At 69.9% G+C, this 40,655-nt stretch carries 33 protein-coding genes and 2 pseudogenes; 14 read left to right on the top strand and 21 right to left on the bottom strand.

The window, feature by feature from the left end; translation table 11 throughout:
* Positions 1–229 precede the first annotated feature (229 nt).
* Positions 230–952, bottom strand: coding sequence for an alpha/beta fold hydrolase (locus QMK34_RS33890; RefSeq protein ID WP_326418763.1), 723 nt, complete (start codon positions 950–952; stop codon positions 230–232).
* A 102-nt stretch (positions 953–1,054) separates the two neighbouring features.
* On the opposite strand from QMK34_RS33890, the gene QMK34_RS33895 reads away from it, so the two are divergent.
* Both QMK34_RS33895 and QMK34_RS33900 read left to right on the top strand, forming a co-directional pair.
* Positions 1,055–1,432 (top strand): OB-fold nucleic acid binding domain-containing protein, encoded by a 378-nt coding sequence (locus QMK34_RS33895; protein ID WP_326418764.1) that lies wholly within the window; start codon positions 1,055–1,057, stop codon positions 1,430–1,432.
* Positions 1,433–1,446: 14 nt separating this feature from the next.
* Complete coding sequence (locus QMK34_RS33900; RefSeq protein ID WP_326418765.1) at positions 1,447–2,187, top strand: DUF3159 domain-containing protein; 741 nt, start codon at positions 1,447–1,449, stop codon at positions 2,185–2,187.
* An 81-nt stretch (positions 2,188–2,268) separates the two neighbouring features.
* On the opposite strand, the gene QMK34_RS33905 is transcribed toward QMK34_RS33900, so the two are convergent.
* Genes QMK34_RS33905 through QMK34_RS33915 form a run of 3 tightly spaced genes read right to left on the bottom strand, consistent with a single transcriptional unit; the run spans position 2,269 to position 4,491 of the window.
* The gene (locus tag QMK34_RS33905; RefSeq protein WP_326418766.1) at positions 2,269–3,180 is read right to left on the bottom strand and encodes a helix-turn-helix domain-containing protein; all 912 of its coding nucleotides are present in this window, start codon (positions 3,178–3,180) and stop codon (positions 2,269–2,271) included.
* Positions 3,170–3,826: a potassium channel family protein gene (locus QMK34_RS33910; protein WP_326418767.1), complete on the bottom strand. Its 657-nt coding sequence runs from the start codon at positions 3,824–3,826 to the stop codon at positions 3,170–3,172. Before QMK34_RS33910 ends, QMK34_RS33905 begins: the two co-directional genes overlap by 11 nt.
* Entirely contained in the window at positions 3,826–4,491 is a 666-nt protein-coding gene (locus QMK34_RS33915) for a potassium channel family protein (protein ID WP_326418768.1), read from the bottom strand. Before QMK34_RS33915 ends, QMK34_RS33910 begins: the two co-directional genes overlap by 1 nt.
* A 108-nt stretch (positions 4,492–4,599) precedes the next feature.
* Here QMK34_RS33915 and QMK34_RS33920 point away from each other — a divergent pair, with 108 nt between their 5' ends.
* From QMK34_RS33920 to QMK34_RS33930, 3 genes are all read left to right on the top strand, one after another.
* On the top strand, positions 4,600–6,672 hold the full coding sequence (locus QMK34_RS33920; protein WP_326418769.1) for an APC family permease: 2,073 nt from the start codon (positions 4,600–4,602) through the stop codon (positions 6,670–6,672).
* On the top strand, positions 6,669–7,862 hold the full coding sequence (locus QMK34_RS33925) for a class I SAM-dependent RNA methyltransferase (protein ID WP_326418770.1): 1,194 nt from the start codon (positions 6,669–6,671) through the stop codon (positions 7,860–7,862). Before QMK34_RS33920 ends, QMK34_RS33925 begins: the two co-directional genes overlap by 4 nt.
* Before the next feature lie 163 nt (positions 7,863–8,025).
* Entirely contained in the window at positions 8,026–8,298 is a 273-nt protein-coding gene (locus QMK34_RS33930; RefSeq protein WP_326418771.1) for a hypothetical protein, read from the top strand.
* A gap of 3 nt (positions 8,299–8,301) precedes the next feature.
* Here the strand turns inward: QMK34_RS33930 and QMK34_RS33935 are convergent, their stop codons facing one another.
* Both QMK34_RS33935 and QMK34_RS33940 read right to left on the bottom strand, forming a co-directional pair.
* A complete protein-coding gene (locus QMK34_RS33935) occupies positions 8,302–9,615 on the bottom strand; it encodes a DUF4474 domain-containing protein (protein ID WP_326418772.1) in 1,314 nt (437 codons plus the stop codon).
* Positions 9,612–9,920: a hypothetical protein gene (locus tag QMK34_RS33940; protein WP_326418773.1), complete on the bottom strand. Its 309-nt coding sequence runs from the start codon at positions 9,918–9,920 to the stop codon at positions 9,612–9,614. Before QMK34_RS33940 ends, QMK34_RS33935 begins: the two co-directional genes overlap by 4 nt.
* A 582-nt stretch (positions 9,921–10,502) precedes the next feature.
* Between QMK34_RS33940 and QMK34_RS33945 the strand changes: the two genes are divergently transcribed.
* Complete coding sequence (locus QMK34_RS33945; protein ID WP_326418774.1) at positions 10,503–10,841, top strand: hypothetical protein; 339 nt, start codon at positions 10,503–10,505, stop codon at positions 10,839–10,841.
* A gap of 26 nt (positions 10,842–10,867) precedes the next feature.
* Complete coding sequence (locus QMK34_RS33950) at positions 10,868–11,401, top strand: histidine phosphatase family protein (protein WP_326418775.1); 534 nt, start codon at positions 10,868–10,870, stop codon at positions 11,399–11,401.
* Positions 11,402–11,455: 54 nt separating this feature from the next.
* Here the strand turns inward: QMK34_RS33950 and QMK34_RS33955 are convergent, their stop codons facing one another.
* The 4 genes from QMK34_RS33955 to QMK34_RS33970 form a co-directional block, all read right to left on the bottom strand.
* The gene (locus QMK34_RS33955; protein WP_326418776.1) at positions 11,456–12,607 is read right to left on the bottom strand and encodes a serine hydrolase domain-containing protein; all 1,152 of its coding nucleotides are present in this window, start codon (positions 12,605–12,607) and stop codon (positions 11,456–11,458) included.
* Positions 12,608–12,824: 217 nt separating this feature from the next.
* Positions 12,825–14,381 (bottom strand): GMC family oxidoreductase, encoded by a 1,557-nt coding sequence (locus QMK34_RS33960; RefSeq protein ID WP_326418777.1) that lies wholly within the window; start codon positions 14,379–14,381, stop codon positions 12,825–12,827.
* Complete coding sequence (locus QMK34_RS33965) at positions 14,378–15,916, bottom strand: APC family permease (RefSeq protein WP_326418778.1); 1,539 nt, start codon at positions 15,914–15,916, stop codon at positions 14,378–14,380. Before QMK34_RS33965 ends, QMK34_RS33960 begins: the two co-directional genes overlap by 4 nt.
* A gap of 30 nt (positions 15,917–15,946) precedes the next feature.
* Positions 15,947–17,431, bottom strand: coding sequence for an aldehyde dehydrogenase family protein (locus QMK34_RS33970; RefSeq protein WP_326418779.1), 1,485 nt, complete (start codon positions 17,429–17,431; stop codon positions 15,947–15,949).
* 206 nt (positions 17,432–17,637) lie between these two features.
* On the opposite strand from QMK34_RS33970, the gene dxs reads away from it, so the two are divergent.
* Entirely contained in the window at positions 17,638–19,569 is a 1,932-nt protein-coding gene (gene dxs, locus QMK34_RS33975; protein WP_326418780.1) for a 1-deoxy-D-xylulose-5-phosphate synthase, read from the top strand.
* A 71-nt stretch (positions 19,570–19,640) separates the two neighbouring features.
* Here the strand turns inward: dxs and QMK34_RS33980 are convergent.
* The 4 genes and pseudogenes from QMK34_RS33980 to QMK34_RS33995 form a co-directional block, all read right to left on the bottom strand.
* Positions 19,641–20,974: pseudogene (locus QMK34_RS33980) on the bottom strand (aldehyde dehydrogenase family protein).
* A complete protein-coding gene (locus tag QMK34_RS33985) occupies positions 20,971–22,623 on the bottom strand; it encodes a thiamine pyrophosphate-binding protein (protein WP_326418781.1) in 1,653 nt (550 codons plus the stop codon). Before QMK34_RS33985 ends, QMK34_RS33980 begins: the two are co-directional and overlap by 4 nt.
* Positions 22,616–23,572: an agmatinase gene (speB, locus tag QMK34_RS33990; protein WP_326418782.1), complete on the bottom strand. Its 957-nt coding sequence runs from the start codon at positions 23,570–23,572 to the stop codon at positions 22,616–22,618. The genes QMK34_RS33985 and speB overlap by 8 nt, the downstream gene beginning before the upstream one ends.
* A gap of 38 nt (positions 23,573–23,610) precedes the next feature.
* Entirely contained in the window at positions 23,611–25,062 is a 1,452-nt protein-coding gene (locus QMK34_RS33995) for a sodium:solute symporter (RefSeq protein ID WP_326418783.1), read from the bottom strand.
* A 107-nt stretch (positions 25,063–25,169) separates the two neighbouring features.
* On the opposite strand from QMK34_RS33995, the gene QMK34_RS34000 reads away from it, so the two are divergent.
* From QMK34_RS34000 to QMK34_RS34010, 3 genes are all read left to right on the top strand, one after another.
* The gene (locus QMK34_RS34000) at positions 25,170–26,672 is read left to right on the top strand and encodes a PucR family transcriptional regulator (protein WP_326418785.1); all 1,503 of its coding nucleotides are present in this window, start codon (positions 25,170–25,172) and stop codon (positions 26,670–26,672) included.
* A gap of 80 nt (positions 26,673–26,752) precedes the next feature.
* The gene (locus tag QMK34_RS34005) at positions 26,753–27,430 is read left to right on the top strand and encodes a response regulator transcription factor (RefSeq protein WP_326418786.1); all 678 of its coding nucleotides are present in this window, start codon (positions 26,753–26,755) and stop codon (positions 27,428–27,430) included.
* Complete coding sequence (locus tag QMK34_RS34010; RefSeq protein ID WP_326418787.1) at positions 27,427–28,566, top strand: sensor histidine kinase; 1,140 nt, start codon at positions 27,427–27,429, stop codon at positions 28,564–28,566. The genes QMK34_RS34005 and QMK34_RS34010 overlap by 4 nt, the downstream gene beginning before the upstream one ends.
* A gap of 38 nt (positions 28,567–28,604) precedes the next feature.
* Here QMK34_RS34010 and QMK34_RS34015 read toward each other — a convergent pair.
* The 3 genes and pseudogenes from QMK34_RS34015 to QMK34_RS34025 form a co-directional block, all read right to left on the bottom strand.
* Positions 28,605–29,087, bottom strand: a pseudogene (locus tag QMK34_RS34015) (histidinol-phosphatase); the annotation flags it as partial.
* Between the two features lie 272 nt (positions 29,088–29,359).
* Positions 29,360–31,471: a 3-hydroxyacyl-CoA dehydrogenase NAD-binding domain-containing protein gene (locus tag QMK34_RS34020; protein WP_326418788.1), complete on the bottom strand. Its 2,112-nt coding sequence runs from the start codon at positions 31,469–31,471 to the stop codon at positions 29,360–29,362.
* Entirely contained in the window at positions 31,471–32,676 is a 1,206-nt protein-coding gene (locus QMK34_RS34025; protein ID WP_326418796.1) for a thiolase family protein, read from the bottom strand. Before QMK34_RS34025 ends, QMK34_RS34020 begins: the two co-directional genes overlap by 1 nt.
* 341 nt (positions 32,677–33,017) lie before the next feature.
* Between QMK34_RS34025 and QMK34_RS34030 the strand changes: the two genes are divergently transcribed.
* Positions 33,018–33,803, top strand: a complete 786-nt coding sequence (locus QMK34_RS34030; RefSeq protein WP_326418789.1) for a TMEM175 family protein — start codon at positions 33,018–33,020, stop codon at positions 33,801–33,803.
* Here QMK34_RS34030 and QMK34_RS34035 read toward each other — a convergent pair.
* From QMK34_RS34035 to QMK34_RS34050, 4 genes are all read right to left on the bottom strand, one after another.
* Positions 33,705–34,841 carry a TIR domain-containing protein gene (locus QMK34_RS34035; RefSeq protein WP_326418790.1) on the bottom strand — a complete coding sequence of 379 codons (1,137 nt, stop codon included), beginning with the start codon at positions 34,839–34,841 and terminating at the stop codon, positions 33,705–33,707. The genes QMK34_RS34030 and QMK34_RS34035 overlap by 99 nt on opposite strands.
* A 356-nt stretch (positions 34,842–35,197) precedes the next feature.
* Positions 35,198–36,487 carry a ribonuclease D gene (locus tag QMK34_RS34040; protein WP_326418791.1) on the bottom strand — a complete coding sequence of 430 codons (1,290 nt, stop codon included), beginning with the start codon at positions 36,485–36,487 and terminating at the stop codon, positions 35,198–35,200.
* Positions 36,488–36,555: 68 nt separating this feature from the next.
* Entirely contained in the window at positions 36,556–37,272 is a 717-nt protein-coding gene (locus QMK34_RS34045; protein WP_326418792.1) for a response regulator transcription factor, read from the bottom strand.
* 601 nt (positions 37,273–37,873) lie between these two features.
* Positions 37,874–38,437: a DUF3000 domain-containing protein gene (locus QMK34_RS34050; RefSeq protein WP_326418793.1), complete on the bottom strand. Its 564-nt coding sequence runs from the start codon at positions 38,435–38,437 to the stop codon at positions 37,874–37,876.
* 87 nt (positions 38,438–38,524) lie between these two features.
* On the opposite strand from QMK34_RS34050, the gene hemE reads away from it, so the two are divergent.
* Positions 38,525–39,604: a uroporphyrinogen decarboxylase gene (gene hemE, locus QMK34_RS34055; RefSeq protein ID WP_326418794.1), complete on the top strand. Its 1,080-nt coding sequence runs from the start codon at positions 38,525–38,527 to the stop codon at positions 39,602–39,604.
* Positions 39,601–40,655, top strand: a 1,055-nt coding sequence (gene hemG, locus QMK34_RS34060; RefSeq protein WP_326418795.1) for a protoporphyrinogen oxidase, incomplete at its 3' end; no start/stop codon positions are given. The genes hemE and hemG, both read left to right, overlap by 4 nt.

Consider the following 40,655-nt stretch of genomic DNA (forward strand, 5'->3'; position numbering starts at 1 on the left):
CATGTACGAAAGTGCGGCTTTGTCTTTAAGGGGGGCGACCTGCCGTCGCGAGTTGGGAGGCCCTGGCGGGCCTGAAAGAGGGCGCGCGGCGGTGAAGTCTCCACTCGCAGAGCTCGCGGAGACCTTGTGGTCCCGGACTACGGCTGGGGTTGGGTTTTTGTGGTTGGTGTCGGGGCTGGGACCGGGGGTTGGGGGTTGTGGCTGGGTTTGCTGGGGCTGGTTGGGGTGGTTAGGGGCGGTGGGTTGTGTGGGCGCGGAGCCAGGCTAGGACTGTTGCTCGGCCTAGGGACTCTCGGTCTCGGCCCAGGTCTGTGAGGGTGGTCTCGCCCAGGGCCGCGTGGGGGAGTGCTTTTGCCCACTGCCGGGCTACTTCCGGTGGGTGGATCGGGTCGTCGGTGCAGGCGCCTATTCCGGCAGGGACCTTCAAAGCGTGCAGGTGGGATAATTCGGGCGCTGGTCGTTCGGCGGCTGCCCGGAGGCTTGCCGCCAGGCCGTCACCTTGCCTGCGCCAGGCTCGGGTCAGCTCCGTTGCCAGCCAGGGGGGTACTCCGGCCGTCGATGCCGCCAGGGCGGCTTCCGTGCCGGAACGGGTCACCAGATCGCTGGAGAGGCGCGCGGCCAGCGACGCGGGTGCTTGGCCAGGATGGCCGTTCCAGGCCGGGAGCGCGGCCATCAGGCCCGCGCAACGGCCGGGATTGCGCACTGCCCACTCCGCGGCCAGGTGTGCGCCGAAAGAGATTCCGCCGACCAGCAGCGTGCCGTGCTCGGCCGCCAGGTCGTCGAGGATGGTCAGGTAGCCCCCGGCCAGCGCCGATCCGGGCGGGGGAGCGGGTGTCAGCAGGCCGAGACCGAGCGTGGCGAGGGGTCCGGCGAAGACCGCGCGGACGAAGACTTCGTCTGAGCCGGTGCCCGGTAGGAGCACGGCCGTCGAGGGCAGGATTGCGGACGTCACGTTGCGATCTTGACGCAAACCCGTTTCGCTGGCTTGGACCACAGCTACGCTGGATACGCACGGGCCGTTCGAGTCGGGGCCCCGGAGCACAGGAGCACCACTATGTCCGCCAAAGACGGCGGCTACTTCAGCCGGTTGGTTCGCAAGCTGACCACCGACGTCGAAGACCTCGACGCCGATGATCTGTCCAAGGAATCCGAGGCCGGCGGGGCGCAGCGTGCCTGTGACTGCCGGTCCGGGCAGGAGGTCACCGTGCTCGGGAGACTCCGCAGCGTGGAACTGTGCCCCACGAACGAGGCGGCCACTCTTCAGGCTGAGCTGTTCGACGGGACCCAGGGCGTGACGCTAATCTGGCTCGGACGCCGCCGGATCCCCGGGATCGAGCCGGGAAGGACGATCAAGGTGCGCGGCCGGATGGCAGAGCGTGACGGCCAGAAGGTGCTGTACAACCCCTATTACGAGCTCCAGACGGCCCAGTGAGTTGATTTCGCATCGTGACTGAACCCGCCCCCTCCGGCGAGAAGAACGACAAGACCGAAGACGCTGAGAAGACCCTGCTCGAACAGATGGGCGGGGTGTCCGGCCTGATCTACTCGTCGGTGCCGGTCGTGGTGTTCGTGCTGGCCAACGCCCTGTTCAACCTGCCGGTGGCGATCTGGAGCTCGGTCGGCGTCGCCGTGGGCATCACGGTGCTGCGCATCGTCCGCAAGGAGCCGCTGCAGCCGGCGATCTCCGGGCTGTTCGGCGTCGGGATCGCGGCGTTCATCGCGTACCGCACGGGTTCGGCCAAGGGTTTCTTCCTGTTCGGCATCTGGACGAGCCTCGTCTACTGCGGGGTTTTCCTGCTGTCCGTGGTGGTGCGCCGGCCGCTGGCCGGGGTGGTCTGGAACCTGCTCAACGGCACCGGCCAAGCCTGGCGCAAGGACAAGTACTCCCGCTTCGGCTACGACGTCGCGACGCTCGCCATGGCCGCGATCTTCGCCGCCCGTTTCGTCGTCCAGCGGTGGCTCTACCAGGAGGACTACACCGGCTGGCTCGCGTTCGCGAAGCTCGCGATGGGCTACCCGCTCTACGCCCTCGGCCTGCTGGTCGTGGTCTGGGCGGTGCGCCGGTCGGACAAGCGGCTCAAGCTGCTCGCCGAGTCCGCCCCGCCGCCGGAGACCGACGCCGAGATCGAGGCCAGACTCCGCGAGAAGTACGCCCAGACGCAGAAGACCCCGGTCACCGAGCCCTGACCCCGCGTCGCGCCCTGTCTTGCGGTCCCTGAAGGCCACCTTCACGGCGTAATACGCCGTGAAGGTGGCCTTCAGGGGCAATCAGCGGCGGCGGAGCCCGTCGAGAAGTCCGGCTCGTTGTTCCACCGTCAGGTGCCGGTAGGCCCGTGACGCCACCCGATCGGTGACGGTCTCGATGCGCTTCCTCAGGGGATCGTCGTCGGTCAGGGCGCGGACTGCGTCCGCCGTCAGCCCCTCCGCGAGCCAGGCGGCGGCGTGTGCGTCGGCGCGGTGGTGCCGCAGTGCGAAGAGCGCTTCGAACAGCCGCGATTCCCTACTTTCGTCGGGACTTGCCGCGGCCATCCCCGCGAAAACCGGGCCCTCCGAAGGTCCCGTGCCCGCGACCGCGGCTTCGGCGAGTTCGAGCACTTCGTCCGGTTCGTCCCGGAGCCGGGTCGTTGTTTCGGTTTCGAGCCCGCTCAGCCGGTTCAGTTCCACGGCCATCGACTGGGCGGTGACGCAGGCGTCCGCGGCGTCGAAAGCCGTCCGCAGGGACGCGGTCATGGCGTCGCTGCGGGTGTGCGACAGCAGGTCCAGCCCCTCGGCGAACCGGCGTCTGGCCAGTGTCCAGTCACCCGCGTCGTACGCGCACACCCCGGCCGCTTCCACGAACAGGTGACGGCCGGGATGGGTGGGTTCCAGCTCGGACAGGCAGACCGCCAGCTCCGCTTCGGCGAGTTCGAAGCGGCCCTGCGCCGCGTGGACGGAGGCCAGTTCCTTGGTCACCAAGCGTAGCTGCACCGGCGTCGCGGCGGCTTTCGCCGCCGAGAGTTCCGCTTCGGCGAGCTCACAGCGGCCCAGGAGCAGGGCGGAGCTCCCGGTCACCAACCGGTCGTGGTACCCCATCCGTGGTTCGCCGAGTGCCTTGTCGAGCCACGCCGCGGCCTGCGCCGGGTCGCTGAAGACCTGGTGCAGGGTCTCGGCGTCGAACTCGATCCGGGGATCAGTAGCCAAGTGCCGTCCGGATCTCCGGTTCCACGTCGGAGGTGGCCACGAACAGCAGTTCGTCGCCCGGCTCCAGGGGGTCCTCCGGGGTCGGGATGATGACCCGGTCCCCGCGCAGGATGGTCACCAGCGCGGCGTCGCGCGGCAGATTGAGCTCACTGACCGGCTTCCCCGCCAGTGGCGTCTCCTCCGGGAGGGTGAGTTCCACGAGGTTCGCCTGGCTCTGCCGGAACGTCATCAGCCGCACCAGGTCGCCGACGGTGACGGCCTCCTCGACCATCGCCGCGAGCATCCGCGGGGTCGAGACGGCCACGTCGACGCCCCAGGCGTCGTTGAACAGCCACTCGTTGGCGGGGTTGTTGACCCGCGCCACCACCCGGCGCACCGCGAACTCGGTCTTCGCGAGCAGTGACACGACCAGGTTGGCCTTGTCGTCACCGGTGGCCGCGATCACGACGTCGCACTGCTCGATCCCGGACTCCTCCAGTATCGACACCTCGCACGCGTCCCCGAGCACCCAGTCGGCCTGCTCGACGATCGACGGCTCGAACTGGTCGGCCTCGCGCTCGATGAGCATCACCTGGTGACGCCCGTCGATCAGCTCGGTGGCGATCGAACGGCCGACGGCCCCGGCGCCGGCAATCGCGACCCGCATCAGTTCTCCTCTTCCGGCGCGCTCTGCGCGATGCTGCTGACCTCGTTGACGGTGCCCGAGCGCGCGGCCATGTAGACCATGTCGTCGGCCTGCAGCACCGCCTTGTGGTCGGGCAGCACGGCTGTCCCGAACCGCATGATGAACGCGACTCGCGCGCCGGTGGCCTCCTGCAGGCTCCGCACGCTGTGCCCGAACCAGCCCTCGTGCAGCGGCAGCTGGATCAGCGCCACGCTGCCCGAGGGATCCCGCCACGCCGACGACACGCCGTCGGGCAGGAGGGTCCGGAGGAACCGGTCGGTGGTCCAGGGCACGGTCGCCACCGTCGGGATGCCCAGGCGCTCGTAGACCGCCGCGCGCTTGTGGTCGTAGATCCGCGCCACGACGTGCTCGACGCCGAAGTTCTCCCGCGCGACACGCGCGGAGATGATGTTGGAGTTGTCGCCGCTCGACACCGCCGCGAAGGCCCCGGCCCGCTCGATCCCGGCCTCGATCAGCACCTGCCGGTCGAACCCGACGCCGACGACCTGCTGACCGCGGAAGTCGCTGCCGAGCCGCCGGAACGCCTGCTGGCTCTTGTCGATGACCGCGACCTCGTGGCCAAGACGCCCCAGCGCCGCGGCCACGGATGCGCCGACCCGGCCGCATCCCATGATCACCACGTGCACGCCTTGCCTCCTCATGTCGATCTTGGTGTGGGGTTCACCCGTCCGCAGGTACCCCGCGACACACCAGCGCCGAACCTACCGTGTTTCTCGTACCGTTACGCTCTTGCGGTGTCGAAGTTTCCGACCGTGCTGAAGAGGCTGGTCCTGGGTCGTCCGTTCCGTAGTGACCGGCTGTCCCACACGCTGCTGCCCAAGCGCATCGCGCTGCCGATCTTCGCGTCCGACGCCCTGTCCAGCGTCGCGTACGCGCCCGAAGAGATCTTCCTGACGCTCAGCGTGGCCGGTCTTTCCGCGTACGCGTTCGCGCCCTGGATCGGCGTCGCCGTGGCGCTGGTCATGCTGGTCGTGGTCGCGTCGTACCGGCAGAACGTGCACGCCTATCCCAGCGGCGGCGGTGACTACGAGGTCGCCGGGACCAACCTGGGCGGCAAGTTCGGCCTCACCGTGGCCAGCGCCCTGCTGGTGGACTACGTCCTCACGGTCGCGGTGTCCACTTCGTCCGGTGTGGCGAACATCGGCTCGGCGATCCCGTGGGTGGCCCAGCACAAGGCGATCACGGCGGCGGTCATCGTCGCGGTGCTGGCCGCGCTGAACCTGCGGGGCATCCGCGAGTCGGGCAAGGCGTTCGCGATCCCGACCTACGGTTTCATCGTCGGTATCTTCGTCATGGTCATCTGGGGCCTGTTCGAGGCACTGACGGGCACCCAGATGCGTGCCGAGAGCGCCGGGTTCGAACTGCACGCCGAGTCCTCTTTGACCGGTTTCGCCTTCGTCTTCCTGATTCTCCGGTCATTCTCCTCCGGTGCCGCCGCGCTGACCGGGGTCGAGGCGATCAGCAACGGCGTCCCGGCGTTCCAGAAACCGAAGTCGAAGAACGCCGCGTCGACGCTGCTGCTGATGGGTGTGCTCGCGGTGACGATGCTGATCGGCATCATCACCCTGGCGATCATCACCAAAGTGAACTTCGCGGAGGACCCGGCCCGGCAGCTGGTCGGCGCGCCCGCCGGGTACGAGCAGAAGACGATCGTCGCGCAGATCGCGCAGGCCGTCTTCGCGGGCTTCCCGCCGGCGTTCTACTACATCTCGTTCTCGACCGGCATCATCCTGCTGCTGGCCGCGAACACCGCGTTCAACGGCTTCCCGGTGCTCGGCTCGATCCTCGCCCAGGACCGCTACCTCCCGCGTCAGCTGCACACCCGCGGCGACCGGCTCGCGTTCTCCAACGGCATCCTGTTCCTGGCCGTGTTCGCCCTAATGCTGATCTTCGCCTTCGACGCCGAGGTCACCCGGCTGATCCAGCTCTACATCGTCGGCGTGTTCGTGTCGTTCACGGTGAGCCAGGCGGGCATGATCCGGCACTGGAACCGCTTGCTGTCCAAGGAAACGGACCCGACGGCGCGGCGGCGGATGCGCCGCTCGCAGACGGTCAACGCGGTCGGCCTGACGATGACCGGCGTCGTGCTGGTCATCGTGCTGATCACGAAGTTCCTGCTCGGCGCCTGGATCGCGATCGCGGCGATGGTGGCGATCTTCGTGCTGATGACCGCCATCCGTAAGCACTACGACCGGGTGGCCGAGGAACTGGCCGAACTGGACACGGCGCCGGCGGTGCTGCCTTCGCGCAACCACGCGATCGTGCTGGTGTCCAAACTGCACCGGCCCACCCTGCGGGCACTGGCCTACGCCAAGGCCGTCCGGCCCGACGTGCTCGAGGCGGTGACGGTGAACGTCGACGACGCCGACACCCGCAGGCTCGTCGCCGACTGGGACAAACACGGCTTCAAGGTGCCGCTGAAGGTGGTCGAGTCGCCGTATCGCGAGATCACCAAGCCGGTGCTGGACTACGTGAAGCGCGTGCGCGGCGACAATCCGCGCAACGTCGTCACCGTGTTCATCCCGGAGTACGTCGTCGGGCACTGGTGGGAGCAGGTCCTGCACAATCAGAGCGCGCTGCGGCTCAAGGGCAGGCTGCTGTTCCAGCCCGGCGTGATGGTCACCAGCGTGCCGTGGCAGCTGGAGTCCTCGGAGAAGGCCGCCGCCCGAGACCGCCGGGCCCGACCGGCCGCCGGTGACGTGCGGCGGGGTTTCACGCCCTCGGGCGTGCTGAAGAAGGCCGAGCCCGCCCCGGGCCCGGCCAAGACTGCCGCGGGCAAGCCCGCGGAGAAGGACAAAGCTGAATGAGCACCGAAAGCTGGCTGGGCCGCACCCTCGAACTCGAGGTCGGTGCGGTCGCCCACGGCGGGCACTGTGTGTCCAGAGTGGACGGCCGGGTGGTGTTCGTGCGGCACGGCCTGCCGGGAGAGCAGGTGCTGGCGCACATCACCGAGGACAAGGGCGGCTCGTTCTGCCGCGCCGACGCGGTCGAGGTCCTCAAGCCCTCGCCCGAGCGCGTCGAGCCACCGTGCCCGCTCGCGGCGCCGGGGGAGTGCGGCGGCTGCGACTGGCAGCACGCGAAGCCCTCGTACCAGCTTGAGCTGAAGGCGGCGATCGTCGCGGAGCAGCTCAAGCGGCTCGCGGGTATCGAGCGTGAGGTCGTCGTCGAGGCGCTTGAAGGCGGCCCGCTGGACTGGCGCAGCCGCGTCCGGCTGGTGGCGGGCAAGGACGGGCGCGCCGGGTTCCGCGCGCACCACAGCCACCAGGTGATCGCGCTCGACGACTGCCCGATCGCGGTGCCCGGCGAGCTCGACGAGGTGCTGGCCCGCAAGTGGCGGCCCGGCAGCGAGCTCGAAGTCACCAGCGACGGCGAAGGCCGCACGCACGTCCGCGAACTGGCGACGGTGAAGGGCAAGGTCCGGGCCCGCCAGCTCAGCGGCGGCGTCGCGATGCAGCACGCGGCAGGCCGCGACTGGCGCCTCGACGCGCACGGCTTCTGGCAGGTCCACCCGGCCGCGGCGGGCACGCTCGCCGCCGTCGTCGCGGAGTGGGCCGAAGCCCCGCTCGGCGGCCGTGCCTGGGATCTGTACGCGGGCGTCGGCCTGTTCGCCTCGGTGCTGGCCGAGCAGGTCGGGCCCGAGGGCAGCGTGCTGGCCATCGAGTCCGGCAGGCGCGCGGTCGCCGACGGCCAGGAGAACCTGGCGGACCTCCCGCAGGTCCACTGGCACGCGAGCCGCGTCGAGCACGCGCTGGCCGACGCCACCAAGCCGGTCGACGTGGTCGTCCTCGACCCGCCCCGCAAGGGCGCGGGCAAGGCGGTCGTCGAGTCCATTGTAGAGGGTGCGCCGGACAGGATCGTCTACGTGGCCTGCGATCCCGCCGCCCTGGCCCGCGACATCGCCATCTTCGCGGAGCACGGCTACGGCCTTTCGGACCTGCGCGCGTTCGACGCCTTCCCGATGACCCAGCACGTGGAGTGCGTGGCACTGCTTCAGTAGTCGCGCTTCCGGACTTGACGGTCCCTGAAGGCCACTGTGTCCCCAAAGGCCCGTCGCCTCGTCGGCGACGGGCCTGACGGCGTTTTACGCCGTCATGGTGGCCTTCAGGGACAGCGATGCCAAGACGGGCCCGGCGAGGGGCCGTTCCGTCTAGGCTGGGGGCATGACCGAGTCGAGGCGGGGTTCCGGCGAAACGCCGGAGGAGCTGGCAGATGCGTTGCGGGCCAAGGCCAGGAGTGCCGCCACCACGGCGTTGCGCGCAGGACTGGAAGACGTCGAGGATCGCTACGGTCAGCACTTCGCCGACGAGGTCGCCGCGCTGATCGACGTCGACGACGTGTTCGCCGGCCTGGCCGATCCGGTCGCGGCCCGCCGCGGCCACCAGGGCGAGGACGACGACGGGCCGTACGAGTTCAAGTCGCTGACCGGTTTGTAGGGGTCACTTCCGCCAGTCGTAGCTGAGGACGGGCGGGTGGTCGGAACCCTTCGTGACGGTGAGGTAGTCGTGGGGGTGCGCGGCGGCGTACCGGGTCATCTCGTTGTACATCCGGTCGCGCATGCCGACGTCCTGCACCTCGATCGTGGCCCGCTGGCCCAGCTCATTGGGGTGCACGTTCGGGTCGGTGCGGATCGCCAGGTTCCAGAAGTGCCGCTTGTCGGTGCCGTCCGCGCCCTGGCCGTCGTTGGTGAAGTAGACCTCGTCGGTTCTCTTGTTGTAGATCTGCTGGGTCACCTTGATCTGGTCGTCACCCTTGGCGGCGTCGAAGTGCCCGTTGTTGTTCGGCGAGTCGCTGGTATACAACCCGACTTCGCCGCCGAACGCCTGGCCGAACCCGTAGCCGCCCTTCCACAACTCCAGCCGGTACGTCTTCCCGGTCTTGGGGTCGGTGAACTCCATGTTGTCGCCATCGGCGCCGGTGTCGTCGAGGCGCATACCGCCGATCCGCCCCAGCTTGTCGTAGAGGTCGCGCCAGCCGAGGTAGCTCTGCATCGAATGCTCGCCGGTGGTGTAGAAGCCGCCGTCCTTGACGTACTTGAAACCGAGGTAGTCGTAGATCTTCTGCGCGACCTCGGGATTCTGCATGATCTTGTCCCAGTCGCCGTGCAACAGGGCGTTCCTCAGCTCCGGGTTCTTCGCCACCAGCGCGGCGAGGCCGGGCAGTTCGCGGAGCATGATCGCGGCGATCTCGGCCTTGCTGCGCTTCTCGGAGCCCGCGAGCTCCCACACCCGGCCCGTCTTGTTCCGGAGCTTCTGGCCCTCGATGAGCAGGACCGCGTCGTAGGTGGTGGTCACCCGCTCCAGGTCGGCCAGCAGGACGAGGGCCTCGGCCTTGACGAGCTTGTCCTTCGCCCAGGCGACGGCGAGGTCGACCTTGCGGAGCCCGAAGCCGTGCCAGCCGCTGTCGAGCTTCGTCTGCAGACCGTCGGCGTCGGCGCGCTTGTTCCGGGCTTCCTGCTGAGCCTTCGCCAGCGCGTCGCGGATCACCTCGAACGATTTGGCCGACTCCTCGAGGTCCTCGGCCTGTTCGTCGCGGTTCTTCTTGAACGCCTCCAGTGACGTGAGCGCCGCTTCGCCGGTCCCGCCGTGCCAGCCCTCGCTCAGCTGGACGCGCACGCTCTCCAGCAGGGACTTGGTGTCCTTGATCATTTCCTTGGTGGCCCGGCAGGCGCGGGCGCGGTCGTCCAGCTCGGTGGTGCTGCCCTTTTCCACCTGGTCGGCGAGCTCGTGGATCTTGTCGAAAATCGCCGTCACCGGTCAATCCGTTCGAGGCCGCTGTCCAGGGCTTTCAAGAAGGCGTCGCGTGCTTGTGCGTCGGTGCCGTGATAGCTCTTCGCGGCGGTGTTGATGCTTTCGACCAGGTTGTCGACCTGCTGCTGTGCTGCGTCCAGGTCTTCCGTCCTGGTCAGCAGCCAGACGTCGTAGTCGCCAGCGAAGCCGCCGGCCCGAGCCGTGCTTCCGACGTTCGGCGACCCCTCCGCGGAAAGCGTCGGGTGCTTCCCCGCGGCGAGCTTGGCGGCCGCGTTTTTGATGTCCGCGACGTCGACTTCGAAACCCACCGGACTTCCTCTCCGTCGGGCCACTCTGCGCGAGTGACATGCCTGTCGGCGATGTAACAGCATGCCACACCTGGGACGTCGGGGGACCGCTGTCGGTTCCCTGGCCACTGGCCGAAACCGGACAAGTCCCGGGGAGTGTCCCGCAGGTCATCGGGGCAGAGGACGATCGCGGCGATGGTGCGTTCAGCCTGGTGGTAAGCAGCGCGTTTCGCTCGATCCGGTGGTGGCCCGCGGTGGCGTTGCGTTTCCGCATCGTGTTGTCTTCGGGTGAGTTCAGAGCAATCAATGTCAGGACAAGAATGGCTCCCGGAAGTGTGTCCCGAGGCTTTAATCGGCTAAGAACGCGTCTGAGAACTGTCGCAGCAGCCGCCGCTCGAAGCCTCGGGTGCCTGTCCTTCGAAGCCGCCTACCCTCCACAAAGGACGAAAAGTCTACCCATTCGCCCGTTTCGTACCGCCATGACCGTTTTATGCGTGCCCCTGAAGGCCACCATGACAGCGTTAAACGCCGTGAAGGCTCCCATCAGGGCAAGGGCCGCGGTCATTGCGGCGGAACCGGCACTATCACGATTGTCGAGGACTGATGGTACATCCGACAACGCTGGTGCCGGAGATCGCCGAGCAGGACTTCACCTATCGCAACGGCCGCACCGAGGTGATCTTCACCGCGCCCTATCCGACCGAAGGGCCGGTGTGCGCCAGGGATGCTGCTGGGCGGCAAGTCCTGATGTTCATGTACGCGCACTTCGTCTTCTGCTGGGCCGAAGGTGCCGCGTGTGTCCACGTCGGTCATGGGACGCTCGGCGGGGCGAGGGCGACGCTGTGGACTGATGTCAAGATCAGCGGAAAGTGGTGTGGTGCCGTGCTTGCCGCCTTCGGGCAAGCATGGACGCGGGCGCATCTGGCCCGCTTCGCCAGGTGAGTGGGAGCCCTGTCAGACAAAGGCGGATGTCCTGTGAGGTTGTCGTCGTGCGGCACGCGGAGTCCGTGGTGCCGAGCCCCGGTGGGCCTGACGACTTGAACCGCCCGCTGACGGCGCGGGGGAGGGCTGCCGCCGAGAAGCTGGCGAACGAGCTGATGGCGTTGGAGCCGACGGCCGTTGTGTCGAGCCCCTCTCTGAGGGCGTTGCAGACCGTGTCGCCGGTCGCCGAGCTGGCGGGGCTCGAGGTTTTCACCCGGTGGGAGTTGCGCGAGTGGGATTCGGGGGTGGAGCCCTCGCCGGGTTACGCGGTGCACTACGCGCGGAGCTGGGCCGACCCGGATCTCGTTCGTGCGGGCGGGGAAAGCCTGCGGCAGTTGACGGACCGGGCGGTCGCCGCGGTGGACGGCCTGGCCGAGCGGTATGCGGGCGGTGTGGTGATCGTCGGTAGCCATGGGACGTTCGTGGCGCGGCTGCTGGGCGCTTGCGGCGTCGAGGTCGACTGGCCGTTTTCGCGGGACATGCCGATGCCCGCCGTCTATCGGCTGTGGCCCGGTCGGTGAATACGTGTCAGGGGCCGCGACGGCCTCCCCGGGGAGGCCGCCGCGGGCCTGGTGTCAGAGCGACGCGTACAGGGCTTCCTCGAAGTCGCTGTACATCTTCATCGCCTCCGGAGTGACGAACGGCAGGAAATTGCTGTAGATCGACGCGCAGATCCCGGTCGTGCGGTCGATCCAGAAGTGGGTGTTGCACAATCCCGCCCAGGCACCGGAGCCGGCGCGGCGGTGGCCGGGCACGTCCTCGGTGTTGAGCAGCAGGCCGTAGCCCCACTTGCAGCCTGGGCCCGCCGAGAACGAGCCGCTCGACGCCGGGTCGGCGGTCGGGATGGTCTCCGGGAAGTCCAGTTCGCCGATCTGGTTGGTGAACGCCGCGTCGACCGTCTCCTGCCGCAGGATCCGCACGCCGTCGAGCTCGCCGCCGCGCAGCAGCGCGCGTTCGAACTTGATGTAGTCGTGGGGGGTCGAGTACAGCCCGTGGCCGGCCGCCCACCAGTCCGGGGCCTGGTTGAGGATCTCCCCGGCGGAGACCCAGTCGCCGTCCTCGCCCTTGACATGCACCGGGGTGCAGCCGGCGCGCTGTTCGTCGTTCATCAGGAACGTGGTCTCGTCCATGCCCAGCGGCCCGGTGATGCCGTCCTTCACCGCGACGTCGAGGGTGACGCCGGCGACCGCCTCGACGACCTTGCCCAGCCAGTCGGTGTTGATGCCGTAGTTGTACTTCGTGCCCGGGTCCGCGACCAGGGGCGCGGTGAAGCTCTTACCTGATCCGGCGACCACGTTCGGCACGCCGGTGGCGGCCTCCCAGCGCACCAGTTCGTCGTTCCAGAACCAGTAGCCCAGCCCGGCGGTGTGCGTGATCAGCTGCTTCACCGTGGCGCGGCTCGCCGGGGGCCGCAGCCGTGGCGTGTCACCGTCGAACCCGTCGATCACCTGGAGATCGGCGAACTCGGGGCGGTAGGTGTCGACGGGCGCGTCCAGGTCGAGCGCGCCCTTCTCCGCCTGCTGGAGGGCGACCGTGGTGGCGACCATCTTGGTCATCGACATGATCCGGAAATGGGTGTCGAGCCCCGCCGCGTCCGTCCCGCCGACCTCGCGAGGGCCCGCCGCGCCCTCGTAGAACACTCCGTCCCGGTTCGCGGCGATGGCCGCGACCTGGGGAACCGCACCGGACTCGACCGCTTCGCGCAAAACCTCGTCGATCGTACTCACCGAAAACCTCCGTTGGCCTGTTGCCGACCCGCGGCACGGCCGACGTCAGGGCACGCCCGGTAAGGCCCCGACCCGCACTACTGTGTCGCGGATCACTTTCGACACATTGCCAGTCAGGGTCGCACCACCTGTCGCGCATGGCAACGAGACAGGTCCAGTCGAGTGACAGCGGTGACGGAAAACCGGCTGCGGTCGTGGCGTGCCCGAGCGTCGATGGTCAGCGGGTCTTCGCGTCCTCCTTGATCAGGTCGGCGCACTTCTCACCGATCGCCATGGTGGTGATGCACGGGTTCACCGCTACGAGGAACGGCATCGCCGAGCCGTCGGCGACCCGCAGGCCCTCGACGCCGCGCACGCGCAGCCGCTCGTCGAGCACGGCCAGCGGGTCGCCGTCGGCGCCCATCTTCGCGGTGCACGCCGGGTGGTAGACGGTGTTGTGCGTCTTGCGCAGGTAGTCGGCGATCTCGTCGTCGGACTTCGCGTCCCTGCCCGGCGCGAGTTCGATGCCCGCCCACTCGTCGAGCGCGGGCTGTTCGGCGATCTTGCGCGCCAGCTTGATGCCGTGGGTCATCACGCGGATGTCGTGCTCGTCGGAGAAGTACCGCGGATCGACCTTCGGTTTGTCGCGGAAGTCCCTGGTGCGCAAGCGAACCGTGCCGGTGGAGCGGCTGCGGGTGACGTTCGGAGTCAGGCAGAAGCCGTTCTCCGTGGTCGGATAGCCGTGCCGCAGGGTGTTCATGTCGAACGGCACCGACCCGTAGTGGAACATCAGGTCAGGCCGGTCGAGCCCGGCCTCGGTGGTGGTGAAGATGCCGATTTCCCACCACTGCGTCGATTCGGTGACCATCGGCTGCAGCGCGTCCCACTGTATGACGCCCTCGGGGTGGTCCTGCAGGTTCTCGCCGACGCCGGGGGAGTCGACGAGCACCTCGACGCCGACTTCGCGCAGGTGCTCCGCGGGCCCGATGCCCGACAGCATCAGCAGTTTCGGCGTGTCGATCGCGCCGGAACTGACGATCACCTCCCGCCGCGCCTTCAGTTCCACGCTGTGGATCAGGTCGTCGCTGAGGTACTCGACGCCGGTGCAGCGCTTGCCCTCGAAGGTCAGCCGCTTGGCTCGCGCCTCGGTGAGGAGGTGCAGGTTCGGGCGCTGCCCGATGATCGGGTGCAGGTAGGACACCGACGCCGACGAGCGCGTGCCGTCCTCGCGGGCGTTGATCTGGAACCAGTTCGCGCCGTGCGTCACGGTCTTGCCGGAGTTGAACTCCGTGGTCGGGATCCCGGCCTGCGCGCAGGCCCGCAGCAGCGCGACGCCCGTCGGGTCATGCGGCGGCACCGAGCGGATGGTCACCGGGCCGGACCGGCCGTGGTGCTCGCCGGGCCCGTCGTTGGTCTCGAGTCGCTTGTACAGCGGGAAAATGTCCTCGCTCGACCAGCCGGTCAGCCCGCGTGACGCCCATTCGTCGAGGTCTTCGGCGGGCGCCCAGAAGGCGATGCACGAGTTGTGCGAGGAGCAGCCGCCGAGCACCTTGGCACGCGCGTGGCGCAGGAACGAGTTCCCGGACTCCTGCGGCTCGACCAGGTAGTCCCAGTCGTAGCCGGATTCCAGCAGGCCCATCCACCTCGTCAGTTCCAGCACCGCCAGATCGTCCACATCGGACGGTCCGGCCTCGAGCAGGGCGACGGTGACGTCCGGGTCCTCCGAAAGCCGGGCCGCGACGACCGAACCCGCTGTCCCGCCGCCGACGACGATGTAGTCGAACTCCGCAGTCACTGCGCTGTTGTCCCTTCGCCGGGCGGGGCGACGCGGTGTCCCGCGTGATCGGCGAGCACCCCCACCTTGTGTCGTTGCACGAACCAGTAGTAGGCGAACCCGCCGATGGCGAACACGGCCACGAACAGCACCGAGCTCCACTTCAGGTACCAGTGATACGGCGGGGCCGCGTTGTAGATCTCGTTGCGGGGCCAGGCGAGGTTGATCGTCATCCCGATGCCCCACAGGACCGCGACGACGTTCACCGGCAGGCCCCAGCGGCCGAGGGAGAACCGGCCCGCTGGGGTGTCCTTGCGCGGCCACTGCCCCTTGAACCGCTTGAGCAGCAGCGGCACGGTGACCAGGAGGTAGGCCACGTAGATCAGGATGATCGCCAGGCTGGTGACCGCGGAGAAGATCTGCGAGGAGTTGATGTTCACCGCCAGCAGCGCGATCGCGATGATCCCGATGAGCACCGCGGGCAGCACCGGCGTGCCGGTCTTCTTGTTGACCTTGGCGAGTTTCGAGCCGCCGGGGAGCGCGTTGTCCCGCGCCATCGCGAACGCGATGCGGATGGCGGCGGTGTGCACGGCGAGCACGCACACCGTGATCGCGATGAACACGACGAACAGGAACATCCGGCCGATCGTGCCGCCGAGCGCGTCGGTGAGCACGAACTGCAGGCCGATCGTGCCGAGCTCGGGGGCGTTGATGTTCCCGACGGCCATCAGCGCGAACAGGATGATGAGCCCGCCGAGCACGAACGACGCGATCAGCGCCCGCAGGATCGCCTTGGGCGCGTTGGTGTGCGGATCCTTGGACTCCTCGCCGAGCGACGCGGCGGTGTCGAACCCGTACATGACGTACGAGGACGCGATCGCCGCGATCAGGAACGCGCCGAGGTAGCCGCCCGCGTGGCCGTCCCCGGTGCCCAGGGTCTCGGTCACCACGCTCGGGCCTCGGGTGAAGTGCGCCGCCAGGAAGATCACCAGCAGGACCGCGAAGAGCAGTTCGATGAACACCCCGGCGCTGTTGATCCTGGCCATCAGCTTGACGCCGAACGCGTTGACGAAGGTGGTGAACACGATCAGCAGGGACGCCAGCAGGACGCCGTTGGCGGCGTCGCTGGTGCCGGTGCCGTCGCCGATGACCTGGAAGAACGACGAGATCTGCGGCAGCGTCCGCTGATACGCCAGTGCCGTCGCCGAGATCGAGACGATCGACGCCAGCAGCATCATCCAGCCCGCCATCCAGGCGACGTGGGAGTTGCTGAGCTTCTTCGCCCAGTTGTAGATCGAGCCCGCCACGGGGTACTGGGCGGCGAGCTCGGCGAAGCTCAGCGCGACCATCAGCTGGCCGGCGAACACCAGCGGCCACGACCACCAATAGGCCGGGCCGCCCTCGGAAAGGCCGAGGTAGGAGAGCTGGAACACGCCCGTCAGCACGGAGATGTAGCTGATCCCGGCGGCGAAGGTGTGGAAGCTGCCGAGTGTTCGCTTGAGCTGGTTGGTGTAACCGAAGTCGTTGAGTTCCTGATCGCTGGTGTCGGCGCTCACGGGTGGTCCTTTCGGTTGTTCACGATCGGACTACCTACCGGCGGGCTCCCCATCGAACCAGTACTGCGGGCCTGGTTTGAGGTTCTGGTAGACGTGCTTGACCTCGGTGTACTCGGCCAGTCCGGTCGGGCCCAGCTCGCGGCCGAACCCGGACTGCTTGAACCCGCCCCATTCGGCCTGCGGCAGGTAGGGGTGGAAGTCGTTGATCCACACGGTTCCGTGCCGTAGCCGGTTCGCGACGCGCTGTGCGCGCGAGGCGTCGTTGGTGAACACCGCGCCCGCCAGCCCGTAGTGGGTGTCGTTGGCGATGCGGACGGCGTCGTCCTCGTCGGTGAACGTCTCGACCGTGAGCACCGGGCCGAAGGATTCGTCGACGACGGCGCTGCTGCCCTGCTTCACGTGATCGAGAATCGTCGGGAGGTAGTAATGCCCCTTCGCAAGTGCTGCGTCGTCGGGGCGCTTTCCGCCGGTGCGCAGGACCGCGCCTTCGGCCAGCGCGGCCTCCACATAACGCTCGATCTTCGCCAGATGGGCGGCGGAAATGAGCGGCCCGGTCTCGGCGTGCTCGTCGAACGGGCCGCCCAGGCGGATCAGCTCGGCCCGGCGGACCAGCTCGTCGACGAACCGGTCGTGCCACTCCTCCTGCACGATCAGCCGCGCGCCCGCCGAGCAGACCTGGCCGGAGTGCAGGAAGATCGCGGTCAGCGCGTAGTCCACCGCGGTTTCGAAGTCCGCGTCGGCGAACACCACGTTCGGATTCTTGCCGCCGAGCTCCAGCGCGACCTTCTTGACCGTGGCCGCCGCGGTGGCGGCGATGACCTTGCCGGTGGCGAGGCCGCCGGTGAACGAGACCAGGTCCACGTCCGGGTGCTCCGACAGGGGCGCACCCGCCTGGGGACCGGCGCCGAGCACCAGGTTGCCCACGCCCGCGGGCAGACCGGCCTCTTCCAGGAGCTTCATCAGCATGATCGACGTGTGCGGCGTCAGCTCGCTGGGCTTGAGCACGAAGGTGTTGCCCGCGGCCAGCGCCGGGGCGACCTTCCAGATGGTCTGCAGCAGCGGGTAGTTCCACGGCGAGATCAGCCCGCAGACCCCGACCGGCTCGTGCACGATCCGGCTGAAGGCGTCCGGGTTGCCGGTGTCGACCACGCGGCCGGCGTCGTTGGCCGCGAGCTTGCCGAAGTAGCGCAGGCAGGCCGCGATGTCGGCCATGTCATAGCGGCTTTCGACGAGCCGCTTGCCGATGTCGAGCGATTCGGCCTTCGCGAACGCCTCGGCGTCGCGGTCGAGCAGGCCGGCCACCTTCAGCAGGAGGTCGCCGCGCTCGGCGGCGGGGGTGGCGGACCAGTGGCCGGCGTCGAAGGCTTTCCTGGCGGCCGCGATGGCGGCTTCGGTATCCGCCCTGGTTCCCTCGTCGACCGTCGCGACCAGGGAACCGTCCGCCGGACAGCGGATCTCCCGCTTGCCGCCTTCGCGGGCTTCGGCCCACTTGCCGTCGATGTAGAAATCCGCCATCAAGCCTCTTCCGCTAGGGCTCACGCTCAGTCGTCGAGCTACGATTATCCAGGCCTCGGACGGCCGCCGCCAGTTCACGGGAGAGGGGCGGGCCGTTCGGTGATGTGACACACCGTTCCCGCCGCCACGGTAGTGGCATGGCGGTCCTCCGTAGACTGACCGGAGCGCTGCGAGAGAGATACGAAGCGAGACAGGCGAGGTGGAGTGTGACGATGCTGGAGTCCGTACACGGACCGGCTGACTTGAAGCGGATGGACGCCGAACAGCTGGAGCAGCTGGCCGAGGAGATCCGGGACTTCCTCGTCGAGAAGGTCCGCCTCGCCGGCGGGCACCTCGGCCCGAACCTCGGTGTGGTCGAGCTGACGATGGCCCTGCACCGCGTGTTCGACTCCCCGCGTGACGCGATCGTCTGGGACGTCGGTCACCAGGCCTACGTGCACAAGATCGTCACCGGCCGCCACGACGGCTTCGGCAAGCTGCGCCAGCTGGGCGGGCTCACCGGCTACCCGTCCCGCGCGGAGAGCGAGCACGACCTCGTCGAGAGCAGCCACGCCTCCGCCGCACTGTCCTATGTGGATGGTCTGGCGAAGGCGTTCGAGCTGTCCGGCGGGGGGCGCCACGCGATCGCCGTCGTCGGCGACGGCGCGCTGACCGGCGGCATGTGCTGGGAGGCGCTCAACAACATCGCCGCCAACCGGCAGCGCCCCGTCGTCATCGTGATCAACGACAACGGCCGCTCCTACTCGCCGACCATCGGCGGCCTCGCCGACCACCTCGCGTCGCTGCGCCTGCAGCCCGGCTACGAGCGGCTCCTGGACGGCGGGCGCGAGATCCTCCGGCACACCCCGGTCGTCGGCAAGCCGATCTACGCGGCGCTGCACGCGGCGAAGGCCGGGATCAAGGACGCGCTCAGCCCGCAGGCGATGTTTTCCGACCTGGGCCTGAAGTACCTCGGCCCGATCGACGGCCACGACCTCGACGCGCTGGAGAAGGCCTTCCAGGGCGCGCGTGCCTTCGGCGGCGCGGTGATCGTGCACGTGGTGACCGAGAAGGGCCATGGGTACGCGCCCGCGGTCAACAACGAGGCCGACCAGATGCACCAGACCGACCCGATCGACCCCGAGACCGGCCTGCCGCCCGCCAAGGGGCCGAGCTGGACCGGGGTGTTCGGGGACGAGCTCGTCAAGATCGGCGCCGAGCGCGAGGACGTCGTGGCGATCACCGCCGCGATGCTGCGCTCCACCGGGCTGGAGAAGTTCTCCCAGGCGTATCCGGACCGCTGGTTCGACGTCGGCATCGCCGAACAGCACGCCGTCACCTCCGCCGCCGGGCTCGCCATGGGCGGCAAGCACCCGGTGGTGGCCCTCTACTCGACGTTCCTCAACCGCGCGTTCGATCAGGTGCTGATGGACGTCGCCCTGCATAAGCTGCCGGTGACGCTGGTGCTCGACAGGGCTGGCATCACCGGTCCCGACGGCCCGAGCCACCACGGGATGTGGGATCTCTCGCTGCTCGGGATGGTCCCTGGGATGCGGGTCGCCGCACCGCGCGACGCCGCGACGATGCGTGAAGAGCTGCGCGAAGCCATCGCCGTCGGCGACGGGCCGACCGCGCTGCGGTTCTCCAAGGGCGGGGTGATCGACTCCGTCCCGGCCGTGGAGCGGATCGGCACGGTCGACGTCCTGCGCCGTCCCCAGCCCGAGGCGGGCGCCGACGTGCTGCTGGTCGTGGTGGGGGCGTTCGCCGTGCTCGGCCTCGCCGCCGCCGACCGGCTCGCCGACCAGGGCATCGGCGTCACCGTCGTCGACCCGCGCTGGGTGGTGCCCGCGCCCGCCGAGCTGGTCGCGCTGGCCGAGCAGCACAAGCTCGTCGTCACGGTCGAGGACAGCGGCCGCCACGGCGGTTTCGGCTCCGCGCTCGCGGCCATCTTCCGCGACGCGGAGTGCGACGTCCCGCTGCGCGACCTCGCGGTCCCGCAGCTCTTCCACGAGCACGGCTCGCGCGAAGAGGTGCTGGCCCGCGTCGGCCTCACCGCGCAGGACGTCGCCCGCCGCGTCACGGAGTGGGCCTCCGGGCGGCTCGGCGGCGAGCGGGCGGAGTCGCCCGAGAAGACCTCGCAGGACGACGGCCGTCGCTAGCGCGCCCGTCTACTGCCTCTGAAGGCCACCATGACGGCGTTAAACGCCGTGATGGTGGCCTTCAGGGACAGTCAGAAACGGGTCATGACGTGTTTTACGCGGGTGTACTCGGCGAAGGCGTAGGCCGAGAGGTCCTTGCCGTGCCCGGAGTGGCCGAAGCCGCCGTGGGGCATTTCGGCGACCAGCGGGCCGTGCGTGTTGATCCACACGCAGCCGAAGTCGAGCTCGGCCGAGACTCGGGCCGCGCGGCCGAGGTCGTGGGTCCAGATCGAGGACGCCAGCCCGTACGGGACGCCGTTGGGCCGGGCGAGGGCCCGGGCCGGGTCGGCGCTGACGACCGTGGGGGAGAAGAAGAACCCGCGCTCGCCCGCGGGCGAGCCGCCGGTCTCGATCCGGGCGTGCGCTGGCAGCTGTTCGAGCAGCCCGCGCACCCTGTCCAATTGCGCCGCGCTGTTGAGCGGGCCGTAGTCCTCGCCCGGGGTCTGCGCGGCCGCGATCTTGGTCAGCTCGGTGACGAACTCGTCGTGGATCGACGCGTGGACCAGCACCCTGCTGCCCGCGGTGCAGTCCTGCCCGGCGTTGTAGAACGCCGCGCCGACGATGCCCTCGGCGGCCTCGGCGAGGTCGACGTCGTCGAACACCAGCAGCGGCGCGTTGCCGCCGAGTTCGAGGTGCGTGCGCTTGAGGTCGGCCGCCGCGACCGTGGCGACGTCTATGCCCGCGCGGGTCGACCCGGTGATCGAGACCAGCTCGGTGATCGGGTGCTTCACCAGCGCCCGGCCGGTTTCGCGGTCGCCGCACAGCACGTTGAACGCGCCCCGCGGCAGGAACCCGGCCGCGACCTTGGCCAGCAGCACCGCCGTCGACGGCGTGGTCTCGGCGGGCTTCAGCACGACGGTGTTGCCCGCCGCCAGCGCCGGAGCGATCTTCCAGACGCCCATCAGCAACGGGTAGTTCCACGGTGCGATCTGCGCGCAGACGCCGATCGGCTCGCGCCGGATCACCGAGGTGTGCCCCGCCAGGTACTCCCGGCCCCGGTGCCTTCGAGCTGCCGCGCCATCCCGGCGAAGAACCGCAGCGCGCTGACGCACTCCGGGATCTCCTCCGCCAGCACGACCTGGCTGATCTTGCCGGTCTCGCGGACCTCGGCGTCGGCGAACTCCGCAGCCCGGTCCTCGACCGCGTCCGCGATCTTCAGCAGGGCCAGCTGCCGCTCCGCCGGAGTGCTCTTGCGCCACAGCCTGAAAGCCCGCTCGGCCGCCACCAGTGCCGCGTCCACATCGGACTGTTCCGAAAGGACACTGGCGCCGAACACCTCGCCGGTGTCCGGGTCGGTCAGGTCCAGGGTGCGCCCGCCCGCGGCCGGGGTTTCGCGGCCGTCGACGAAGTTGAGGACAGTCATCACTTCTCCAGGTGGGTCGGCGCGAACATCGTCAGCAGCGCGGGCACGACGACCACACTCGGCCCCGGCGTGCGCAGCGCCCCGGCCAGGTCGGCGCCCACAGTGTCCAGTGTGGACAGTTTCGCGGCCACGCCGAACGACTTCGCCAGCGCGACGAAGTCCGGGCGGGCCAGCTCGGTCGCGGTGGACCGGCCGAAAGTGCCGGTCAGGTACTCGCGCAGGATGCCGTAGCCGCCGTCGTCGACGACCAGCCAGGTGACGTCCAGGCCGTGCTGCACGGCGGTGGCCAGCTCGGCGATGCCGTACATCGCGCCGCCGTCGCCGGAAACCGCGAGCACCGGACCGCCGGTCGCCACCGCGCCGCCGAGCGCGCCGGGCAGGCCGTAGCCCAGCCCGCCCGCGCCCTGCGCGGTGTGGATCGGCGCGCCCTCGGCGTTCCACACCGACCAGGCCCAGTAGGCCGCGATCGTCATGTCCCAGTAGGTCTGGGTGCCCTCGGGCACGGCCGCGCGGATGTCCGCGAGCAGCTTGTGCTCCAGCTCGAGGTGCTGGCTGCCGAGACGTTCGCGCACCTGGCCGAGCAGCTCCGAAACCGCGGCTTCGGCGTGGCCGTCGGAGTCGCGGAACGGCACCCACTCCAGCAGCGCCTGCAGCGTGAGCTTCACGTCGGCGTGGATGCCGAGTGCGGGGTAGTTCGATTCCAGCTTGCCAAGGTCGGCCTCGACCTGGATCACCCGCCCGCGCGGGGCGAACCCGCGGTAGTTGCTGGACAGCTCGCCCAGCCCGGAACCCAGCACCAGCAGCACGTCCGCGCCGGCGAGGAACTCGGTGGTGTGCCAGTCCTCCAGCCACGACTGCGCGGACAGCTCGTGGTCCCAGGCGAACACGCCCTTGCCGCCGAAGGTGGAGACCACCGGCGCGCGCAGGGCCTCGGAAAGCGCTCGCAGCTCGGCGTGCGCACCGGACCGCAGCGCGCCGCCCCCGGCCAGGATCACCGGGTTCTTCGCCGCTCCCAGCAGGTTCGCGGCCTCGGTGACCAGCTCGGGCAGCGGGACCAGCGGCACCGGGTCCGCGGTCACCGAGGCCAGCCGCGGCAGCGAGGCGGGCGCGAGCAGGACGTCCTGGGGGATCTCGACCCACACCGGTCCGTACGGCACGGTCGCCGCGGACTCCCACGCCTCCCGCAGCGCGGTCGGGATCTGGCTGACCGTCCGGACCACGTGCACCGACTTGACCACGCCCGCGAAGCTCGCCTGCTGGTCGGGCAGCTCGTGCAGGTAGCCGTGCCGCCCGCCGCCGAGCCCGGCGACCGGGATCTGGCTGGAGATGCCCAGCACCGGCACCGAAGCCGCGCGCGACTCCTGCAGCGAGGCCAGCGTCAGCAGCGCTCCGGGGCCGGTCGAGACGATCATCGGGGTGACCGGGACAGGCCCGTCCGGGTTCGCCGCGAGCTTCGCGCGGGCGTGCCCGTCGGCGGCGAAGGCCAGGTTGTTCTCCACCCGCGAGCTGATCACCCGCAGGTCGTCCGCGCGGCGCAGGGCCTCGAACAGGCCGAGTGCGTGCTGACCCGGCAGGCCGAACACGGTTTCGGCGCCCAGCGCGCGCAACGTCTCGACGACGACGTCACCGCCGATCCGGTCCAGGTCAGTCATTCTTCACTCCCAAGCTCAGCAGGCTCACGAGGTCGTACGCCACGTGCGACGCCGCGATGGCCGTGATCTCCGCGTGGTCGTAGGCGGGCGCCAGTTCCACGACGTCCGCGCCGATGAGGTTGCAGTCCCGCAGCCCGCGCAGGATCTCCAGCAGTTCGCGGCTGGTCAGCCCGCCCGCCTCGGGCGTCCCGGTGCCGGGCGCGTGGGCCGGGTCGAGCACGTCGATGTCGACCGAGACGTAGAGCGGGCGATCGCCGATGCGCTGGCGCAGCGCGTCGACCGTCTCGTCCACCCCGCGGCGCAGGACGTCGCCCGAGGTGACGATCCCGAAGCCGAGCCGCCGGTCCTCCTCGAGGTCCCGCTTGCCGTACAGCGGGCCGCGCGTGCCGACGTGCGAGAGCGCGCTCGTGTCGAGGACGCCCTCCTCCGACGCCCGCCGGAACGGGGTGCCGTGGGTATACGGCTCGCCGAAGTAGGTGTCCCAGGTGTCGAGGTGCGCGTCGAAAAGCAGCAGCGCCACCGGGCCGTGCTTCTTCGCGGCGGCGCGCAGCAGCGGCAGCGCGATGGTGTGGTCGCCGCCGACGGTCACCAGCTTCGTGCCGTCCGCGGTGAGCGCTTCCGCTTCCTGCTGCAGGGTTTCGATCGCCTCGCCGATGTTGAACGGGTTGATCGCGATGTCCCCGGCGTCCACCACCTGGGCGGCGGCGAACGGGGAGACGTCGAGGCCGGGGTGGTACGGCCGCAGCAGACGGCTCGCCTCCCGCACCGCGGCCGGGCCGAACCGCGCGCCCGGCCGGTAGGACACCCCGGCGTCGAAGGGGACACCGACCACGGCGACGTCGGCGCGGTCGACCTGATCGATCCTCGGCAGCCGCGCGAAGGTGGCGAAGCCGGCGAACCTCGGCACCTTCGACGAGTCGACGGGGCCGATCGGGGCGGTGTGAGTCACGGGTACTGCTCCTGCTTCTTGTTGTGTGGTCAGGGAAATCAGCTGACGGCGGCCTTCGCCGCTTCTTCTTCGGCGACCGCGCTGCCGTCGAGGCGGCGCGTCCACACGGTGAGGATCTCGGCCGGGGTCCGCGGGGTGGCGAGACTGACCACCACGTAGATCACCAGGCTCGCCCCGAGTCCGAAGTAGATCGGCTCGTTGGCCTCCATGCCGAGGGTGATCATCGAAACGACGACCACGAGGGTGCCCGCGATCATCGACGCCAGCGCGCCGGGCCGCGTGCCGCGTTTCCAGAACAGCGCGCCGATGATCGCCACGAGCAGGCCACCGACCAGGATGTTGTAGGCGATGGTCAAGGCGTCGACCACGTCGTCGACGATCATCGCGATGCCGATCGCGAGGACGCCGAGCACGAAGGTGGCGATCCGGTTCCTGGTCACCTCACCCTCGCCGGACTTGCTTTTCAGGCCCAGCTTGCCGAGCAGATCGGACGTGCTGACCGTGGAACACGCGATGAGCGCGCCGCTGGCGGTGGACATCATCGCCGAGAGGGCGGCGGCGAGCACGAGCCCGCGCACGCCGGTGGGCAGCAGCCGTTCGACGATCGTGGCGAACGCGTCCTGTGCATTGCCCAGGTCCGGGTACAGCGCCTTGGCCGCGGTCCCGATCAGCGCCCCCGCGACGCCGTAGACCAGGCAGTAGACCCCGGAGATGATGCCGCCGCCGGTCGCGACGGCCGGGGTGCGCGCGGTGAACACCCGCTGCCAGATGTCCTGCCCGATGAGCAGGCCGAAGCTGTAGATCAGGACGTAGGTGAAGATCGTGGAGCCACCGATGGCGGTGAACTCGAAGTAGCTCGCGTCGAGCCGTTCGCGCATCCCGGCGAAACCGCCCGCGGAGTTGATCGCGACCGGCAGCAGGATGAAAAGGATGCCGATGGTCTTGATCACGAACTGCGCGATGTCGGTGAGCGTGATCGACCACATGCCGCCGAGCACCGAGTACAGCACCACGATCGAGCCACCGACGGCGATGCCCGCCCAGTTCGGCAGGGCGAACAGCACCTTGAAGATCGTCGCGAACGCGAGCGTCGAGGTGACCGTCAGCATGAGCGTGTAGACCCACATCACGACGCCGGAGATCGCGCTGGTGGAGCCGCCGTAGCGCAGGTCCAGCATCTCGCCGACGGTGTAGACGCGGAGTTTCACCAGCCGTCGCGCGAACACGGCGTGCAGCACCAGGATGCCGATGCCGATGGTGATCACCAGCCAGGCGCCCGAGACGCCGTAGGTGTAGCCGAGCTTGACCCCGCCGACGGTGGAGGCGCCGCCGAGCACCACCGCCGACATCGTGCCGGAGTACATGAACCAGCCCAGCCGCCGCCCGGCGACCAGGTAGTCGGACTTGGTCTTGGCCAGGCGCAAGCCGATCCAGCCGACTCCGATCATGCCCGCGATATAGAGCGCGATCACCGCGTAGTCACCGCCCACGGTGTCCTCCTCGTCTGCTGCCGGTGTTGTCCGGGTCACCGTAGGTCCGGCCGGGTCGGCACGAACATGGGAGGATTCATCCGAAGGTCCACCACCGGCAGGATGAAATGACCCAGAGTCTCGCTTTGAACGCCGACGAGGTGAATGTCCCGTTACGTGCGGTCGTCGGCAACTCGGAGCTGGCCGTCGAGGTGGTGCCGGAGAGCCTGCGGCCCGGCGCGCTCGACCGGCCGGTGCGCTGGGCGCACGTCAGCGAGCTGCGCGACCCCACGCCTTACCTGGTCGGGCACGAGCTGCTGCTCACCGCGGGGGTGAACCTGCCGGTCGAGCAGGCCGAGGTCGACCACTACGTCCGGCGGCTGCGCGAGGGCGGGGTCACCGCGCTGGGTTTCGGGCTCACCCCGTCGATGTCCGAGACGCTCCCGGCGTCGCTGCGCCGGGCGTGCGTCCGGCACGGCCTCCCGCTGCTCGTGGTCGGCCCCCGGACCCCGTTCCTCGCGATCAGCCGCGCGGTGTCCGTCGCGCTGAGCGAGGCGGGCCAGCGCGAACAGCGGCGGATCTCCGCGGCGCGGGAGGCGCTGACCAGGGCGGCGAGCGAAGGGCTCGGCGAGCTGGTGGGCGCGCTGGGGACCCGGCTGCATTGCTGGGTCGCGCTCATCGGCGCCGACGAGATCCTCGCGGCCGATCACGGCGCCCCGTCGCCGCTGCCGCCCGAGGTCCGCGAGCTGCTGGCCGCCCTGCGCACCGGCAGCGGTATCCGCAGCGCGTCCACCGAGGTCGCCGATGGCACGGTCGTGGTCGCCCAGCCGGTGTACCCCCAGGCGACCGCGTCGCACCTGCTGGTGGTGGGGCGCGACAGCCGATACGACAGCGGTGACCGGGCGATCCTCGCCGTCGGCGCCGCCCTGCTCGGACTGGTCGGCCGGGCCGGTTCGGACGCCGCCGAGCTGGGTGCCGCGGCCACCGCCCTGCTGCTCGGGCGGACCGAGCCCGAGCCGGTGACCGCGGCGCTGGTGGGCTCGGCCGACTGCCGCCTGATCGCCGGGATCGCCCACCGCCGCGGGCCCGGCGAGGTCGCCGCGCGCTACGACTGGCTGCGCGCCCGCCTTGACACCCCGCTGGTCCAGCTGCTGCCGGGGCCCCGGTTCGTCGCCATCACAGCCGCGGTTCCCCCGCTCGGCCCGCTGCGCGCGTACGGCTGGCTGGCCGTCGCGAGCGGTCCCGTCCCGGCGTCCCGGCTGCGGGACGCGACCGCCGAGGTGGAGCTGCTGCTGGACCGGGCACGGGCGCTCGGGCACCCGGTGGTGGCGTCGGACCTGGGACTCGACGCCGTCGTCTCGCCCGGCGCGGCGGAGGGGTTCGCGGCGCGGACGTTGCGCCCGGTGCTCGACCTGGATCGCGCGCAGGACCGTGACCTGGTGGTGACGTTGCGCACCTGGCTCGCGCATCACGGCGGCTGGGACCGCACGGCCGCGGAGCTCGGCGTGCACCGCAACAGCGTCCGGCACCGCATCGGCCAGGTGGAGCGCGCCCTGGACGTGGACCTGGCGGATCCGGAGGTCCGGATGCAGCTCTGGTTCGCGCTCCGCTGGGTCCCGCACTCGCGATGAACGGTCCGTTCATCGCAAGTGCGGGGGGACGGGGAGTGTCCTTACAGGTCACTCTCAGGAACTTGTGGCAACGTGGTGTCGTGCGGATCCTGGTAGTGGAAGACGAAGAGCCCCTCGCCGACGCCATCGCGCGCGGTCTGCGCCGCGAGGGGATGGCGGTCGACATCGCGCTCAACGGCGACGACGGCCACGAGAAGGCGACGGTGACGCGCTACGACGTCGTGCTGCTCGACCGTGACCTGCCCGGGATGTCGGGTGACGAGCTGTGCCGCGAGATCGTGGCCTCCGGCGAGCTGACGCGGGTGCTCATGCTGACTGCCAGCGGCTCGGTCTCCGACCGGGTCGAGGGCCTGTCGCTGGGCGCCGACGACTATCTCGCGAAGCCCTTCGCGTTCCCCGAACTCGTGGCCCGCGTGCGTGCGCTCGGCCGCCGGGCGACCCCGGCCGCGCCGCCGCTGCTGACCGCAGGTGACGTCGAGCTGGACCCGGCGCGCCGGACCGTCCGCCGCACCAGCGGCCCGGTCGAGCTGACGCGCAAGGAGTTCGGTGTGCTCGAGGTGCTGCTGTCCGCCGCCGGTTCGGTGGTCAGCAGCGAGGAGCTGCTGGAGCGCGTCTGGGACGAGAACGCGGACCCGTTCACCACCACCGTGCGGGTCACCGTGATGACCCTGCGCAAGAAGCTCGGGGAGCCGGGCATCATCGAGACCGTGGTCGGTTCGGGCTACCGGGTGCCGGAGCAGGGGACCATCCGCGGGTGAGCCCGCGCGCGAGCCTCTTCGGTGTGCGCAGCCTGCGGGTGCGCATCACGCTGCTCGCGACTTTGCTGGTCGCCGCGGTTAGCCTGCTGCTGCTGTGGCTGGCGTGGACGTTGATCGGCGACGCCGTGGCCGCGGTGCCGCAGATGCCGCCGGGCACCTCCGTGCGGGTCGGCGGCATCGACGTCGACGCCTCCACCCTGGCCGAGCACCTCCGGCTGCACGCCCGCAACCGGGTGCTGCTGTTCGGCTCGCTCGCGTTCTTCTTCGTGGTCTCGGCCGCGGCCATCCTGGCGTGGACGTTCACCTCGCGCGTGCTGCTCCCGCTGCGGGAGATCACCGGCACCGCGCGGCGGCTGTCGATCGAGTCGATGGGGGAGCGGATCGGGGACGTCCGCTCCAAGGACGAACTCGCCGAACTCGCCGGGACCTTCGACGACATGCTCGACCGGCTGCAGTGCGCGTTCGAGGCACAGCGCCATTTCGTGGCCAACGCCAGCCACGAGCTGCGGACCCCGCTTTCGGTCATCCGCACCGAGCTGGACGTGACGCTGGCCGACGAGCACGGCGAGGTGCCGGCGCGGCGGCGGAGCGCCGACGTCGTGCTCGACGCCACCGAACGAGCCGGGCAGCTGGTCGGTTCGCTGCTGTTGCTGGCGAAGACGGACGGCGCGGGCCTGGTGGTGCGCGAGCTCGTCGACCTCGCCGTCGTGGTGGACGTCGCCTGGCGCGCGGTGCGGTCCGAAGCCGAGCGGAAGGGGATCCGCGCGGGGTTCGTCACCGCGAGCGCGCCCGCGTTCGGCGATCCCGCGCTGCTGGACCGGATCGCGGGCAACCTGCTGGAGAACGCCGTGCGGCACAACGTGGTCAACGGCTGGATCGAGGTCGTCACGCAGGCCGGTCCACAGTGGTCGGTGCTGCGGGTGCGCTCGTCGGGCGGACTGCTGGATCCCGCGACCGTACCCGAACTGTTCGAGCCGTTCCGCCGCGCCGGGATCGCCCGCACCGCGCGTTCCGGTGCGGGGCTGGGGCTCTCGATCGTGCGCGCGGCGGTGCAGGCGCACGGTGGCAGCGTCGCGGCGGAGCCCGTGGTGGGCGGCGGCCTCTCCGTCATCGTCCACCTGCCCGCCGCCCCCTGAACCCGCAACCGGTCGATCTATCGACGAGTCGCGGGGGGTTAGCGGACGTCGATGAAGATCGGGTTCGAGTAGAGCCAGAGATCCTCGAACGGGTTGGACTGCCCGATGACGTCGGGGGTCGGCTCGATTCCGCCGGTGACGTGCTCCTTGCCGTCCGTGCCGCGCACGCGGACGAAGAACGGCTCCCGCACGGCGCGAAACATGTGCTGGAAGGCGACCCGGCGCCCGGGATGCCACCGCGGCTCGAAGGATTCGACCACCCGGGTGCCCGGCGCGGTCATCGTCTCCCGGTCGGCGGCCGGTCCGGTCACCGGGCCCGCGACGACGTCCAGCCTGCCGAGCCGCGGAATCGTGCCGCCGCTGTTCGGCCGGTCGGCCAGCCGCGCCGACACCACGACCGTCACGGATTCGCCGCGGTGCACCCGCAGGCGTCCGCCGAGCGTCGCGGTGCCGCTCCCGGAGTACACCCCGACCTCGAGTTCCCGCGCGAGCCCGCCGTGGCCGACCCAGACCCGCCCGGCGTCGCGGTCGAACCGGCGAGTCACGTGATCTTCAAGGACAAGCCCGAACTGCTGAAGCTCGCGCGGCCCGAATACCTGCCCGCCAATGTGGACCTGGCCCGGTGGGCAACCGAGCTGCGCGGCCGGTACCCGGCACCCCATGAGGTCCAGGACCTGAGCGAGTTCGCCAGGCGGTCGGCGGCCGCGGGCAACCTGCTCCCGAACCTGGACTGCCCGGCCAGCGGCGTGAAGCAAGGGCCCCTCCGGCATCGCCGAAGGGGCCCCGACTCCGCCTACGCGCTGGGTACCGAAGCGACGCCCGGCGCCAGGAACGGCTTGCCGTTGACCCGCTCGGACACGCCGGAGCGGTCCAGGTACGGCGTGATGCCGCCCAGCCAGAACGGCCAGCCCGCGCCGAGGATCAGGCACAGGTCGATGTCCTGCGCTTCCGCGACCACGCCCTCGTCGAGCATGATCCGGATCTCCTCGGCGATGGCCGCGAGCGCGCGCTCCCGCACCTGCTCCACTGTGGACGGTGAGTCGCCGCGCTGCCACAGTTCGGCGACCTCGGGGTCGACCGTGGCGTTGCTCTTCTCGTCCCAGAGCCAGACGCCTTTCTTGCCCGCCTTGACGAACTTCGCCAGGTTGTCGCTGACGGCGAAGCGGTCCGGGTACGCCTCGTGCAGCGTCTCGCCGACGTGCAGCGCGATGGCCGGGCCGACGAGCTGCATCAGCGTCAGCGGCGACATCGGCAGGCCGAGCGGTTCGAGGGCCTTGTCGGCCACCTCGAACGGCGTGCCCTCGTCGACCGCGACCAGCACCTCGCCGAGGAAGCGCAGCAGCAGCCGGTTGACCACGAACGCGCTCGCGTCCTTGACCAGCACGCTGGACTTCTTCAGCTGCCTGCTGACCGAGAACGCCGTCGCCAGGCTCGCGTCGTCGGTCTTCTCGCCGCGCACGATCTCCAGCAGCGGCAGCACGGCAACCGGGTTGAAGAAGTGGAAGCCGACGACCCGCTCGGGGTGCTCCAGCTTCGACGCCATCGCGGTGATCGACAGCGACGACGTGTTCGTCGCCAGGATCGCCTCGGGCTTGACGTACTTCTCCAGGTCGGCGAACACCTGCTGCTTGACGCCCAGCTCCTCGAACACCGCCTCGATGACGAAGTCGGCGTCGGCGAACGCGGCCTTGTCGAGCGAACCGGAGACGAGCGCCTTCAGCCTGTTCGCGCCGTCCTGCGAGGTGCGCTTCTTGGCCAGCAGCTTGTCGATCTCGGCGTGGACGTACCCAACGCCCTTGTCGACGCGCTCCTGGTCGACGTCGGTCAGCACGACCGGCACCTTCAGCCGTCGCACGAAAAGCAGTGCCAGCTGGCTGGCCATCAGGCCCGCGCCGACGATGCCGACCTTGGTCACCTTGCGCGCCAACGCCTTGTCCGGCGCACCGGCGGGCCGCTTCGCGCGCTTGTTGACCAGGTTGAACGAGTACAGCCCGGCGCGCAGGACATCACTGAGCAGCAGCTCGGCGAGCGCGTCGGTCTCCGCCGCGTAACCGCGGTCGAGGTCGTTATCGCGGGCCAGTTCCAGCAGCTCGACGGCCTTGGTCGCGCCCGGCGAGGCGTCGTGCGTCCGGCCGTCCACAATAGACTTGGCGCGCGCGATGGCGTTGTCCCACTCGGCGCCGCGGTCGATCTCGCGGCGAGCAGGGGTGACTTCGCCGTTGACGACCTTGGCCAGCCACAGCAACGACTGCTCGAGGTAGTCGGCCGAGCCGAAGACCTCGTCGACGATGCCGAGCGCCGCCGCCTGCTTGACGTTGAGCATCTTGTTCTGGTTCAGCGCGTTCTCGATGATCACGGTGACCGCGGCGTCTGGGCCGATCAGGTTGGGCAGCAGCTGCGTGCCGCCCCAGCCGGGGAACAGGCCGAGGAAGACCTCGGGGAACGAGATCGCGGCCGTGTTCTCCGACAGCGTGCGGTACTTGCAGGACAGCGCGAGTTCGAGCCCGCCGCCCATGACCGCGCCGTTGACAAAACCGAACGTCGGGATGTCGGTCTCGGTGAGCCGACGGAACACGTCGTGCCCGGTCTGGGCGATTTCCCGCGCCAGCGCCGGATCCGACACCGCTTCCACGCCGGACAGGTCCGCGCCCACGGCGAAGATGAACGGCTTGCCGGTGACCGCGATCGCGGCGGGTTCGGCGGCGAACGCGACGTCCAGCGCGGCGTTCAAGCTGACCAGGCCTTGCGGCCCGAAGGTCGACGGGCGGGTGTGGTCGTACCCGTTGTCGAGGGTGATCAGCGCGACCTGCCCGTCGAGGCCGGGCACCTTGATCAGGCGGGTGACGGCGGTCGTGACGACCTCGTCAGGGAAGGCGGCCTTGGCCGCTTCGGCGGTGAAAGTCATTACTTCGCCCCCTGGTAGGCCGGGTTCTCCCAGACGGGGTTTTCCCAAATAATGGTGCCGCCCATGCCGATACCGATGCACATGGTGGTGATGCCGTAGCGCACGTCGGGACGCTCGGCGAACTGACGCGAAAGTTGCGTCATCAGCCGCACGCCCGAGGACGCGAGCGGGTGACCGCAAGCGATTGCGCCGCCCCACTGGTTGACGCGGGGGTCCTCGTCGTCGACGCCGAAGTGGTCGAGGAACGCGAGCACCTGGACGGCGAACGCCTCGTTGATCTCGAACAGGCCGATGTCGTCGATCGACAGGCCGGTGCGCTTGAACAGCTTCTCGGTGGCAGGCACCGGGCCGATGCCCATGACCTCCGGCTCGACCCCGGCGAAGGAGTACCCGACGAGCCGCATGCCGATCGGCAGGCCGAGCTCGAGCGCGGTCTCCTCGTCGGCGAGCAGGGAAGCGGTGGCGCCGTCGTTGAGCCCGGCGGCGTTGCCCGCGGTGATGCGGCCGTGCGGGCGGAACGGCGTCTTCAGCCCGGCGAGCGTCTCGAGCGTGGTGCCGGGGCGGGGCGGCTCGTCCTCGGTGGCGAGACCCCAGCCGAGTTCCTTCGAACGGGTGGCGACCGGGACCAGCTCGGGGCCGATCTTGCCGGTCTTGACGGCCTCGGCGTAGCGCTCCTGGCTGCGGGCGGCGTACGCGTCGGTGCGCTGCTTGGTGATGGCGGGGAACCGGTCGTGCAGGTTCTCCGCGGTCTGGCCCATGACCAGCGCCGTCGGGTCGACGAGCTTGTCGGCGATGATCCGCGGGTTCGGGTCGACGCCCTCGCCCATCGGGTGACGGCCCATGTGCTCGACCCCGCCCGCGATGGCGATGTCATACGCGCCGAAGCCGATCCCGCTGGCGACGGTGGTGACCGCGGTCATCGCGCCCGCGCACATGCGGTCCAGCGCGAAGCCCGGCACGGATTTCGGCAGCCCGGCCAGCAGCGCGGCGGTCCGGCCGATCGTCAAGCCCTGGTCGCCGATCTGCGTGGTGGCCGCGATGGCGACCTCGTCCACGCGCTCAGGTGGCAGCTCGGGATGACGCCGGAGCAGTTCCCGCATGGCGTTGACGACGAGGTCGTCGGCGCGGGTGCCGGCGTAGATCCCCTTGTCCCCGGCCTTGCCGAAGGGGGTCCGTACCCCTTCGACGAAGGCGACGTTGCGCACCGCCCGCGCGTGCGGCGCGAGCGGGGTACCTGGTGCGGCCACAAAAGCTCCTGACGACGAGACGACAGATCCGGCCCCGACGATAGTCCTTGTTACCCGTCGGTAACCAGTCGGATGGCCCGTCCGAGTGGGCACGGCACACTCCCGTGTCAGCCGGGGTGCGGCGGGCCCTGAAGCTGAGCGGTTCCGGCACTGTCCCGAAACGTCTAGCGGTGCTCAGTCGGCTTCGAGGAAGCGGCCTGCGTCCGACTCGTCGCAGAGCGGCTTTCCGGCCGGTTTCGGTGAGGCCGACCAGCCGCCAGTGTTGACCAGTTAATATTAACCAGGTAATACTACTGTTCATGGACACTCACTCCGGCCGCGAATCCGCAGACGAGACCAGCGAGGCGCGCGCGGTCGCGGCCGCCCGGCTCCCCGTGTTCGTCGACGCGGTGATCGCGATCGCCCTCACCCTGCTGGCACTGGACCTGCCCGTGCCGACCGGCGCAACCACCGGCGCCATGCTGGATTCGGTGCTGGAGCACCGCAGCGAGTACCTGGCGTTCGTGGTCAGCTTCCTGGTCGTCGGCGCTCACTGGCACGCTCACCACGAGATCTTCTGCCATGTCCGCGCGCTGAGCGGTCGCCTGACCGGCCTCACTCTGTTCTGGCTGTTCCTGCAGGTCCTGATGCCGTTCGCGACCAGGGTGCTCACCGCCGACGGCGCCTTCCCGGCCCGGTTCGGCCTGTACGCGCTCGTGCAGGTGCTGGCGTCCGCGTCGTTCGCGCTGATCATCCGGGAGATCCGGCGTCAGCACCTGTACCGCGAGGACGTGCCGCCCCGGATGTTCGCGCAGAGCCAGGTGCGCAGCCTCTGCCTGGCCGCGGTTTTCGCGGTGTCCATCCCCGTCGCGTTCTTGACCGCGAACGGCAGCGCGTACCTCTGCTGGATCGCGGTGCCGATCGTGCTTTCCCTCGCCCAGCGCGTCCAGAGCCGCGCCGCCGCCGCTCGACCGGCGCCGCGGCTTCCTGTGTCAGAAGGGGCCGGGTCAGAGGGGCCGGGTCAGGTCGAGGTCGGCGAGCTGCCGCATGGTCCGCACGCCGAGCCGGATCGACTGGGCGCCCAGTCGCAGTGGCCGCGTCGCTGACCGCAGCGGGGCGCTGAGCACTTCCAGCGGCCGGGTCTGTTCCAGGAACTCGGTCAGTGTCAGTTCGACGCCTTCGAGGTCGCCCAGCGTCTTGGCGAACTCCCGGTACTCGTCCCGCGCGGTCGCGAGCATCTCCGCGCTGCCGTGGGAGACGAGCAGTCGCAGGTAGGAGCGGATCGTCGAGTCGGCTTCGGCCACGGTCGATTCGAACGCGGTGCCCGACCGCTGGATTCGCACGGCCAGTGGCTTGAACGCTTCGGCGGCGCGCACTGAACGAACGCGCTCCTGCTCCGGTGAACGCTGTCCGCCGTTGTGCAAGAGCCGGGCGAACGCGTCTTTCAGTGCGTTCAGGTCGCCGATGATCTCGATGGCGTGGGCTTCGAGCCGATAGCCCGACGCGATCAGCCTGTCGTTGTACTCGTGCAGGCCTGGCGCGTCTTCGTTGTCAGCGAGGCCGGTGTCGTCGGGGAGGCCGGCGAGCGCCGGGGTCTGCGAGCCCCGCTGTGCCAGTTTCGCCTCCGCCGCGTCGATCGCTTTGACCAGCTTCCCGGCGACGAGGACCATCGCCCGGCGCCACTCCGGCGATCCGGGGCCGGCCAGGGCCGCCTCCCGGATGTCGAGGTATTGGAGCTTCTCGATGATCTGGACGCTCGCGTCGGCGTTGTCCCCGGTGAGCAGGTCGTGCCCCATGATGATCAGCGGCAGGATCAGTTCGGTGAGTTCGAGGGCGCTCGCCTTCGCGTGGAAGGCGTTCAGCTCGTCCCGGCACCAGGGGCTTTCGTTGAAGTAGTTCATGGTGATCACCGGCAGGAAGACCATGGCCGCGTCGATGCCGTCCTGGATGCCCTTACGCCAGTCCCCGCCCCAGCCGATGGACACGCGGTCGACGAAGATCTCGATCTTCCGCCCGTGGTCGGCCTCGCAGAAGTACGCCAGGTCCGCCGTCAGCGGATCCACGAAACGCAGCCGCTCGTCGTCTGCGTGCGTGAAGCTGAGGAAGCATTGGACGGCAGGCTGATCGGACACGAAGTCGCTCATCGGGACACCTTGCTGATCCGGGTGACTGGTCAGCCGAAGCCTAGGTCGCCGGAGCGGCCACGGGCCGGGAGTCGCGCAGGTGGCCGGGAATTGTCCAGTATTTGTTTATCGGTGGCCAGGATCTGCTCCGCCCGGAGTTCGATCTCCGGGAAGTACCGGCTACGCATGACCGGCGAGGACGAGACAGCAGCCGCTTCGCTGCTCAGCGACCTGCTGTGTCGCTGTCGCCATCCTGGACGGCTAGGCGTACGCGAACTCTTCGCAAGAAAACGTTGTCGACCTCTTCGGCGACCGCTTCTGACGATCGGCGGCACCGGTGTCGCCGATCGTCAGCCTGCCTGGTGGGTCTCCTGCCGCTAGTTGCCGCCGCCGCTGACCTGGCCGGGGTCTGCTTCGGGAGCGGGTGCGGTGGTGTGGAGGGCCTTCGCGAGCGCGGCCGCGGTCAGCTCGACCTGCCACGGGCGCGCGCCGTGGGACCGCAGGGTCTCGGCGACGCTGTCCTCGGTGAGCTCGGCGGGCGGGCGCCAGCAGGTGCGCCGCACCAGATCCGGCAGGAGCAGGTTCTCCAGCGGCAGGCGGTGGTCCGCGGCGATCGCGGACAGCGCCGCCCGCGCCGTCGAGAGCCGGGCCGCGGCGTCGGGGTCCTTGTCCGCCCAGCGGTTCACCGGCGGCGGGCCGTCGGTGGACTGGGCCGGGCTGGGCAGCTCGCTCTGGGGGAGCGCGCGGGCGGCCTGCAGGTGACGCAGCCAGCTCGCGGTGTACTTCCGTTGCACGCGGCCGCTGAACACCGGCAGCGCCTGCAGGTCCTCGACGGTCTTCGGGTCGGCCGTCACGGCGTTGATGATGGCGGTGTCCGGCAGGATCCGGCTCGGCGCCCTGTCCCGCTTGCGGGCCAGCTCGTCGCGCGCCTGCCACAGCTCACGGACCGCGGCGAGGCCGCGCGGGTTGCGGATCTTGTGCACCCCGGAGGTCCGGCGCCACGGCTCGGCGCGCGGCGCGGGCGGCGGCGCCGTCCTGACGGCTTCGAACTCCTGTTTCGCCCACTCGAGCTTGCCCTGCTCGGCGAGGTCGGTCTCGAGCCGCTCGCGGAGCTGGATCAGCAGCTCGACGTCGAGGGCGGCGTAGTTGAGCCAGTCGATGGGCAGTGGCCGCTTCGACCAGTCGGCGGCGCTGTGCCCCTTCTCCAGCTGGTAGCCCAGCAGGAGCTCGACCAGGGTGCCCAGGGCGACCCGCTCGTAACCCGCCAGCCGTCCGGCCAGCTCGGTGTCGAACAGGCTCACCGGGTGCAGGCCCAGCTCGGCCAGGCAGGGAAGGTCCTGTGAGGCGGCGTGCAGCACCCACTCGGTGTCGTTGAGGACAGCCGCGAGGGGAGCGAGCTCACCTTCGAGGGGAATGGGGTCGATGAGGAACGAGCCGGCGCCTTCACGGCGCAGCTGCACCAGATAGGCCTTCGGCCAGTAGCGATAGCCGGAGGCGCGCTCGGTGTCGACAGCGATGGCCCCCGTGCCCGCGGCGATCTTCGCGCACGCTTCGGCCAGTGCTGCCGCGTCGGTGATCACCGGGGGAGTGCCCTCGGCGGGTTCTCGCAGCAAGACGGACGCAGGAGCATCGGGTGTGGTGTCTAGTCCGATCTCTGCGCCATCCATAAGCGAAGACCCTACGGGACGGGCGTACCGCGCCTGGTCAGCCCGCCCCGTAGAGTTGTTCGCTTTTGTCAGCGGATCACGCCGGCACGCATAGCCAGCGCCACCATCTGTGCCCTGTCTCCCGTACCGAGCTTGCGCCCTATACGCGAGAGATGCGATTTCACCGTGAGAGCGGAGAGGGAAAGTTCCTCACCGATCTCCTTGTTGGACTGCCCATCGGCGACGAGCTGCAGCACCTCGACCTCGCGCGCTGAAAGCTCACGCGGGGTGTTGTCGGTGCCGGCAACCCTGGTGCCGGTGGCGAGAACAGGAGCCACGCTCGGATCCGCGTACACGCCGCCTTCCAGGACCCTGCGTACGCCGTCGGTGACAACCACCGGCGACGCGGACTTCAGCAGGTATGCCTGGGCACCGGCCTGGAACGCCGACCTGACCGCGTACGGGTCGTCGGATGACGCGAGCACCACAACACGAGGCCAGCCGTTGCTACGAAGTTCCGTAACAAGCTCGATGCCACTGCCGTCAGGCAGTCCGAGATCGAGAATCGCCAGATCACAAGGCCCGGTGGCCTGTGCTCGCGCCCTCGCCTCGGCCACCGTGGCCGCTTCGTGCACTGTGCCCGCACCCATTTGTGCGAGTCTTGCTGCGATTGCCTCCCTCAACAGCGGGTGGTCATCGACCACCAACACGGAAAAAAGCTCTTCCCGCGGATGCGGAACCATGCTCGCCGGCAAAGCACCGGCTGGCGTGGATCGGACGGCCTGAGAAATGCCGACGGTAGCCACGTCACTACCTCCCTGGAGTCGGTCGTGCCCCCCGACCGGCACCGGGACCTTCGGCCGTTTAGCCGCGCCAGCTTTAGACCGAAAGTGGTGTCGTCGAAGGCACTGTAGCTCCCCCGGGGCCTCCGCGGGGGGATCGAATGGGTATCTATCTCAAACCAATGGTCACTCAGGGGATTCGTTGTAACACGATCGGGCTAGTGCGCAGCCGGTAGCTAACGGAACCCCGAGGGAACGCGATGCACTAGAGATACCGGTCGGGATTCGGCCGTGCAGATGAATCGTGCAGGTGCGGATGCCGTTGCTCACGACGTTCACCAGGCCCTGTCACAGTCGTCAGAATCGGCTCCGGGCCGGGGCATGATCAACTGTCCGGCCGTCGCTCAGCGTGGTGGGGCGGACACTACGGCGAGTAGGTCCGCCGGTCTCCCCGGCTCGCGTTTGGCGGAGCTGGATGGGTGAAGATCAAGTAGCGGTCTGTGACGACATGTGCTTCACGACCGTGGGGTAGGTACGGGGCGTATCGCGCTCATGATCTTGGTCGCCCCGCAAGCCCGGCCGCTCGAACGAGGACCGGCGGCGTGAGCTGCTCAAAAGTCCGGTCCTAGGAGCTCTGGCGCTGTTCGAAGAGGGTCACGCCCACCGGGGGGAGGCCGACCACACTGGCCATGACCTGGCAGAAGGCGTGGCCGTGCGACTGGAGCGCCGCGTCGGTGGGGGTCCACGAGGCCCGCAGCTCCAGGTCGTCGGTGCGGGTCGGGCCCGAGATGTCGCCGAAGCGCGCCGAGGAGGTTTCGGTGACCGTGCCGCCCAGCGCCGTCCAGCCCGCGCCGGAGGACTCCAGCGCGTCGTTCAGCCAGGACCAGCCGACCGCCGGGAGAAACGGGTCCAGCGCCAGCTCCCGGTCCAGTTCGGCCCGGACGTACATCACCAGGCGGAGAACACCGTCCCAGCCTTCCTGCCCCTCCGGGTCGTGCAGCAGCACGAGCCGCCCGGAGGCGAGCACGTCGGCGGGCCCCTCCACTTCGCAGCTCACCGCGTACGACCACGGCGCGAGGCGTTGCGGCGGACGCATGGTCTCGAGCGTCACCTCGGGCCGGGGCCGGACGGATTGCAGCGCCGCGACCGCTTCACGGAAGAGGTCGGGCACGGGCGTCATCGCGGTCACAGACCGACTGTAGGACGGTAATGCCCTGATGTGGGCGCAGGCGCGCCGAGAGCAGAGCCCCAGCGGGCACATGGCACCATGAAGCCGATGTCTCCCACAGCTCAGACGCGGCCACGGCCGGCTCGCCGCGCACTCTCCGAAGCGCCCTTCCTGGCCGCCGCCCGCGGCGAGCGGCCCGCCCGCCCGCCGGTCTGGTTCATGCGGCAGGCGGGCCGGTCCCTGCCCGAGTACCGCGCGCTGCGCCAAGGCGTCGAAATGCTCGACGCCTGCTTCGACCCCGAGATGCTCACCGAGATCACGTTGCAGCCGGTCCGGCGCCACGGCGTCGACGCGGCCATTCTCTTCAGTGACATCGTCGTCCCGCTCAAGGCCGCGGGCCTCGACATCGACATCGTGCCCGGCACCGGGCCCGTCGTGGCCGAGCCGATCCGGGACGCGGCTGGGCTCCGCGCGCTTCCGGTGCTGGAGCCGGACCAGGTGTCGAAGGTCGCCGACGGGGTCCGGCTGCTGGTGGACTCGCTCGGTGAGACGCCGTTGATCGGCTTCGCGGGCGCGCCGTTCACCCTGGCGTCTTACCTGATCGAGGGCGGCCCGAGCCGCAACCACGAGCACACCAAGGCGCTCATGCACTCCGAGCCCGAGCTCTGGCACGAGCTGGCCGGGCGGCTCGCCGACCTCGCGCTGACCTTCCTCAAGGCCCAGCTCGACGCCGGGGTCGACGCGGTGCAGCTGTTCGACTCCTGGGCGGGCGCGCTGTCCGAGCGCGACTACCGCGAGTTCGTCCTGCCGCACTCGGCGAAGGTCCTCGCGGGCGTCGCGGACTACGGCGTCCCGCGGATCCACTTCGGCGTCGGCACCGGTGAACTGCTGGTCGCGATGCGCGACGCGGGCGCCGACGTGGTCGGCGTCGACTGGCGGATCCCGCTCGACGAGGCCGTCCGGCGGCTGTCCACGCCCGGCGCGAAGCCCGCGGTGGTGCAGGGCAACCTGGACCCGGCGCTGCTCTACGCGGGCTGGCCGGTGCTCGAGGCCGAGGTCCGCCGGATCCTGGCCGAGGGCCGCGCCGCCGCCGGGCACATCTTCAACCTGGGCCACGGCGTGCTCCCCGGAGTCGATCCGGACGTACTGACCCGCGTCGTCCGGCTGGTGCACGAACTCGGCTCATGACCAAGGTCGCCGTCGTCGGCGGCGGGATCTCCGGCCTCGCCGCGGCGTACCGGCTGCGTGTCCTGCTGGGCGAAGCCGCCGAGATCACCGTGTTCGAGTCCTCGGCCGCGCTCGGCGGCAAGCTCCGCACCGCCGAGGTCGCCGGGATCCGCTACGACGTCGGCGCCGAGGCGTTCCTCGCGCGCCGCCCCGAGGTCCTGGCGCTGGCTCGCGAGGTGGGCCTTGGTGAGCTGCTCACCCACCCCACGGGCGCGCGGGCGAAGATCCACGCCGGTGGCTCGGTGCTGGGCCTGCCGCCCGGCACGGTGATGGGCGTACCCGCGTCGGCTTCGGCGGTGGCCGGGGTGCTGTCCGAGCAGGGCCGTCTCGCGGTCGAGGCCGAGGCTTCGCTGCCGCCGGTCCGGCTGTCCGAGGGCGACGTCGCGCTGGGCCCGCTGCTGCGCGAAAGGTTCGGCGACGAGCTGGTGGACCGGCTCGTCGACCCGCTGCTGGGCGGCGACTACGCCGGGGGAGCGGACGGCCTCGGCCTCCGCGCGACGATGCCGGGGCTCGCTTCGGCCGTCGAGGACGGCGCCGCGTCGCTGACCGCTGCCGCCGCTTCGCTGCTGCCCAAGCCGGTACCCGGCGCCAAACCCGCTCCGGTGTTCGGGACGTTGCTCGGCGGTCTCGGCACGCTGGTCGACCGGCTCGCCGAACTGTCCGGCGCCCGGATCCGCACCGGCGTGCCGGTCCGCGCGCTGACCCGGCTCCCTGGCGGCGGCTGGCGGCTCGAACTCGGCGCCGCGGCGCCCGCGCACGCCCCGCGGGACAGCCCCGTGGACGTCGACGCGGTGCTGCTCGCCGTGCCCGCACCGGCCGCGCGGAAGCTGCTCGACGACCTGGTCCCGGCCGCGTCGGCCGCCTTCGCCGAGGTCGAGCTGGCCTCGATGGCGGTGGTCGCGCTGGCGTTGCCGCCGGGCACCGAGTTGCCGGAGTCGTCCGGAGTGCTGATCGGCGCCGGCGAGCGCGACGCGGCGGGCGACCTGTTCTCGGCCAAGGCGTTCACCTTCTC

It is taken from the genome of Amycolatopsis sp. H20-H5, from assembly GCF_035828755.1.
GTDB lineage: Bacteria > Actinomycetota > Actinomycetes > Mycobacteriales > Pseudonocardiaceae > Amycolatopsis.

What these genes read in the sequence shown, in the direction of transcription:
- hemE (WP_326418794.1), top strand. Translation starts at nt 38,525, where the DNA reads ATGTCTCCCACAGCTCAGACGCGGCCACGGCCGGCTCGCCGCGCACTC.
- QMK34_RS33910 (WP_326418767.1), bottom strand. Translation starts at nt 3,826, where the DNA reads ATGCGGGTCGCGATTGCCGGCGCCGGGGCCGTCGGCCGTTCGATCGCC.
- QMK34_RS33950 (WP_326418775.1), top strand. Translation starts at nt 10,868, where the DNA reads ATGTCCTGTGAGGTTGTCGTCGTGCGGCACGCGGAGTCCGTGGTGCCG.
- QMK34_RS34020 (WP_326418788.1), bottom strand. Translation starts at nt 31,471, where the DNA reads ATGACTTTCACCGCCGAAGCGGCCAAGGCCGCCTTCCCTGACGAGGTC.
- QMK34_RS33925 (WP_326418770.1), top strand. Translation starts at nt 6,669, where the DNA reads ATGAGCACCGAAAGCTGGCTGGGCCGCACCCTCGAACTCGAGGTCGGT.
- QMK34_RS34040 (WP_326418791.1), bottom strand. Translation starts at nt 36,487, where the DNA reads ATGGATGGCGCAGAGATCGGACTAGACACCACACCCGATGCTCCTGCG.
- QMK34_RS34000 (WP_326418785.1), top strand. Translation starts at nt 25,170, where the DNA reads ATGACCCAGAGTCTCGCTTTGAACGCCGACGAGGTGAATGTCCCGTTA.
- QMK34_RS33930 (WP_326418771.1), top strand. Translation starts at nt 8,026, where the DNA reads ATGACCGAGTCGAGGCGGGGTTCCGGCGAAACGCCGGAGGAGCTGGCA.
- QMK34_RS34035 (WP_326418790.1), bottom strand. Translation starts at nt 34,841, where the DNA reads ATGAGCGACTTCGTGTCCGATCAGCCTGCCGTCCAATGCTTCCTCAGC.
- QMK34_RS33985 (WP_326418781.1), bottom strand. Translation starts at nt 22,623, where the DNA reads ATGACTGACCTGGACCGGATCGGCGGTGACGTCGTCGTCGAGACGTTG.
- QMK34_RS33945 (WP_326418774.1), top strand. Translation starts at nt 10,503, where the DNA reads ATGGTACATCCGACAACGCTGGTGCCGGAGATCGCCGAGCAGGACTTC.
- QMK34_RS33970 (WP_326418779.1), bottom strand. Translation starts at nt 17,431, where the DNA reads ATGGCGGATTTCTACATCGACGGCAAGTGGGCCGAAGCCCGCGAAGGC.
- QMK34_RS33895 (WP_326418764.1), top strand. Translation starts at nt 1,055, where the DNA reads ATGTCCGCCAAAGACGGCGGCTACTTCAGCCGGTTGGTTCGCAAGCTG.
- QMK34_RS34030 (WP_326418789.1), top strand. Translation starts at nt 33,018, where the DNA reads ATGGACACTCACTCCGGCCGCGAATCCGCAGACGAGACCAGCGAGGCG.